The organism is Streptomyces albicerus (assembly GCF_008905045.1).
Taxonomy (GTDB): Bacteria; Actinomycetota; Actinomycetes; order Streptomycetales; family Streptomycetaceae; genus Streptomyces; species Streptomyces albicerus.
In genome coordinates this window covers 1-57538 of sequence record NZ_VWMY01000046.1, presented here as the reverse complement: position 1 = coordinate 57538, position 57538 = coordinate 1, and the positions used below count along the sequence as shown (strand labels likewise).

Genomic DNA, 57538 nt, shown 5'->3' with positions numbered 1-57538 from the left:
CGAGTGGGACTCCGTGATCCGGGTCCATCTCAAGGGCCACTTCAACACCACCCACTTCGCGGCCGCGCACTGGCGGGCGCGGTCCAAGGCGGCGGACGCGCCGGTGTACGGGCGGATCGTTAACACCTCGTCGGAGGCGTTCCTCGCGGGCTCCGCCGGACAGCCCAACTACGCCGCCGCGAAAGGCGGAATCGTCGGGCTGACGACGTCCACGGCCCTGGCGCTGGCGAAGTACGGCGTCACGGCGAACGTGATCTGCCCGCGCGCCCGGACCCGTATGACGGCGGATGTCTTCGCGGGCATCCAGGAGCCGGCGGCACGTGAGCCGGAGGGCCATGAGTCCTCGGAGGGCGGCGAGTCCTCGGCGAGCGATGGGTCCTCGGCGGGCGATGGGTCCGAAGGCCTTGCGTCGGAGGGCCGGCGGATCGACCCGCTCGCCCCCGAGCATGTCGCCCCGCTCGTCGGCTACTTGGCCTCTCCGGCGGCCGCGCACGTCAATGGACAGCTGCTCGTCGTGCACGGCGGCATGGTCGCGGTCGTCGAACGGCCGCGTGTGGCAGCGAAGTTCGACACCAAGCAGGATGCCTTCACGTACGACGAGCTGGACGCGCTTCTCTCCCCGTACTACGCGGACCGGCCGGCGGGGGAGACGTTCGCGGCGGCGGAGGTGCTCGGACTCAAGCACGAGTGACTGCACGGTAGTTACGACGGGATCACGTGTGTGCCCCGCTCACGGGACGGCCCCGCCCGACTAGCGTCGGGCGGGGCCGTGTGACGGTGGAGACCCGAGGTCTTGGTCAGGCCGTCGCCGTGTCGTTCTGCTCGGCCGGCTTACGGTGCCGGCCGCGAGGGGTCGCCTCGTCTTCCTGCGCGGAAACGGGCCCCCGGTGCCGGCCGTGGCCACCGTCGGCCTGGGCGGCCACCATCACCCGCGGGTCGGTGGCCGTCGTCTCCATGGTGTTCGTGTCGCTCATGTGGAAAATCACCCCGTGTCAACAAGATCCTTCGGTACAGCGCGGGCGAGTCTAACGGGCGGTTGTGACGGCGCTGAGGGGTGGTTGGGGCTACTCGGTGGTCACTTTGAGGGGGGTGGGCGACGGGTTCGTTTCGCCGGTTCCGTGAACGGCGCGGGGTGCCTCCGGAGCGGCCCGCTCGACGCCGGGCGCCGGGGCGGTTTGGGCGGTCATCCGGAGGGTGCGGAAGTCCGGCGGAGCCTCGGCACTGACCCGCTCAACGCGAAGTGGCTCCGCCTGGGCGGGAGTTGGGCGGGCTGCTGGATGAATGCTTTCGGTGGGAGCTGGGACGGTGTGTTGGGCGGCTGGCATGGGGCCGGAGTTCCCTGCGCTCGCCGAGGCCATGCGAAGGGGGCTTTCGTCAGCTGCGCTGCGTGTGCTTTCGGTGGTCGGGTGGCCGGTTGCTTCGCTGGGGCCGGGGTTCGCGCTTTCGGCGGTCGTATGGCTGGTGCTCTGGGCGCTCGCGCGGCTCGTGTGTTCGGAGGTCGGGCAGCTGGTGCCCTCGCCGGGCCCCGGGTTCGCGCCTCGGGTGGCCGGGTGGCTCATGCCCTCGGTGCGCGTCCAGCCTGTGCTTTCGGCGGCGGTGCGGTCGACGCGTTCGGTGCCTGCCCGGCCCGTCCCCTCGGCGGCGGCGTGGCTCATGGCCTCGGCGCTCGCCGAGCCTGCGCCTGCGCCTGCGGCGGCGGTGCGGTCGGCTCCCTCGGTGCGCGTCCAGCCCGTGCCCTCGTCAGCCGCGCTGCCCAGGCGCTCCGTGCGTGTCCATCCCGTGCCTTCGGCAGGCGTGTGGTCGACGCCCTCCGTGCGTGCCCAGCCTGTGCCTTCGGCAGGCGTGCGGTCGACGCCTTCGGTGGCTGCGTGGCTCATGCCCTCGGAGCTCGTCCGGTCCGCGCCCGCGGCAGCCGTGCGGTCGACGCCCTCGATACTCGCCCGGCCCTCGGCGCCCGCCCAACCCGCGCCCCCGTCAGCCGCGCGCCTGACACCCCCCGTACCCTCCCAGCCCGAGCCACCAACAGCAGCCCGACCCACACCCCCCGCACTCGCTCGCCCCGCGCTCTCGCCAGTCCTCCGGCCACCCCCCACCCCCTGCGCCAACCGCCGCCCGGCGAAGGCGTTCGCGACCATGCGGCCCGTCAGGGGGGCCTGTTGGAGTGGTACCGGACGGGGCGTGGCAGGCTCCGGGGGACCCGTGACCGACGGCCCCTGTGGCGCATCCCCCGACGCCTCGGCCGTACTGTCCGGATCCCCCGGGCCCCCGTCGCCCGCCCCCGTGGGTGCCTCCACCCGTGATACGCCGCACGGCACCGCCCCCGTCGCGTACGGCAGATGGAGCACCCCGTCCTTGGACCATCGGCCCGAGCCCGTCAACCACCCCTCGGGTGCGGGGAGTTGGTGGACGTGTCGCTCGGCGGGACGCCAGACGCCGAGCCAGCTGGCGGAGGGGCCGTCGATCCGCAGGGCCACCGCGCAGCTCTCCGGTGTCAGCACCTGGCCCGGCTGGATCGCGAACGGTGTGACCGAGCGGCCCGGCAGGTGCAGACACTCCGGGAAGCGCACCGGGAGCGTGCTGCCCAACACGCCCCAGCCGAGCCGCTCTTGACCGGGAGAGGGCGCGTCCGAGCGGATCAGGAGCAGCCCGCTGTCGGCGTCCGCGAGCAGCAGCCGGTCGTTGCTCTTCTCGGCGATCTGCAGGAGAGGGGAAACCTCGCCGCCGCGCTCCAGGTCCACCACCACCGTCTTGGTCCGGCCATCCAACTCCCGGTCCAGCGCGAGCAGTCGGTCTCCGCCGCCCAGCCACACCCCGCCCGAGCAGCGCCCCGGCACCTCCGCGAGGTGCTCGGGCCCGAAGGCGCCGCCCGACACCAGCCACACGGCGGTCGAACTCCGGCCCACGGCAAGGGCGTACGCACGCGTGCCGCCCGGAGCGGGCGGCAGCAGCCGCAACTCCGCTCCCTCGTCCGGGCATTGCACCGCGCCGAGCGGTACCTCACCCGTCCCCGGCCCGGTCGGATACAGCAGCGAGAACACGTGCCGCCCGTCGGCGAGGCGGTGGATGAGCACCCGCCCGTCCGCCATCGGCAGTACCTCCGTGCCGGGCTCCTCCGGCTGGGTGCCCGGCAGCGGCACCGCGTACGGCTCGGGGCCGTCCAGTGTCCAGCGCTCCGGAAACCAGGAGTCGCCGCTGCGGGCCAGGCGGGCCGCATAGGACCCGTCGACGGTGATCACGCACCCTGCTCGCGCGGCCCACTCGTTCTCGTTCACCGCCGCGGACGATGGGGTTACCCCCTGCTCGAGCGAAGTCGAGACCTCGGGGGAGGCACAGGCCGTCATCGTTCGGTCACCTCCGGCCATGAAAGTAGTTTTCGCACGCACAGACGTGGGACCACCAGGCAACCGCTTCACACATAAGAGTGGCCAAGTTTCGATTCGCCTGAGGGAACGGGGGCGGGTGTGCTGAACGGGATGGAGGCGTTTATGGTTAGGGCTGCCTAAGTGCGGCCTGTGGACCGCCTGAGCAACCGCCAGATCACACCGGATCGCCTGAGCAACCACCAGATCCCACGGGATCGCCTGAGCAACCACCGGATCCCACTGGATCGCATGAGTAACCGATGGAGCGTGTCCCTGATGTCCCTACGCCGCCGCGGCTCCGCCGCAGTAGCCCTCGCCGTGGCCGCCGCGCTGTCCCTCGCCGCCTGCGGGTCGGGCGACGGAGGCTCCGACTCCAAGAAGTCCGACAACGGCAGCGGCAGCAAGTCCGTCGCCCAGGGCGGCGAGGACTTCGGGAAGGCGGCCGAGGACACGGCCAAGATGGGGACGACGGCCAAGGCCGGCGAGTTCCCGCGCACGATCGAGCACGCCATGGGCGAGACCGAGCTGAAGGCGCAGCCCAAGCGGGTCGTGGTCCTCGACGTCGGCGAGCTCGACAACGTCGTCTCGCTGGGCGTCAAGCCCGTCGGCTGGGCACCCACCGAAGGCTCCGACGGCATTCCGTCGTACCTGAAGAAGGAAGCCGGCAGCCCCAAGGACGTAGGCACGATCAACGCCCTCAACCTGGAGGCGATCGCGGGCCTGAAGCCCGACCTGATCCTCGGCAGCGAGCTGCGCGCCGCCAAGCTCTACCCGCAGCTCTCCAAGATCGCGCCGACCGTGTTCTCCATCCGCCCGGGCTTCACCTGGAAGGAGAACTACCTCCTGAACGCGGCGGCCCTGGACAAGACCGCCGAGGCGAAGACCCAGCTCGCCGCGTACGAGAAGAAGGCGAAGGCCCTCGGCGACGAACTCGGCCCGGACAAGCCGACCGTCACCATGCTCCGCTACCTGCCGGGCATGATCCGCCTCTACGCCAAGGCGTCCTTCATCGGCACGATCCTCGAGGACGTCGGCATCCCGCGCCCCAAGAACCAGCAGATCAACGACCTCGCGGCGGAGATCAGCCCGGAGAAGATCGACGAGGCCGACGCCGACTGGATCTTCACCGGCGTGTACGGCGACGCGAAGAAGACCGACCGCGCGAGCGCCGAGGACAACCCGCTCTGGAAGAAGCTCGGCGCGGTCAAGAACGGCCAGGCCAAGGACGTACCCGACGAGACCTGGTACCTCGGTCTCGGCGTGACCGCGGCCGACGAGGTCCTCGACGACCTCAAGGGCTACCTGGCCAAGTAAAACGGCAAAGCGGCAGGCCAGGGCAAGGTCACCCGGTCACAGCTGATCAAGTAACCCGCGACTGGTGGGGCACGGACATAAGGCGGGTAGCCTTTTGTTCGTGCCCCGTCTGTCTGAAGTCATCGCCGCGCTCGACGTCCTCTGGCCCCCCGAGAGGGCAGAGGACTGGGACGCGGTCGGGACGGTCTGCGGAGACCCCGACCAGGAGGTCTCCCGCGTCCTCTTCGCCGTCGACCCGGTCCAGGAGATCGTGGACGAGGCGGTGAAGCTGGACGCCGACCTGTTGGTCACCCACCACCCGCTCTATCTGCGGGGTACGACGACGGTCGCGGCCTCGACCTTCAAGGGTCGCGCGGTGCACACCCTCATCAAGAACGACATCGCGCTGCACGTCGCCCACACGAACGCCGACCGCGCCGACCCGGGCGTGAGCGACGCCCTCGCGGGCGCGCTGGACGTTCGCGTCGTACGCCCCCTCGTGCCGGACCCCACCGACCCCGAAGGCCGCCGCGGCCTCGGCCGAGTCTGCGAGCTGGACCATCCGCTCACCGTCCGCGAGCTCGCCGCCCGCGCCGCGGAGCGGCTGCCCGCCACCGCGCAGGGCATCCGCGTCGCGGGCGACCCCGACGCGCTGGTACGGACCGTCGCGGTCAGCGGCGGCTCGGGCGACAGCCTCTTCGCCGACGTACGCGCGGCCGGCGTCGATGCCTTCCTCACCGCGGACCTGCGCCACCACCCGGCGTCAGAGTTCATTGCGGATCGCGCGCACAGCCCCCTCGCGCTGCTCGACGCGGCGCACTGGGCCACCGAGTGGCCCTGGTGCGAGCTGGCCGCCGCCCAGCTCGACGAGATCTCCGACCGTCACGGCTGGGACCTGCGGGTCCACGTCTCGAAGACGGTCACCGACCCGTGGACATCCCACTCCCCTTCACCTGGAGCCCCCAACTGAACGCCGCGCCCGCCGACCAGATCCGACTTCTCGACGTCCAGGCCCTCGACGCACGCCTGCAGCAGCTCGCGCACAAGCGGAGGTCGCTGCCCGAGCATGCTGAGATCGAGTCGCTGACCAAGGACCTCACGCAGCTGCGCGACCTGCTCGTGGCCGCGCAGACCGAGGAGAGCGACTGCACCCGCGAGCAGACCAAGGCGGAGCAGGACGTCGACCAGGTGCGCCAGCGCGCCTCCCGCGACCAGCAGCGCCTCGACTCCGGCGCCGTCACGTCCCCCAAGGACCTGGAGAACCTCCAGCGCGAGATCGCATCGCTGGCCAAGCGCCAGGGCGACCTGGAGGACGTGGTCCTGGAGATCATGGAGCGCCGCGAGTCCGCGCAGGAGCGGGTCGCCGAGCTGACCGAGCGGGTCTCCTCCGTCCAGTCGAAGATCGACGACGCGACGGCCCGCCGGGACGCCGCGTACGAGTCCCTCGACAGCGAGGCTGCCTCGGCGACGAAGGAGCGCGAGGTCATCGCGGGCTCCGTCCCCGCCGACCTCCTCAGGCTCTACGACAAGCTCCGCGAGCAGCAGGGCGGCGTCGGCGCGGCCCGGCTCTACCAGCGCCGCTGCGAGGGCTGCCGCCTGGAGCTCAACATCACCGAGGTGAACGACGTGAAGGCGGCCGCGCCCGACGCGGTGCTGCGCTGCGAGAACTGCCGCCGCATCCTGATCCGCACGTCCGAGTCCGGCCTGTAGGGCCTCCAAGGGCCTCCAAGTACATGGGACTCCAAGGGTCTGTGTCTGTATTCAAGGCCCAAGGCCCCGGGTCGTAAGGAGTAAGGAGCTTCCGGCTTGCGCGAGTTGATCGTCGAGGCCGACGGGGGCTCCCGGGGCAACCCGGGGCCCGCGGGCTACGGCGCCGTCGTCCTCGACGCCGCGACGGGGGAGACGCTGGTCGAGCGGGCGGAGTACCTCGGCATCGTGACGAACAACGTCGCCGAGTACCGGGGTTTGGTGGCGGGCCTCCGCGCGGCCCACGAACTGGACCCGACGGCCACCGTACGAGTCCGCATGGACTCCAAGCTGGTCGTCGAGCAGATGTCCGGCCGCTGGCAGATCAAACACCCCAGTATGCGGCCCCTGGCGGACGAGGCCCGCTCCGTCTTCCCCGCCGACCGGGTCACCTACGAGTGGATCCCGCGCGGCGAGAACCAGCACGCGGACCGCCTGGCCAACGAGGCGATGGACGCGGGCAAGCGGGGGGAGCAGTGGTCGCCGTCGCAGTCGACGGCGGACCTGGACGCGGGGCGGGCCGCGAGGCCGACTGCGAGGCCGACCGCGCCCGAGCCGTCGGGCCCGCCCGGGGACGCGACCGCGGGTGCGGCGAAGGCACGCGCCGCACTGGCAGCGCCGGGCTCAGGAGCGCCCCGTAAGGGGCGCGGGGCTGTGACATTTGCGGCTCCGCCGGGTGGGCGCGACCAGCCAGGGACGGCCCGCAGCCAGACGACTCCCGTCACCATCCCCGACACCGATGACGTACGAGCCGCACGGAACGTGGCCTCCGAGGCACCGACGGCCGGACGGACCGCACCCCCCGACCTCGGCGCACCCGCAACTTTCGTACTGCTGCGGCACGGTGAGACCCCGCTGACCCCCCAGAAACGGTTCTCGGGGAGCGGCGGCAGCGATCCGGCGCTCTCGGACGTGGGGCGCGACCAGGCCGAGCGGGTCGCGGAGGCACTCGCCGCGCGCGGGACCGTACAGGACATCGTGTCCTCCCCCCTCGCCCGCTGCCGCGAAACCGCGGGGATCGTCGCGGCGCGGCTCGGCCTCGACGTACGGATCGAGGACGGCCTGCGGGAGACGGACTTCGGGGCGTGGGAGGGGCTGACGTTCGCCGAGGTGCGGGAGCGCTACCCGGACGACATGAACGCGTGGCTGAGTTCGCCGGATGCCGAACCGACCGGCGGTGGCGAGAGTTTCGAGGCGGTGGCCCGCCGCGTGGCCGCGGTCCGCGACAAGCTGCTCGCGGCGCATCCCGGCCGCACCGTACTGCTCGTCTCCCACGTCACGCCCATCAAGACCCTGGTGCGGCTGGCCCTGGGCGCCCCGCCGGAGTCCCTGTTCCGCATGGAGCTGTCGGCGGCCTCGCTCTCGGCGGTGGCGTACTACGCCGACGGCAACGCGAGCGTACGGCTCCTCAACGACACGGGTGCGCTGCGCTGAGCTGTGATGGCCGCCAGGTGATCAAATCAGTCTCTGGAAGGGCGTCCGCTGGGGCGGACGCCCTTCGCCGCCGCGGATGCGGTCACAGCACTAGTCGTCCACCGCAATGGACCTGGCCAATGTCCAGACGGCGACGATGTCGAGCGTCATCACGCTGATCGACCACAGGGGATAGAAGGGGATGAACATGAACTGGGTGATCAGGCTGACCGCGCCCAGTGCCGCGCCGGCCCCCGTGCCCCAGCTCTTGCCGAGCAGTACCCCCAGGCCGGCGGCGACGAGCCCGATGCCGATGACGATGTGGATCCAGCCCCAGGCCGTCAGATTGAACTCGTAGGTGTAGTCAGGTGAGCTGAAAATGGTGTCGCGGGTGACGCCGACGACGCCGAGAAGGATGCTGAGCGTCCCGCTCATCTCCAGTGCCCAGCCGGCGAAGAGGGCGAGGCCCCCGCCCAGTTGTTGTGCGCTGCTCTGGGGGTGCCGGACCCCGCCGGATGTCTGCGCCATGTCACGGCCCTTCCGCACGGTGTGGTAATCGCTGGGCACCGCCTTGTCGGGGGCGGCTGCGTTGTATGGACGGTCTCAGCCTTCCTCCGCCGCTTGCACCCGGCGACCGCAGCAGGCTGTCCGGGTGATGGGCGCCACGCAGGGGCATCCCGGGGAAGACGTGTCGCGGAGGCGGCAGCACGGCCGTAGCCATGAGCTCCCTCCGACTCGTTGACTTGAGCGTGTCCCCGTACCGACAGGGGTGGCGGACGCGCGTGACCGGCGCTTTCTCACGACACGTCTGATTCCGTCCGGCCGCGGACGACGACGACGGAACTGTGCGCGTGGTGCAGCAGCGCCTGGCTCACCGATCCCAGGAGCAGACCGGTGAACCCGCCACGCCCCCGAGCTCCGACGACCACGAGTTGGGCGGTCCTGCTTCTCTCGATCAGCACCTCCCGGGCTTCGCCACTCGCCACCTCGCGCCTGACCGTGACATCTGGATGCTTCTCCGCGTGCCCGGCGAGGGCCTGGGCCAGCAGCCGCTCCGGGCTCTCGACACCGGTACCGGCCGGCGCGTGATCCGGCAGCCATACGTGCACGGCGGCGATCTCGGCTCCGCGCAGCGCCGCCTCGGCAAAGGCGAACTCGACCGCCGTCTCACCGGCGGGGGAGCCGTCGACACACAGCACGATCGGACCGGTGTCGACCGACTCCTCGCGGGCCACCATCACCGGGCACCGACTGTGCGCCGTCAGGGACGCCGCCGTCGATCCCAGCAGCATGCCGATGAAGCCTCCGTCCCCACGGGCACCCACGACCAGCAGGTCCGCCGCCCGGGACTCGGCCTCCAGCACCGACACCGTGTCGCCGGGCACCATGGCCTCGGTGACTGTCACCTCCGGGGCCACGCTCCGCGCACGGTCCGCGGCCTCACTGACCAGGCGACTGAGCGGTGTGGTGTCCAGCGGCGCGTACATGGGTCTGACCGGCCAGTTGAGGGCGCACACCACGCGCAGTGCTGCGCGACGGCGCCGGGCCTCCCTGGCGGCCGTCTCCACCGCGGCGAGACTCGACGACGAGCCGTCCGCTCCCACAACCACCAGGTTGCCCATCGTTTCTCCATGGCTCGATTCCACCCGCGACGTCAGTACCGCTGTGCCTTGGCGAGACGGGGAGTGAGCTGTGCGTCCGCAGGCTGCCGGCTGAAGGCGATGGGTTGTTGCTTCTCGCCCGGGTCGAGGTCCTCCGCGCCGACGAATTTCGTCTCGACGGCCTTTCCGGACGAGTCCTCGAAATCGATCCGCACGGCGTACGAGGCCCTGGCGTCGGTCTTGTTGGTGATCGTGACCAGCACGGCGAGCAGCCCGCTGGTCTCGTTCCTGGGCAGGCCCTTCATGCCGACCTCGGACACCGCGTTGCCGCGCCCCTGGACATCCTTGAGCGCCTTCTCCGCAGCGGCACTGGCGCGGGCGGCCTCGGCTTCGACGGATGCCTCGAACTCGGAGGCGCGGGCACTTGCCGAGGAGGCCGCCGCCGACGCCGAAGCATGAGCGGAGGCGATCGCGGAAGCCGCCTCGGAGGCCAGCGCCGACGGCGGCAATCCGGAGAACGATGCCGTATTGGGGCTGCTCGTTGTCGGTGCGGGTGAGGAGCCGGTGTCCTCGGTGTCGCCGCACCCGGTGAGGGCGACGGCGGACAGAGCACAGCCGAGTGCTGCCACGACGGCTCGGTGGCCGCGGCCGGGGTGGTCTCGCAGCATCCTGTCATCCTTCGCGCCTGGCCGGATCGATATTGTTCATCGTCGGCGCCATGCGGGCGGTACACGATTTGGCTTGGGCCGTTCGTATGGCAGCAACGCCGGTGGGGCCGGTCACAACCGGCGCAGGGCCTGGCGCGTGAGGCAGACACCCCGCGCGAGCAGGAACTGCCGCAGGCCGTGCGCGCTGACCGGTGGATGCGACTCGGGGCTGATGGGAGACCAGCACTGAGGGGTGTGGACTATTGCCGAAGCGCCGAGCGTTAGTGAGTCCTGGTGAGCGTGAGTGAGCGCTGGGTTGGGCTGGTTTTCAGTCTGGTCGTAGGGGCCGGTCGTCTCTGGGTGTGATGTGCTCTAGGCCCCGCCGCGGGACGGGAACGAGAGTTCTTGGGTCGAATGGGTGACCTTTGCCTGTGGTACTCGTTGACTGCCGTGACGGGGGTTTTTGGCCAGGCGGGGGTGAACGGGTGGGCGGGCTGCGCGAGTTGGCGGTGTCGTTCGTGGTGCCCGGTCCCGCCGGGGTGGCCATCCGGGACCGACTGCGGGTGTCGGAGACAGATGCGGCGTTGCTGGCCGAGGCCGGAGTCTTCCTGGGGTCGCTGGCGGCCGGTGATCTCGCAGAACGCTCCCGGCAGGGCCTGACGCACGATGGGGCCTCGTGGGCGGTGCGCAAACGGGCGTTGACGGGGCGCTCCTCGGCGCGCTGGGCGGGCAGTATCACCAAGGCCGTTCATGACCAGTGGGCGCTGGCCCGACGCAGCCAGGCCGCCCACCTGGCCTGGCTACGCGGGCAGATCGCACAGATCGAGGCGCGGCTGGCCCGGCCGCTGGGCGCCAAGGCAAACAAGCGCGAAGGGCTGGCGAGGGGGTACGCCACCCGTGCCGAGTGGCATGCCAAATCCCGCCGCCTGAACGCTTTGAAGGACCGGCTGGCAGTGGTGGAGGCGGACTGGGCGGCGGGCCGGGTGCACGTGGTGCGGGGCGGCAAGCGGCTCGCGCACACCCGCCACCACCTGGACGATGCGGGGCTGAGCGAGCAGGCCTGGCGGGAGCGCTGGCAGGCGGAGCGGATGTTTCTCGCCGCCGACGGGGAGTCGGGCAAACGCTTCGGCAACGAGACCATCCGCGTTACCGACACCGGACAGGTCTCGATCAGGCTTCCGGCCGCGCTGGCACACCTGGCGAACGCGCCGCACAGCCGGTACGTGCTGGACGCCACCGTGCGGTTCCAGCATCGCGGGCAGGAGTGGCGCGACCGGATCACCGCCAACCGGGCGGTGGCCTACCGCATCCACCACGATGTGACGTGCGGCCGCTGGTATGTGACCGCGTCCTGGCAGCGCGCCGCCGCTCCGGTGCTGCCGCTTCGGGCGGCGCTGGCCCGCGGGGTGGTGGGGGTGGACATGAACGACGACCACCTCGCCGCCTGGCGCCTCGACGTGCACGGCAACCCGGTCGGCGCACCGCGGCGCTTCTTCTACGACCTCTCGGGCAGCGCGGAGCACCGGGACGCCCAGCTCCGGCACGCGCTGAGCCGGTTGCTGCACTACACGCAACGGTGCGGGGCCGCCGCGATCGCCCTCGAGGACCTCGACTTCACCGACGGCACCAGCCGAGAGCAGCACGGCCGCAACAAACGCTTCCGCCGCCTGCTCGCCCGCTTCCCCACCGCGAAACTCAAGGCCCGGCTGGTGTCGATGGCCGCCGAGCAGGACATCGCAGTCGTCGCGGTCGACCCGGCCTACACCTCCCGCTGGGGCGCACAGCACTGGCAGAAACCGCTGACAACCCCGACCCGCAAGATTTCCCGGCACCATGCGGCGAGCATCGCGGTCGGGCGACGCGCCCTCGGACATCCCATCCGGCGACGGACGGCACCGCCCCCGCATCACCAGAGTGATGATGCGGGGCATCGGACCGCCCAGGCCGGACCGGAGGCCCGAGGACGTGAGGAATCCCGCACCCACCCACCCGGACCACGCACCGGATGCGTGTCACCGGTGGTGGAGCGAACGCGGGGGACCAGCCTGCCCAACACCGTTCGGGGCAGCGCCACCGAGCAGCAGTCCTGGCAGCAGGACTCACTCCCGCTCAGTGTTTAGGAACGGTCAGAAGGTGATGGGTTCGCGGATGAGGGGGCAGGTCATGCAGTGGCCGCCGCCGCGGCCGCGGCCGAGTTCGGCGCCGACGATCTCGATGACCTCGACACCCGCCTTGCGGAGCAGGGCGTTGGTCTGAGTGTTCCGGTCGTAGGTGAACACGACGCCGGGTTCGAGGGCGACGGCGTTGTTGCCGCTGTCCCACTGCTGGCGTTCGGAGGCGTACACGTCGCCGCCCGTCTCGATCACTTGGAGCTTGGGCAGCCCGAGCGCTCCGGCGACGACGTCGGTGAACGGGCGGGCGCCCTCGTCGGTGATGTCGACGGGGAAAGTCGCGTTGCCGGGGCGCAGGGAGAAGGTATGGACGGCGTCCATGATGCGCGGGTAGAGAGTGACGATGTCCCGGTCGGCGAAGGTGAACACGGTGTCCAGATGCATCGCGGCGCGCAGCTTGGGCATGCCCGCGACGACGACGTGTTCGGCGGCGCCCTGCTCGAACAGCGCTGCGGCGACCTGGGTGATGGCCTGTCGCGAGGTGCGTTCGCTCATGCCCATGAGGACGACGCCGTTGCCGATGGGCATGATGTCGCCGCCCTCGAACGTAGCCTGGCCCCAGTCCTGTTCTGGGTCCCCCCACCACACGGTGGCGTCCTTGAAGTCGGGGTGGAAGCGGTAGACGGCCTTCATCAGCAGGGTCTCGTCGTGCCGGGCGGGCCAGTAGAGGGGGTTGAGCGTCAGGCCGCCGTAGAGCCAGCAGGTCGTGTCGCGGGTGTAGAGGGTGTTGGGCAGGGGTGGCATCAGGTACTCGCGCACGCCGGTCGACTCACGGGCCAGGGCGACGTAGCCGGGCCGGAAGTCGCCCGGGAGGTCGGCGGTGGCCAGGCCGCCGATCAGGAACTCCGCGAGCGGGCGGGCCTCCAGGGTCTCCAGGAACGCGCGGGTGGAGTCGACGAGGCCCAAGCCCACCTCGTTGGCCACGATCTTGCGGTCGAGCAGCCAGTCCCTCGCCCCCGGCACCGCCATGGTCTGCGCGAGGAGGTCGTGCAGTTCGACGACCTCGACGCCGCGGGAGGTGAGTTTGCTGACGAAGTCGGCGTGGTCGCGCTGTGCGTTGTCCACCCACATCACGTCGTCGAAGAGGAGGTCGTCGGCGTTGGTCGGGGTGAGCCTGCGGTGCGCCAGGCCCGGTGCGCACACGAGCACCTTGTGGAGCCGGCCGACTTCCGAGTGGACTCCGAGCGAGGTGGGGGGCGTGCTGTTGCTGGTCATGTGCATTCCTCTTCCGGTGGGGTCGGTGGGGTGTAGCGGATGCGGTGTGATGCCGTGTGGTGCGGTGTGGTGTCTTCAGAGGCTGATCCAGCCGGCTGCCAGGGCGATCACGCCCATGACGGCGCCGGCGATCGATACGGCGCAGATCACGAGTTCGCCGGAGGAGAAGGGGCGTCGGCCCTGTTCGCGGCGGGCCATGACGAACAGGATCGTGGCCGGGGCGTAGACGATGAAGGACAGCAGGACGAACCTGAGTCCGGCCGCGTAGAGGAGGAAGGCTGTGTAGAGGGTGGCCAGCAGCGCGACGGTGAGATCCCGGCGGGAGCTGTCACCTTGCGCGAGGGGATCGGGCCTGAGAGAGATCTTCAGTGCGAACGCGGCGGCGAGTAGGAACGGGATGAGGCTCAGCGCGCTGGTCAGGTCGAGGGCGAAGTTGAACGCGTCGTCGGAGAACAGCGTGATGATCAGCACCACTTGGACCAGCACGGTGGTCATGACCAGGGCGGGGACGGGGACGTCGTCCGGTGTGGCGCGGCGCAGGAAGCGGGGCATGTCGTCGTCCTGGGCCGCCACGAACAGAACTTCGGCGGCCATCAGGGTCCAGGCGAGGTAGGCGCCTAGGACGGAGACGATCAGGCCGACGCTGACGAACACTTCGCCCCAGGTGCCGACGGCGTGTTCAAGGACGCCGGCCATGGAGGGCTGGCGGAGCTCGGCGATCTCGCTCATCGGCATGATGCCGTAGGAGACGATGGTGACCGAGGCGAAGACGGCGAAGACGCTCAGGAACCCGAGGACAGTGGCCAGGCCGACGTCCTTGCGGCGTTTGGCGTGGCGGGAGTAGACGCTCGCCCCCTCGACCCCGAGGAAGACGAAGACCGTGGCCAGCATGGTGCCGCGGATCTGGTCGAACAAGGACCCCGCGTAGTCCGCGCCGCCCCAGTTGTCGGCGAACACGTCGGTGTCCAGGTAGAAGAGCGCCAGGATGACGAACACCAGGATCGGTACGACCTTGGCCACGGTGACGATGCGGTTGATCGCCGCTGCCTCTTTGACGCCCCGTTTGATCAGCAGGAAGAAGGCCCACAGGCCGACCGAGGACAGCACCAACGCGAGGACGGTGTCCCCGTCCCCGAGGGCGGGCCAGATCGCGCCGATCGTCGACATGATCAGGACCCAGTAGGTGACGTTGCCGACGCAGGCGCTCGCCCAGTAGCCGAATGCCGAGAAGAAGCCGAGGTATTCGCCGAAACCGGCCTTGGCGTAGGCGTACACGCCGGCGTCCAGGTCCGGCCGGCGCATGGCGAGCGCCTGGAACACGAATGCCAGCATCAGCATGCCCGCCCCCGCGACCGCCCAGGCGATCAGCGCCCCCGCGACGCCGGTCTCCTCGGCGAAGCGGCGGGGCAGCGAGAACACCCCTGCGCCGACCATCGAGCCGACCACCATCGCGGCCAGCGTCATCAGCGAGAGCTTTACCGCGGGGGACTTGTCTTCAACGGTTGCGGACATACCTCATGGCCCTTCCTGGTGCGGCTGTACGCCGGATGGGTGCGGCGGTCACTTGGGAGCGGCGGGCTGGTCCTGCCTGGTGCCGGGCTCCACCTTTTCGATCTTGAAGCCGGTGAAGCCGTACAGGACGCTCAGGGCGGGACTGGCGTAGTTGAAGATCGCGTACGGCAGATACGAGAAAGTCGCCACTCCCAGCACGGCTCCCATGAATGCGCCGCACGAGTTCCAGGGAACCAGCGGTGAGGTGACGGTTCCGCTGTCGGCGGCGAGCCGCGACAGGTTGGTCGGGGCGAGTCCCCGCTTGGCAAACTCCACCCGGAACACCCGCGAGGGCAGGACGAGGGCGATGTACTGGTCGCCGGCGACGATGTTCAGGCCCAGGGCGCTGGCGAAAACGGTGAAGTAGAGGCGGCCGGTGCTCTTCGCCGAGCGGATCATGGGGTCGATCAGGCGTCCGATGAGGCCGAACTCCTCAAGCAGCGCGCCGAACGTGACGGCGCCGATGATCAGCCAGAGCGTCAGCAGCATGCTGTCCATACCGCCGCGGGACAGCAACTGGTCGATCTCGTCGATGCCGGAGTTGATGGAGAAGCCGTTGGCCATGGCGCTCCAGACACCTTTCAGCGACTCGATGACGACGTTGCCCGTGCCAGGCACGAAGTCGCGCATCACGTCCGGTTGCAGAAAGGCCCCGAGAAGTCCGGCGAACAGCGCCGAGCAGGTCAGAGCGAGCGAGGGGGGCACCTTGCGGATCGACAGGAATCCCAGCAGCAGCAGCGGCAGGAGGTTGAGCGGGGTGATGTTGTAGATACCGTTGAGGCTGTTGAGCTCAATCTGCTCGCCGACCGGGTTCCTCACGTCCGGCCCGTTGACCAGGCCGATGACGAGAAGCGCCACGAACGCGATGACGAACGCCGGGATCGATGTCCATGCCTGCCGCTTGATGTGCTCGTAGACGTCTACCTTCACCATCTGCGCGGTGAGTACTGTCGTCTCCGACAGGGGCGAGAGCTTGTCCCCGAGGTAGGCGCCGGAGATGACCGCCCCCGCGGTGATCGCGGTCGACACACCGAGCATGTCGGCGACTCCGACCAGGCCGACGCCGATCGTGCCGGCTGTCGTCCACGAACTGCCGATGCTCATCGCGATCGCACCGCAGATCAGAGCCGTCGCCGCGTAGTACCAGCTCGGCGAGAGGACCTGGATGCCGTAGTACACCAGGGTCGGAATGGTCCCGGACAGGTTCCAGACCCCGATGAGCGCCCCGACGGCCAGCAGGATGAACACCGCGCTGGTGATGGACGACATCGCACCCTGGCTGACCTTCTGCACCGCCTCCCACCGGTGCCCCATACGCATCGCGACCAGCGCGACGGTCATGGCGCACAGCACCAGCGCGACCTGCAGCGGCCCGTCCAGGGCATCCAGACCGAACAGCACCAGCGCACCGCCGACCAGCACCACCAGGACACCCAGCGGCACCAGCGCGTCCGTCAATGTCGGCTCACGCACCGCGGCATCCGTTTCAGGCTTCTCCGCTTCCGGCATCCGGCCCTCGCTCACTGCTCAGGGGGCCTCGGAAGCGGCACCCCTCCACGGGGGCGAAATGTACCTTTCAAGGCATTGCGCGGTGCTTACTGTCGGGATCGTGTCCCCGGAGCCGACCCTCAAGGAGGGGTCAGTAGCCCCCTGTGCGCTGGGCGGCGGATTCACGCGTCGCCGACACACGAGAGTGGGGCCATCGGAGCGTAGCCGGCGCGGTCTGTGCCATGGGGATACGGAGGGGAAGGCCTGCGGGGGTGGGGCCTTCCGTCGCGGGAGTCCTGAGCGCCATCGCCGCCTGCGATGCCTCGTTACTCGACGGCCTCGGACTTGGGCAACCCGTTCTCGTCCCCATGGCGCGGAGAGGGTCGCGGTAGCCCTTACTCCTTGCTGGCCGAGCGGGCGCCGTGACGGCGCGTCCGGTACGCACGTTTGGCCAGCGCGCTGTCGTTGAGTTGCTCGGGCGCGTCGTAGTTGCGCCAGCCCGTGAGGCGCCCTTCCGAGTTGTACCTGGCTGACAGTCCGGGAGGATCCATGTGATCCCCGTGTTCCCGGACCAAGTTCTGGGGCAGCATGACCGCTGCTGTGGTGCCGCGGGGGGATGACCTGCGGAGCTGGACGCGGATGCCGTGGCGGCCGGATAGCTGGCCGACGACGAACATACCCATGCGCCGTGCCACCGAGACGTCGACGACTGGCGGGTTGAGGAGCCTGTCATTGGCCTCCTCAAGGTCCTTTGCGGTCATGCCGATGCCGCTGTCCCGGATTTCGACCCTCGCGCCGCCGCCGGACAGCAGCCGGCTCGTGACGAGCACCTCGGTGTCCGGCGAGGAGAACGTGGCCGCGTTCTCCAGCAGCTCCGCGATGAGGTGAACGATGTCGTTCACTGCTCGGCCGTCGACGTCCGCGGTTACCAGTCCGCGTAGCTGCACACGCTGGTACTGCTCGACCTCACTGGTGGCGGCCCGGAGGACGTCCACGAGCCGTACGGGGGCGCTCCAGCGGCGGCCCGCCTCCTCGCCCGCGAGGACGAGTAGGTTCTCCCCATTGCGGCGCATGCGGGTGGCCAGGTGGTCGAGCTTGAAGAGGCTGGCGAGCAGGTCGGGGTCCTGCTCGCCGTTCTCCAGATGGTCGATCAGCTCCAGCTGTCGTTCCACAAGGCTCTGGCTGTGCTGCGAGAGGTTGACGAACATCGCGTTGATGCGGCCTCGCAGCTGCGCTTGCTCGAACGCCAGCCGTACGGAGTCGCGATGGACGTCGTCGAACGCGTGGGCGACACCGCCGATCTCGTCGGTCGAGTTGATGCCCGTGGGCTCGAACTTGATGGCCTCCAGTTGCGCGTCGCTGGAGCCCCGCAGCAGCTGGACCACTGCAGGTAGGCGGCGTTCGGTGATATCGAGCGCGGAGTCGCGCAGGGTATGCAGTGGGCCAACGATCGACTGGACGACGACGTGTGTCACACCGAACGTGAGCAGGAGGATCAACAGCACGACGAGCGAGGTGATGAACACTGAGCGCTCGGCCTGGTGCCGCTCGCGCGAGCTCTCGTCTTCGACCGATCCGACGAGCCGCTTCTCGACCAGGCGCATCATTTCGAGCTTGCTCGTCATGGTGTCGAACCACTCGTCGGCGTCAAGGCGGAGGCTGCTGGTGTCCTGCCGGGCGAGCACCTGCTTCTGGAGCATCTCAACCTTGTTGACGTCGCTTCCGGTGACGGTGCGCTCGTAGAACTGCCGCTGGGCCGGCGGCGCACCGGACCGGAACTCGCCGATCAAGGCCTGTTGCTGCCGGCTGGCGAGGGTCAGGCTCTGGGCTTCGTTCGCATCGAAGTGTCCCTGGGTCAGCGCCCCGCCGAGCAGCGCGCGTTGCCGGGAGGCTTGCTCTGTGGCCTGCGCGAAGGTCTGGAGGGCACCGGCCCTCACAGCAAGGGGCTGGTGGGCGATGTCCGGCGTGAGAAGGTCGAGGGCGTCGGTGAGCTCGGCGATTAGCGCTGTGTATGCGTTGACCACGGACAGCAAGCGCATTTTCGAGTGGTCTACCGTGTGGCGCAGTGACGTCACCTTCCCGCCGAAGGCGTCGAGCACCGCGAGCCGGGTGGCCAGGACGGGGTTCGTCCCGCGGTGGACATGGGCGGCCTCGGCACGGACTCGGGCGAGTGCCGCGTTGACCTGGGAGCGCTGAGTGTCCAGCCGACTCGTGTCGCCCGTACGCTCGGCCGCGACGTAGAGCGCGGTGAGATCGCGTTCATCCTCAAGCTCCTGCAACAGCCCCGTGCCCTTGTCGACGGTACGAACGAGCTGATGGACGTGGTCGATGTCCTGTGCGTTCTGCACCGCCGAGCCGATCCGCAGACCGCCGAGTACGAGCGCGGTGATGATCGGGATGAGCACTACGGCCAGCAGCTGGGTGCGCACACTCCAGTTACCCGGGGCGAAGGCCTTCTGGTTGCTGCTCCGGCGCGGGCGACGCCCTCCATCTGCACGCGCGGGGCCCGGATCGGTATTGCCCGGTTCGGTACTGCCGTTGTCGGCATCGTTGCCTCTCGCCTGGGGCGTCTGCACCGTTTCCGTGCCGTGGCGATGCACCGCGGGTTGTGTTTGCACTTGCCTTCGCACCTTCTTCCCGCCAATGAACGTGCGCGATTCAGGGGCGCGTGCGCGCATCGCGGACGCTGCTCTCATCGCGCGAGTGCGCTTGTCGTGATGTCGCTCAATGAGGCCGTGGCCGCGTGCGTCCGTCCCCTGGCAGGTGCCTGGGGCAGCGAACTACGCGTCGGTCTCGGGGGCTTTGCGGGATCGCAACTACTTCGTCGGTGGCCCGACAAGACCATGACCGATCCCGAGTCGCTGCGGCGCGTCCTCAACGCCGGGTACGAGTGGGGGCAGTACGCGTCGAGGACCAGGTATCAGCGGGTCGCGGTCGCTCGACCCGTCACGACGGCCGTGCCGGGAGCCACCTCGGTGCCGGCCCACCGGCTGGATGCCGCCCTCATGACGCCGCCCCTGTGCCTGGCCGCTCGCTCCTCCGCCCGCTCGCCGCGGTGACAGTCGCGAGGGCGGACAGAATGAGCACGGTCGACGCCGCGCCGGGGTCCTCGTGACCGATGGTGCGGGCGCCGAGATAGCTCGCGCGGCCCTTCCGGGCCTGCATGCCGACGGTCTGCTTCAGGCCCCGCACGGCGGCGTCGGACGCCGCTCGGGTAGCGTCGGTCAGGTCGCCGCCGGAGTCGATGACGGCCTGGTAGGCGGTCACGGCCGGGCTGAGGGCGTCGATCATCGTTTTGTCGCCCTCGAGTGCCGCGCCGATCCGCTGGATGCCGGTGAGGGCAGCCGCCAATGCTGCCCCAAGTCGTGCCGCAGACACCTCGGGATCCTCGCCCAGGGTCCGCGCGGCCTGCCGGAACCCGGTGCCGTACAGCGGTCCCGAGGCCCCGCCGGTCTTGTTGATCAATGCCCGGCCGACGGTGGCGAGCACCGCACCGGGGGTGGACGGGCCGGTTTCGTCCAGCATTGCCACCGCCGCCTGCAGGCCACGGCGCATGTTGATGCCGTGGTCGGCGTCGCCGACAGCGGAGTCGAGGCGGGTCAGACGGTCGGTGTTGTCGACCATCAATCGGGCCGCCTCGTGGATCCAGGCCCGGAACATGCTCGCGTCCATGGTCGTCCTTCTCCCTTGTGGTGTCCGTCGCGGTGTCCGAGGACGCTCAGCGTCCCCAGCGCAGCGCGGGGGTCTCGACGGGGACATCCCACAGATGGGTGAGCTGCGGCGTGAGCCGGCACACCGTGATCGTGCAACCGGCCATCTCCAGGCTGGTCATGTAGTTGCCGACCAGGTTGCGGGTGATCCACACGCCATGGCCGGCGAGCCACTCGGCAACCGCGGCATACACCACGTACAGCTCGATCAGTGGGGTGCCACCCAGGCCGTTGACCATCACGAGCACTTCGCCCGAGAGCGGCAGGTCGGCGTGGATGGCGTCCAACGCGACACCGACGATCTCCTTGGCGGAGACGAGCCTGCCACGGGCGCGGCCGGGCTCGCCGTGGATGCCGACGCCCAGCTCGATCTCGTCCTCGCCCAGCTCGAACCCGGGCTTGCCCGACGCGGGCACCGTGCACGGTGTGAGCGCCACTCCGAACGAACGGGACCGGTCGTTGACCTCCCGGCCCAACGCCGCGGCCGAGGCCAGGTCCGCGCCAAGCTCGGCAGCCGCACCGACGATCTTCTCCACGAACACGGTCGCCCCGGTACCCCGCCGGCCGGCCGTCCACGTACTGTTCTCCACGGCGACATCGTCATTGACCACGACGCCCTCGACCCACACGCCGTCGTCGGCGGCCAGGTCGGCGGCCATCTGGAAGTTCAGCACGTCGCCGGTGTAGTTCTTCACGATGTGCAGCACCCCCGCCCCGCCGTCAACGGCCCGCGTGGCGGCGAGGATCTGGTCCGGCACGGGAGATGTGAACACCTCACCGGGACAGGCCGCATCCAGCATCCCGTACCCGACGAACCCGCCGTGCAGCGGCTCGTGCCCGGACCCGCCACCCGACACCAGGCCGACCTTCCCAGCCGTCGGCCCGCCCGCGCGGACGATGTAGCGGTCGGACGGGTTGACCGTCAGTGAGGGGTGCGCGGCGGCCACGCCGACGAGCGCATCGGCAAGCACGTCATCGGGCGAGTTGATGAGCTTCTTCACGGTTCAGGCCCCTTCTCGACTGGATCAGAACATCAGCGGAAACCAAGTCCTCTGGTGGGCCGGTCCGGTCGGACCTGCCCACGTTGGAGAAATCGCGCCATGTGCGCGGCTCGGGTCAGGGCAGCGAGGGCCGGCAGCACTGCTCGACGAGTCGCCAGACCTCTTGGGGGGTTTCGCGGGTGAGGGCGATGGCGGCCAAGGAGGCGCAGGTGTCATGGCGGAGTCGTCGGATGCGGGCCCGGACCTCGTCGAGGGCGGCGGGGGCGACCGAGAGGCTGTCGCAGCCGATACCGATGAGGAGGGGGGTCACGAGGGGGTGTGCGGCGGCGTCGCCACAGACGGATACCGGACGATGGTGGCGGTGTGCGGCGGAGACGACGCGGGCGATGGCGTCGAGTACGGCGGGATGTGCCGCCATGGCGGGGGTGGCGGTGGGGTCGCGCCGGTCCAGGCCCAGGATCTGGCAGGTGAGGTCGTTGCTGCCGATGGAGAGGAAGGAGGCTTCGCGGGCGAGGTCGTCGGCCGCGGCGACGGCTTCGGGGAGTTCGACCATGATGCCCAGGGGCGGGGTCGGGACGCCGGCTTCGGCGGCTGCGGCCTGGAGGAGGCGTCGGCAGGCGCGTAGTTCGTCGATGCGCGCGACCATGGGGATCATGATGCGCAGGTCGGTGTCGGCTCCGGCGCTGAGCAGGCTGCGGAACTGGTCGGCGAAGGCGTCCGGTTGGGCGAGCATGAGGGGCAGGCCGCGACCGATCCGCGCGCCCTGGTGGCGGGAGAGGAACGGCGGCAGCTTGTCGTCGGCGAAGTCGAGCGTGCGGGCCGTGACGACCTGCCCGGTGAGAGCGCGCAGGACGGGGACGAGGGCGGCCGCGTGCTGGTTGCGGGTGGGCCAGGCGGGGTGGTTGAGGAAGGGCAGCTCGGTGCGGAGCAGGCCGACACCCTCGGCGCCCGTGGTCAGGGCCGCTCGGGCCTCGGCCGGGGTGGCCACGTTGGCCCGCAGAACGATGCGGTGCTCGTCGAGTGTCTCGGCGGGCAGGTGGCGCTCTTCGGCGAGGGCGAGCCTGCGGGTTCGGGCGGTCTCCATTGCGTGCAGGGCGCCGGTGCGTTCGTCGTCGTCGGGGCGAGCGACCGCGCTGGCCAGGTCCGCGTCGAGCAGGATCTCCTGCCCGTCCGGCAGCTCGAGCAGCTGGGGGTCGACGGCCAAGAGGAAGGGAATGCCCAGCGAGCGGGCGACGATGGCGGCGTGGGAATTCGGGCCGCCGGTCACGGAGATGGCGGCTGTCACCGTCTGGCCGGGTTCCAGCAGGTCGGCGGCGCCGATCTCGTGGGCGACCAGGACGAGGGGCTGGTCGAGGGCGGGGCCCGTGTCGCCGTGCAGGTGGGTCAGGACGCGGCGGCCGACCTGCCGGACGTCTGCCGCGCGTTCGGCAAGGGTTGGATCGTCCAGGGCAGCGATGGTTCCGGCATAGGCGTCGATGGCCTGCCGCACGGCGACGGGTACCGGCAGGCCGTCGTTCGCTCGTTTGATGGCCTGGTCGCGCAGATCCGGGTCCTGCGCGATGTAGCTGTTGACTTCCATGATGTCGGCCTGTTCGTCCTTGCCCTGTTCGCGCAGCGAGGTGGACAGGTCGAGCAGGCGGGTGGCGACGGCGTCGAAGGCGTCGGTGATCTGCTGCGTGGGGTCGCCGCTGGTGCGGTGGGGGAGCACCGTTCTCGTGGGTGGCCGGTCGGTGCGGTGGACGAAGCCGAGAGCTATGCCGGGTGCGGCGGTGTGCCCGATGTAGGTGCGGCGGTCGGTCATCGGGCCACCACTGTCTCGGCAAGGGCGCGGAAGATGAGGGCGGTGGACGTGGCTCCCGGGTCTTGGTGGCCGATGCTGCGGGCGCCGAGGTAGGAAGCGCGGCCCTTGCGGGCCTGCATCGGGCTGGTGGCACGCATGCCCTCTTCGGCGGCGTCGGCGGCGGCCACGGCCGCAGCGGCGAAGTCGGCTCCGGCGTCGGCCTGTTGCCGGAAGGCGGCCAGTGCGGGCGCGTAGGCGTCGATCATGGTCTTGTCGCCGGGTGCGGCCGCGCCGAGCTTCTGGACGCTCGCCAGGCCGGCGGCGAGTGCGGCCGCGAACTGCCGTGGGTCGGCGGCGGCCATGTCCAGGGCCTTGCCGATGGCGCGGAAGGCGCCGCCGTAGAGCGGACCGGAGGCGCCCCCGACGCTGGAGATCAGGGTGCTGCCCGTCTTGACCAGCACTGCCCCGGGGGTGTCGGCCTTGTAGTCGGCGAGTGCCATGGTGGTGGCGGAGAAGCCGCGGTGCATGTTGACGCCGTGGTCGGCGTCGCCGATGGCCGAGTCGAGCTGGGTGAGATGGTCCTTGTGCTTCTCCACCGCGGCGGCGATGGCCTGCACCCACGTGCGGGCGAGGTCGGTGTCCACGGAGTCTCCGTTCCTGGTTGGGGCGTGGCTGGCTGGCGGTTGGGTGAGCCGGGGGCGGATGCGCGGGGGTGCGGTCCGGGAGAGCTGGTGCGGGAAGGCTCCGGCCCGGCCCTCGCGTATCGCGCGGCCCCGCCCCCGACTCGGTTCAGATGCCCCAGCGCAGGGCCGGGGTGTTCACGGGCGCGTCCCACAGGGACAGCATGTCGGCATCGGCCTTGCACACGGTGACTGAAACACCCGCCATGTCCAGGCTGGTCACGTAGTTGCCGACGAGGTTGCGGGCGATGACCACGCCCTTGTCCCCAAGTGCGGCGGCGACCTCGTTGAAGACCACATACAGCTCGATGAGCGGGGTGCCGCCCAGGCCGTTGACCATGACGATGGTCTCGTCCCCGGCGGCCAGTGGCTGGTCGGCGAGGATCGCGTCCAGTGCGGTGGCCACGATCTCCTTGGCCGGGCGGAGCTTCTCCCTGCGGCGGCCGGGTTCGCCGTGGATGCCGACGCCGACCTCCATCTCGTCCTCGGGCAGATCGAAGCCCGGCTTGCCCGAAGCGGGGGAGGTACAGGCGGTCAGCGCCACGGCGAAGGACCGGGAGGCGGCGTTGACCCGCTTTCCCATCTCGGCCACGGCGGCGAGGTCGGCGCCTTGCTCGGCGAGGGCTCCGGCGATCTTCTCCACGAAGACGGTGGCTCCGGTCCCCCGGCGGCCCGCCGTCCATGTGGAGTCCTGGACGGCGACGTCGTCGTCGACCAGCACGGTCTCGACCGTGCTGCCCTCCTCGGCGGCCAGTTCGGCGGCCATCTGGAAGTTGAGCACGTCACCGGTGTAGTTCTTCACGATGAACAGCACGCCCGCGCCGCCGTCCACGGCCTGCGCGGCGTTCAGCATCTGGCCGGGGACCGGCGAGGTGAACACCTCCCCGGGACAGGCCGCGTCCAGCATGCCCAGCCCCACGAAACCGCCGTGCAAGGGCTCGTGCCCGGAACCGCCGCCGGAGATGAGGGCCACCTTGCCGACTTTGGTGCCGCCCGCTCGGGCGATCACCTTGTTCTCCCCGTCGACCTTCAGATCCCGGTGGGCAGCGGCGATCCCGGCCAGGGCCTCGTCCAGCACCGCCGCGGGATCGTTGATGAGCTTCTTCATGACAGGGCTCCTTCGGCGTTGGCGGGCTGGGCGGCCCGGTTCTCGGCTGCGGTCGCGGTGGCTGCCTTGCGGTGGGCGTTCAGAGCGGTGTAGAGGACGCCGGCGGCAAGGGCGCCGATCACCTCGGCGGCCAGGTAGACAGGCAACTGATCCCAGTGGACCGTGCCGTCGAAGAGCTGGCCGGTGATCATCGGGCCGAGGGTCCTCGCCGGGTTGATGGACGCGCCGGTGGCGGGCGCCACCGGAATGATGATCGCGAACACGCCGAGGCCGATGGCCAGGCCCGCGAAGCCGCCGGCCGCGCGCCGGTCGATGGCCCCGAAGACGACGAGGGCGAGGATGAACGTGCCGATGGCTTCGGCGAAGAAGGCCTGGCCGGCGCCGACACCGGTGCCGTAGGCGGCGATACCGAGGCCGAAGTCGACCGCCTTCTTCCCCAGCACTCCGACGATCGCAAGCGCGCCCAGCACCGCCCCGGCCACCTGCGCCGCGATGTAGCCGGGGACGTCCCGCCAGGGCATCTTCTTCGTGGCGGCGAGCGCCAGGGTGATGGCCGGGTTGATCTGGCAGCCGGAGATATGGCCGATCGCGTAGACCATGGCGATGACGGCGGTGGCGAAGGCCAGCGAGATCATTCCCAGCTGCGCCATGGTGAAGGGCGCGTCGCCGCCGACGATGAGCGTGGCCGGGACCGAACCGACGCCGATGAACACCAGCACCGCGGTGCCCAGCATCTCGGCCAACAGCTTCTGTGGGTAGGTGTTTTCTTCCATGGAAGGCGCCCAGTGCCGAACGGCAGCTCGGGCGTCTCACCTCCTCCGCGTGGAGCGGGCTGTGAAGGGAGGTGGCCGCCAGGTGGTCAGGGTCGGGCAACCTGGCGGCCGGCTCAGGGGAAACCGGGCAGCTTTAAGCATCCGGCTGTAAGAGTGTTCATTATGGATGAACGTTGTTCCGGAAGTTAAGCCCGCGTTTCCTGCCTGTCAAGAGGTTCGGCAGCCATCGCGTTCCGTCGACACGGAGAAGGCCCCACGGCGGCGTGCCGAGGGGCCTGGATCAGAGGGTGGAATGCGGGAAGGGGACAGCCGCTGCCGGCTGCGGGGGCGGATCAGGTCATCGTGGTGCGTGCGGCCGCCCCTCTGGGGGCACCCAGGTCGCGGGAGAGATTGCGGGCGGTCTCCCGGACGGCGACTGCAAGCTCCTGACGTGCTGATTCGGCCAGCAGTCGCTCGACAGGGCCGACGATGCCGAGAGCGCCGACCACGTCGCCGGAGCGGTCGAAGACAGGAGATGCGATACCCGCGTCCCCGATGGCGGACTCCTGGTCCTCGATCGCGTACCCCGTCCTGAGGACCTCCTTCAGGTGGCCCGCCAGCTCCTCCGGGTCGGTGACGCTGGCGCCGGTGAGCACCGCCGACGCGCCCGCGAGCAGCCGCTCCCGCTCGGCGGCCGGAACGAAGGCCACGATGGCCTTGCCCAGAGCACACGTGCTCCACGGGATGCTGGCGCCCACTTCGAGGATCTGCACCGCGCCCTCCGGTCGGAAGGCATGGTGCACCACCAGGACGTGGTCACCGGTGAGCACGGCTACCCAGACCGCTTCGTTCGTCCGGTTCGCGAGCTGGTCCGCCCAGGTCAGCGAGCGGGTCCGCAACTCCTGGGTGTCCAGGTAGGCGTTGCCCAGCTGCACCAGATCCGGGCCGAGCTGGTACTTCGAGCTGTGCTTGTCCTGCACCACCAGCCCATCGGCCTCCAACGTGCGCAGCAGCGCATGCACGGTCGGCTTGGCCACGCCCAGGCGGTCGGCCAGCTCGGTCACGCCCAGCCGGGGCCCGGTGGACGCGAGCTCCCGCAGGATCCGCACCGCGCGCTGTACCGCCTGCACCATCGAAAATTCTCCTGGATTCAGTATTGATGAACAGTGTTCCGAGATTTAGGGTAAGCGTTCATGAGCACTTCTGTCGGCATCGTACTCGTGTCCCACAGCGCCGAGCTCGCCGCGGGCCTGCGCCTGCTGGTGGAGCAGATCGGCTCCGACACGGTCCCCCTCGCCACTGCCGGAGGTACCGACGACGGCCGGATCGGCACCAGCTACGACCTCGTCCTCGCCGCCATCTGCGACGCCGACCGCGGAGCCGGCGTCGTCGTCCTTCCTGACCTCGGCAGCTCCGTGCTGACCGCCCGCACCGTCCTGGAAGACCATCCACGCCCCGACGTGCTGATCGTCGACGCACCCTTCGTCGAAGGAGCTGTCGCAGCCGTCGTCACCGCCGCATCCGGCGCCGACCTGAAGACCGTCGCCGACGCCGCCAAGGAGGCCCGCCATGTCCTCAAGCTCTGACCCCACCACCACGACCGCCACGACCACCTCCAAACACGAGACCGCCGTCGTCCTGCCCGCCAACCTCCACGCCCGCCCCGCAGGTCAACTCGCCCGGGCCGCAGCCGGCTTCACCAGTGCCATACAGCTGGAGTACGCCGACCGGACGGTCAATCCGACCGGCGTCCTCGCCGTGATGGGCCTGGGTGCCACCGCCGGAAGCACCGTGACTGTCCGCGCCGAAGGCCACGACGCCGAACAGGCCGTCACGGCATTGGCCCAGATCCTCGCCGTCGCCGAATAACCCGGCCACGCGCCACCGCACCGAACGAGCCGCCGCTTCTGATACGAGAAGCTGAGACAAGTGGAGGTGGTCGAAGATGACCACTCCGGCCATGACCACGCCTGACACCAGCGTGGCACCGCACCCGCGGACCGAGCACATCCTCCCGCTGCCACACATCCCTGAGACCGTCTCCGCCGTGCGCCACGGCGCACGCACGGTCCTGACCCGCTGGGCCCTGCCCACGGAGACAGCAGACGATGCCATCCTGGTGATCTCGGAACTGATCACCAACTCGATTGCTCACGCACTGCCCCCAGCAGCGCTGCGGCTGTCGATGCCCGAGGTCGGCGGCCATCACGCCCTCCGTATCGAGGTCACAGACGCTGGGCCGCTACCCCGACCGCGCCGATCACCCGAGAGCGTGCCCCCTGCGGTTCATGAGGAACACGGACGCGGTACCGGCATCGTCGCTGCCCTTTCCATGCGGCACGGCATTTCCCGCCACCTCCACAGGATGACCCGATGGGCGGAGCTCCACGTGGCGTCCGCCCACACTGGCAGTGCTGCCACTGCAAGCCCTTGAGGAACGTCCCGTCGAGGGCATCTGGTCCGTCCTACGCCGCACCAGCCAGACCAACACCGCTTTCACCGACGTCGACGAGTTGATGCACTCCCTGCGCCATGGCTCCGCCAGATCCAATACCGCAGTCATGTCATCGACGGCTGCCTCACCGCAGCGGCGCTCACCCGGACGACACCACAACCACAAGCTCAGTAGAGGGCGCCCCTGTTGAGAGGCGCCTCAGCGCGAGCCGTGTCCCATCTTTGCGGCCTCCCGTGCCAGCTTCTCCACCCGCGCCCAGTCCCCGGCCGCGACCGCATCCGCCGGAAGCATCCAACTCCCGCCCACACAACGGACGTTGGGCAGAGACAGGTACTCCGGCGCGTTGCCCGGACCGATGCCCCCCGTCGGACAGAAGCGTGCCTGCGGAAGCGGGCCCGCCAGCGACTTGAGATACGCCGTGCCGCCCGCGGCCTGAGCCGGGAAGAACTTCATCTCGCTCACCCCCCGCTCCAACAGCGCCACGACCTCCGACGTCGTCGAAACCCCCGGCAGGAACGGCACCCCGGACGCCTTCATGGCATCGAGCAGTACGTCCGTCCAGCCGGGGCTCACGAGGAAACGCGCCCCGGCGACCACGCAATCCGCCACCTGCGCAGGCGAGATGACCGTGCCCGCCCCGACCACCGCCTCCGGCACCCCGTCCGCGATCGCCCGGATCGCGTCGAGCGCCACCGGCGTCCGCAGCGTCACCTCGATCGCGGGCAGCCCGCCCGCGACGAGCGCGCGCGCCAGCGGAACCGCGTCCGCGACGTCATCGACGACGACCACGGGGACGACGGGCGCCAGGTCGAGTACGGATGAGGAGAGTGGCGATGAGGGCAGCGGTGAGGAGGGCAGGGGCGAAGCCATGCCCTCATCCTGCCCGCGGCATGCAGCATGCGCAAAGACCGTTGCGCATGCTGCAATAGCCGACCGCCGACCGCCGACCGCCGACCGCCGACCGCCGACCGCTGATCAGGCGCTCAGGCGCTCAATGAATCTCGCTCACCAGCACATCCAGCGTCCACGCCCTGCCCGCCCCGGCCGGAGCCGCCACCTCGACCACGTACCCCAGATCCCGCAGCGCCTCCACCAGCTCCGCCGGCCCCGAAGGCACCGCGCCCGACTCCATGAGGCTCCGCACGATGCGCCCCTTGGTCGCCTTGTTGAAGTGGCTGACCACCTTCCGGGTCGGCGCGTGCAGCACCCGTACGCTCGCCGTACGCCCCGCGACCTCGCCCTTCGGCTTCCACGCGGCCGTGTACGCGGAGGACCGCAGATCGAGCACGAGCCCGTTCCCGGCCGCCTCGGGCAGGACGGAGGCCATCGGCGTACGCCAGTGCCCGCCCAGCGCCCCGAGCCCCGGCAGCTTCACACCCATCGAGCAGCGGTACGAGGGAATCCGGTCCGTCACCCGGACCGCGCCCCACAGCCCCGAGAAGACGAGCAGCGAGCGTGCCGCCCGCTTCTTCGCCGTGGCGTCGAGGGAGGCCAGGTCCAGGGCGTCGTACAGCACGCCTGTGTAGATCTGACCGGCCGGCCGGGCCCCCGCCGTCCGCAGCTCCGTGTTCTTGGCGACCTCGCCGCGCAGCCCGTCGCTCAGCCCGAGCACGTCGCGCGCCTTCTCCTCGTCGGCCGCGCACAGCTCGACCAGTTCGTCGAGCACCGCCTGCCGCGCCTCGGCCAGCCCCGGCAACGAAAGCGACTCCGGCTTCAACGGCGCGCCCCGCCCGGAGGGAGCCTTTCCTTCGGACGGCGGCAGCAGGACAAGCACGGCGGTTCTCCCTGGGTGTTCGGTACGTAAGACTGGGCGTTCGGTACGTAAGACTGGGCGTTCGGTACGTAAGAACTGGGCGTTCGGTACGTAAGAGGGGTACGCGCCAGCCTACGGGGTGCCGCCTGGCCCACCCCGCCATACGCTCGCCCTATGCCCCGCCGCCAGATACGTGTGACCGGCGCAGCCGAGGCTCCCCTGCGGGCCGCGCTGCGCGCACTGCGCACCGAACTCGGTGTGCCCGAGGCGTTCCCGCCGGAGGTGCTCGCCGAGGCGGAACGGGCCGCCCGCGAGCCGAGACTGCCGGCGTACGACGCGACGGACATCCCTCTCTTCACGATCGACCCGCCCACGTCCACCGACCTCGACCAGGCGATGCACCTCTCCCGCCGCCCGGACGGCTACCGCGTGCGGTACGCCATCGCCGACGTCGCCGCCTTCGTCGTACCCGGCGCGCCCCTGGACGCCGAGACGCACCGCAGGGTCACCACGCTCTACTTCCCGGACGAGAAGACCCCACTGCATCCCCCGGTCCTGAGCGAGGGCGCCGCGAGCCTGCTCCCCGACCAGACCTGCCCGGCCGTCCTGTGGACCATCGACCTGGACGCGGACGGCCGCCCCACGGCCACCGACGTCCGCCGCGCCCTCGTCCGCAGCCGCGCCAAGCTCGACTACGCCTCCGTGCAGAAGCAGATCGACGCGGGCACCGCCGAGGAACCGCTCGCCCTCCTCAAGGACATCGGGCTCCTTCGCGAGCAACGGGAAGTGGACCGAGGCGGCATCTCCCTCAACGTCCCCGAGCAGGAGATCGTGGAGAACCCGGCGGGTGGGAAAGGAGCCCACACCTACGAACTCGCCTACCGCGCCCCGCTCCCCGCCGACGGCTGGAACGCGCAGATCTCCCTCCTCACCGGCATGGCCGCGGCCGAGCTGATGCTCGCGTACGGCACCGGCGTACTGCGGACGCTCCCGGCCGCCCCCGACGGCGCGGTCGGCCGGCTGCGGCGTACCGCGCAGGCGCTGCGCATCGACTGGCCGCACCACGTCTCGTACGCGCAGCTGATCCGCTCCCTCGACCCGCACCGTCCCGACCACGCTGCCTTCCTCCAGGAGTGCACGACGCTGCTGCGCGGCGCGGGCTACACGGTCTTCCGGGACGGGGCCACCCCCGAGATCATCACGCACTCCGCCGTCGCCGCCCCCTACACGCACTGCACGGCTCCGCTCCGTCGCCTGGTCGACCGTTACGCCGCCGAACTGTGCCTGGCCGCGGTGGCCGGGGAGGAACCACCGGAGTGGGTCCTCACGGCCCTTGACGAGTTGCCCAAGCGGATGGCCGAGGGCACCCGCCGCGCGGGCACGGTCGAGCGCGAGTGCCTCGACCTCGTCGAGGCGGCCCTGCTCAAGGACCGCGTCGGCGAACTCTTCGACGGCACGATCGTGGACGTACAGGAGCGCGAACCCGCCGTGGGGACCGTCCAGTTGGCGTCCCCGGCTGTCGTCGCGCGCATCGAGGGCGGTAGTGAGCAGCTGCCGCTGGGGGAGCGGCTGCGGGTACGGCTCACACAGGCGGACCCGGGGTCGGCGAAGGTGCTGTTCGCTCCCGCGTGAGGTCACGTATCTCGTCACGTATCGCTCTGACGAGTACGTCGGGTTCGTCGGCGTGGAAGCGGATGAGGTGTACGTCCCTGGGGCGACCGAGGAAGGTGAAGTGCCGCACGGGGGTGTTGAGTTCGAGGGTGACCGTGGTCTGCGCGCCGATGGCCAGGTCGAGCCGGCCGTCGCGTCGCTCGTGCGTGGTGATCAGCTCGCGGCGTACGGAGGCGATCGCGGCGAGCGGGACGCGTACGTCGACGTGGGCGGCCCGGCGGATCCGCAGCACCGTGCCGTCGAGGACGTGCGGGCGGGTCACGGAGGCCGCGTGCATGCCGACGACAAGGAGCAGCGTGTAGACGTCGAGGGTGAGCCACACCCGGTGCACGGCGGGATGGTTCCGCAGAAGCACCGTCATGCAGACGCTCTCGAGGACACACACGAACCCGAACCCGAACATCATCGCGCCCTGCCCTCGGGCGTACCCGAAGGCCCGCCCTTGCTGGATGCCGTGCGGGCGCCGGGCCACCCACCGGCCGATGCTCGCCAGCAGCCGCACCTCGTGACCGACGAGTCGCCGTACCGTCCTCAGCGTCCGCAGGTTCCTCATCGCGCCCTCTCCACCAGCAGTCGGATCGTGCGGCTGATCGCCGCGGCCTGCGCGGGCGGGAAGTCGTCGAGGAAGGCGCGCATGAAGCTGTTGTCACCGCTCATCTCGGGGCTTTCCAGGTCGAGTTGGCCGAGGCCCATGCCCTCCAGGGCCTCGTCCGGGAGGCAGTCGGCGAGGGCGCGGGCGGCCTCCTCGACGCGCGGATCGGCCGGGTCGGCGTCGGCGAGCGCGTCGAGCAGGGCGTATGCCTCGTGCGACCGTTCCAGGGCGCCGGGTACGTCGGCGGTGGCACGCAGCGCGGACAGCATGCGCTCCCGGTCCTCCGGGGCCGCGACCGTCTCCAGCATGGCGATCATCTCGCGGTCCTTCGCGGCCATGGCAGGCTCCGGATGCCGGGTCAGATCGCTGAAGATGGCGGCAAGCTCGGGGGAGACGGGCCCCTCGGCGGGCAGCCGGTCCGCTGCCAGCAGGGAGCGCAGCCGCAGCCGCCGCTCCCGGATCGCGGCCTCCTGCCGTGCCAGGTCGTCGTCGAGTTCCGCGAGCACCTCGGCGAGGTCGCGCCCCGCGTCGTCGGCCAGTACGTCCCGCACCTCGGCCAGGCCGAGCCCCAGCTCGGTCAGCCGCCTGATCCGGGCGAGCGCGACCGCGTGCCGCAGCCCGTAGTCGCGGTAGCCGTTGGGACGCCGCTCGGGTTCGGGCAGCAGCCCGAGGTGGTGGTAGTGCCGCACGGTCCGCGTCGTGACGCCGACGGCCGCGGCGAGTTCTCCGATCCGCATGCCCTCAGTAGAAACGTTGACGTTGCGGCAGGGTCAAGCGACGGCGCCCTCGACGGTCGGCGGTTCCTGACGGCGTCGGTGAGCGTGTGCCACGATCGAGGGAACAGCTCCCGATCTCATGGACGGGGGATCTCTCGATGTCCCAGTCTGGCGAGCGATCGCAGGAGGGGACGTGACGTGGTTGCCATGCCATACGAAGCTGAGGTCGTGCTGGAGGGCTTCCTGGCCCTGGACACTCCAGAGGGCTTCAGAGCCGAACTCATCGAGGGGGAGATCGTGGTGAAGTCGACACCGGACGGCAACCACGAGCACTGCCTCAGTCGCGTCCTCGGTCAGGTGATCCTTCAGTCCAGTACCGATATGCAGGTCTCTGAGAACAAGGGCCTGAAGCTGGCGAGCGCGGGGTGCTGGCCGCAGGATCACGTGATCCCCGACATGACCTTGGTTCCACGAGAGGGGAGGCCCTTCCGAGGGGCGGCCCCCTGGATGCCCTGCGATGGCGTGATCATGGTTGGTGAAGTCACGTCGACCAGGCCAGAGGCAGACCGCGAGGTCAAGCGCCGCTGCTACGCCCGCGGCGGCATCCCGTTCTACCTACTCATCGACCGTGACGCCTCGTCCGTGACGCTGTTCAGGGACCCGGAGAAGGGCGACTACCGTCGGCACTGCACGGTCTCCTTCGGTAAGCCCCTCGCCCTCCCCGAACCGTTCGCCTTCGACCTGGACACCACGGACTTCCTCTGAGCGTCCTCGCTCCACGGGCCCCGGAGTCCGCCCTGAGACCCGGGGTCCGGCCCCTCGGCGGTGCCGACCGAGGCCCACCGCCCGTACGCCCTCGCTCCCATCTCTACCCCCTCGCCACGAACGCCCCCTCCCCCCGCAAGTCCTTTCCGCCCGCCCGGCCTGGAGGACCGCGCCGCCGCACCCCTCGTACGGGCCTACGGCGGCGACATGGACCTGGCCCGCGCAATCTGGGCGTTCGCCCACGGGATGGTGATCCTGGAGATCCACGGCCGGTTTCCGGACGGCGCCGATCTGGCCGGGGCATGGAAGCGGGGGACGCAGGTGTTGCACCCCTGAGGGGGTGAGCAGGTATGGACGCGACGGGTGATCGTGAACGGGAGGGCGGTGCCCGGGCGGGTGGGCGTGAGCACGCCGTCTGGACCAGGGCGACCCTCGGCCGGACGGGCCGCCCCCTCGACCTCCTGACCGCCCGCTTCGACCGCCACCGCTACGCGCCGCACGCCCACGAGGAGTTCACCATCGGCGTCTGCGTCGGCGGCTCCGAGATCATCGACTACCGCGGCGGCCGGATCCACGCGGGCCCCGGCTCGATCGTCGTCCTCAGCCCGGGAGAGATGCACACCGGCGGCCCGGCCACCTCCGACGGCTACGCCTACCGCGCCCTGTACGCCGAGGTGCCCCTACTCACCGAGGGCACCTGGAGCGTCCCGCACTTCCGCGATGCCATCCTCGACGACCCCGAACTGGCCGCTGCCCTACGCCTCACGCACACCGAACTGAGCGCCTGCCCCGACCCGTTGGAGACCGAGTCCCGCATTCCGTGGCTGCTCACTGCCCTGGCCCGCCGCCACTCCACGGCCCAACCGGTGTGCGACACGATCCCAGGCGCGGACCGCATAGCGGCGACCGTCCGCGACCGCCTGGCAGACGAACTCCTCGCCCCACCCTCCCTCGCCGACCTGGCCACCGACCTGGGCCTGTCCCGCTACCAGCTCCTGCGCGCCTTCCGTACGAGCATGGGGATACCGCCGTACGCCTGGCTCGCCCAGCACCGCGTCAACCGCGCCCGGGGCCTCCTCGAATCGGGCCACCGCCCCGCCGAGGCGGCCGCACTCGTGGGCTTCGCGGACCAGGCACACCTGACGCGCTGGTTCCGGCGAGTACTGGGGGTAACCCCGGCGGCGTACCGCAACAGCGTTCAAGACGTACGCCCCTGACCCGCCCGAGACTGCCCGCATGACTGCACGCGGCTGGTTCCTCTTCTCCCTGATGGGAGTGCTGTGGGGCATCCCCTACCTCATGATCAAAGTAGCCGTGGACGGCGACATCTCCCCGTCCATGGTGGTGTTCACCCGATGCGCGCTCGGCGCGGCCCTGCTCCTGCCCTTCGCCATCCGCCAGGGAAACCTGGTGGGAGTCGTACGAACCCACTGGCGCCCCATGCTGGCCTTCGCCTGCATCGAGATCATCGGCCCCTGGTGGACCCTGACCGACGCCGAACGCCACCTCTCCAGCTCGACGGCGGGCCTCCTGATCGCCGGCGTACCGATCGTGGGCGTACTCCTGGCCCGCTACTTCGGCAACACGGAACGCCTCGGCACCCGCCGCACGGTGGGCTTGGCGCTGGGCCTGGGCGGGGTAGCGGTCCTCACCGCTCCCCACCTGACCGGCGGAAACGCCCGCTCACTGACGGAGATGCTGGTGACGGTGGTGGGCTACGCAACGGCTCCTCTGATCATGGCCCGCTACCTGAAGCCGGTCCCGACCCTGCAACTGATAGCCCCCTGCCTGCTCCTGGCGGCGCTGGTATACGCGCCCGCGGCGGCGCTGACGTGGCCGTCGGAGGTCCCGTCCCCGTCGGTCCTGGCGTCCCTCGCCGGCCTGGGCGTGATCTGCACGGCGCTGGCCTTCGTGGTGTTCCTGGAACTGATCAGGGAGGCGGGGCCGACCCGGGCGGTGGTCTTCACGTACGTCAATCCGGCGGTGGCGGTGGCGGCGGGCGTGGCATTCCTGGACGAGAAGCTGACGGCGGGGGTGGCGGCGGCGTTCACGCTGATTCTGCTGGGCTCCTTCTTGGCGACGGCGGGGTCTAGGACGCCGGACGAGGAGCCGCCCTCTGGAGCGGAGCCGGACGAGGGCCCGGTACCATGGTCGACACGGCAGACGAGCCGGGCGGACGGCCGCGTGGAGGTCCTTACGGACTTCCCCGAGGAACGTCCGGGCTCCAAAGGGCAGGGTGGTGGCTAACGGCCACCCGGGGTGACCCGCGGGACAGTGCCACAGAAAGCAAACCGCCCGGGATCTCGATCCCAGGTAAGGGTGAAACGGTGGTGTAAGAGACCACCAGCGCCTGAGGTGACTCAGGCGGCTAGGTAAACCCCACCCGGAGCAAGGTCAAAAGGAGCCGCCTGGAAACAGGCGACTCTGCGCGGACGCTCGAGGGCTGCCCGCCCGAGTCCGCGGGTAGACCGCACGAGGCCGACGGCAACGCCGGCCCTAGATGGATGGCCGTCTCCCGGCCGACCGCGAGGTCGACCGGCGACAGAACCCGGCGTACAGCCCGACTCGTCTGCCTTTTAAGGCTCTGACCTGGGGGTTTACTCGGGTCAGGGTCATTTTTGGTTGGGAGGACGTTCCAGCTTCTACCTGCGGGTTCCCGGGAGTTCCTTGCGTGATTGGGTAACGGTTGTGAAATAGGGGAGCAGTTGGCGGGGCATGATTTGACTCGTCAGACGGGGTGCCGAGCGAGTGCTGCGCAGGTTCGAACGCCTGGCAGGGGACTCGGAACATGGGAAGGGGGAAGCCGCTGTTCGGGGGCGGGCACGGTGACCGGGGGGGCGTGCGGCGAGGGCGGTGGAGCCAGGCATCGCGTCGATGGCCTACTTGTCCCGTGCGGGCCGGCGTCGCGGAAGAGAGATTGCGCCGTGGCGGCCGAAGGCCTCGGTGATCGGCTCGACGACCATGCGGGACAACGTCGATTCCAGGGTGGGCCGTTTGACGCGGGGGACAGCGACCTGCGCGCAGCGTTGACCGGGTGACAGGCAATCGATGAGTCCGTCGGCTTGGTCCACGAGGAACTCGGCGAAGACGTGACGGAGCCGACCGGGGTGGCGAGAACTGGGGACGCGTAGCCGGAAGCTGGAGCTGGCGCGTTACTATCCCCAGAGCCTGGCTCAGTGTGGTGGCAGGCGGTTCGGGGGGAGCGGATGGCATTCGCACAACCAAGGCGGGCACAGTTCTCGCCTTCGGCGCGATCGCCGCGGCTGGCGATTCTGCGCCCTGACCATGACTTACTTCGTCTGCTCGATGCCGACCTCACCAAGGAAAGGTCCTACTCCCAATCCTGCCGTGACTGGCCCGAGGTCAAGTCACACCTTGCGGTCCTGCTTGCTCCTCCTGACGAGCAGAGCGATGAACGCGACCGGGAGCAGCAGGAGCGGATCTGGGGTCTGGGTATCGTGCGCCCTGCTCACGAGACTGACCGAGACCGGAAGGTCGTCGTCACTCGTGCACGAAGCCTTCGAGGTTTGGTGCCTGTCTCAGGGCTCTGGTGCGCCGACGGCGAGCGGGACACCGCACTCTCCAAGTCGTTACCGGAAAGCGGTCCTGTCACGGTCGGCGCAGACACCATGCTCGCCAATCTCCGGCGGATCTCCCCTGATGTCGAGGCCGAAGTCCAGAGGCTGATGCCTCTCCTCGACGAAGCCGAAGGCTGGAGCGAGCGGGAACTCCGCTGGCGTGATGAGCGTGACGCTCTTCTGCTCTTCGCCAAGATAGCGGGGTTGGGCCGGAGCGACTTCTCGGAGGTACGTCTCTGGGACAGGACAGCCGCTCAGGCAGCCTTTATCAGCGGGCTTGTCGGGACTCCGGTTCAGCCGATGCTCGACGACATCCGCGGGCAGGCAGCGACGAGGTTCAGCGGCATCGGTGAGACCGTCGTACAAGCGTTCGCGAGTCGCGGAGGTAACCGAAGCTATGACTTCGAGGCCACGTCGATAACCGATCAGTCGGTGGTGGACGGTCGGGAGGGCTCCCTCGACGCCTACTACTACCACGTCGACACTCGGACGCTTGTCATCCTGCGCTACGTGCGTCCCGGCCCGAACGGGCTTTTCTCGCCTGACGCCCGGCACAGTCTGGACGCGTTCCACAGCCGTGTTCACCACCTGCCGAGACGCGACTGGCGGAGCGCCGACGCTTACAGCTTGCTGGACGATCCTCTCTTTCTCCGCATTCATGAGCTGGAGCCCTTCACCGCCGCTCTGCACCGGACGAGCTCCGGTGCGATCTACCCCTACGACCAGTTCGCCGCAGCGATCTCGGCCGCGGTTGAACCCGGTCTCCCAGGCCCTTCCGTGGGCGCGCTCACCCGCCACCTGGTACCGACCCACTTCGCCCAGCTGGTGCGCGACGGTTGGTTCGGCGCGACCGGGGTGCCCTTCGAAGTGGCCTTGGACTGGGTGGAGGCAACGATCGACACGGCTGGTGTTGCTTTGGTGGTCGTGGACTTCAGCCTCCGGCAGCGTGGCAACGGCTCAGGGGCCGAGGCGTGGGCCTAGGCCATCAACAAGACACCACCAATGGGAAGGCAACCATCCATGGCCACCTCGGGGGCGGACACACCTCGCCAGGTCACGCAGGTGCGCGAGCAACTGCACGAGACATTCGACGGGGTGATAGACGACAGCGACATCGCCCACTTCCGAGGCGACAACTACGAACAGCGTTTCCTCTCCCGCGCCCTTGCAGCCCTCGCGGTACGACGCGTGGCCAAGTGCAGCGTGGCCGAGGCGGCCCGGTTCGTCACGGACGGCATCGCGGACCAGGGAATGGACGCCATCGCCCCCCTGCCGGAGAGCGGGCAGGCTCTGTTGGTCCAGGCGAAGTGGAGCGACAAGGGCACGGCAACCTTCGACGTGGGCGCCGCCAAGGCGATGGTGGACGGCCTGAACCGTATTGAGAACGAGTTGTATGACCAGTTCAACCAGCGTGCCGGCGCGCTCGCCCTGGCGGCCAGGCCGTTCATTGTCAACGAGAGAGCCACTCTGGTCATCGCGCTGATGGGCACTGTGGAGCCCTCTCCACCCGCACGCGAGGTTCTCGACAACGCTCTCGACGAGTTCAACAAGCATGGCGCCCGCATGAGCGTCGAAGTGCTGTACGCCGCAGACTTCCATGACCAGATCCACGCGGATCTCCGGCCGGAGCCGATCTGCCTGGACGTACGCCTTGACGACTGGTACCAGCAGAAGGGACCGCTCAAGGCCTATCAGGGCACGGTCTCCGCCGAGAGCGTCGCCGAGTGGTACGAGACGCACGGTACCGGCCTGTTCGAGCAGAATCTCCGGGCCCCGCTCGGGACCACCGTCACCAATGCGGAGATCGGTCAGACCCTTACGTCCGATCCCACGAGATTCTGGCACCTGAACAACGGCATCACCATGATCTGCGACTCGCTCACGGCGAAGAACGACAGTGCCAAGGCACCGCAGAGCAAGCCGACCACTCTCACCGTGACGGGGGCGAGCATCGTCAACGGCGCTCAGACGGTACGTGCTGTCGCCAGGGCCATGCACGACGACGGCGAGGCCGCGGCCAACGCCACCCTGAGCATCAAGGTCATCAACACGCACGAAGACCGGGAATTCGGCGTCCAGGTCTCGCAGGCCGCGAACCGGCAGAACGCCATCGAGCAGCGCGATCACATCGCTCTGGAACCCGTGCACCAGGCGATCAAGGCCAACCTGCGCGCCGAACTGCGCAAGCAGTACGTGATCAAGCGCGGCGAGCCGGTCGCCGCGCCCGAGACCGGTTGTTCACTGGACGAACTCGCTCTCGCTCTCGCGTGCCTGCACCCAGATGCGGAACAGGCCGCCCGGGCCGCCAGTTCGACGGAGAACCTCTGGGAGCAGGGACCCAAGGGCAGCCACACCCTGCTGTTCAAACGCGAGCCCTCTCCCCAGAAGGTGTGGCGCTCCGTGCTCACGCTGCGCGCGGCACGGAGCGCGGTCTACGAACTGGGCAGTGGTCAGAACAGCCGCGAGGCCGCGACCACCGAGCACGGTGGCTTTCTCATCACCCACCTGCTCTTCCAGCATCTCGGCGCCACGAGTATCGATGACCCCGACTTCGACTGGGACAGCGAGGTCCTGGAGAAGATTCCCGCCCTCGTACCGGATCTCGTGCGTCGGCTGACGCACCACATCGTCACTCGTTACGGGCCACGTCCCCAGATCAGGACCGCCTTCCAGACCGCGGAGACGTGCCGGGAGCTCGCGAAGCATGTCCTCGGCGACCTGGCCGATGGCGTCGCCGTTCCCGCACCTCCCGTGAAGGAGCGCAAGCCGCGTCGCCCGAACACCGTGCCGCTCCTGGTTGACCGCCGTGTCATCAAGGACGGAGCCCCCCTCCTGTACGTGGCTCTGAACGAGCCCGAGCGCGACGCCATGGAAGAGTGGCTTGTCCAAGACGAACGGCGGCGCCAGGCGACCTGGGTCAATCACCGGACCAAGCCGATCCTGTGGGCGTACGACGAGCAGCAGTACTCGCCGTCCGGGCTGGTGTCGAAGATGTGGGCGGACGCCGACTGGGACGAGCGACCCGTGGCCAACCAGGGAACGGCTCGCTGGTTCCAGTCGGATGGCCTGAGCCTGTGGGATCTGGCTCAGCGCATCCACAGCGAAGAGGACGAGGACGAGGCCTGACGGTGTGTGCACCGTACCGGCAGGACGTCAGTGAGGGCGCTGTCCCTCCGGTCCGCGCAGCCGGGCAAGGAGATCGGCGATCTCGCGGGTCTCCTCATGGTCCTCGCCGAGGAGGACGCACATGTCCTCGTGGAGGGCGTCGAGGACCCCCTCGGCCTCGGCGCGGCGGCCTTCGGAGAAGAGGAGCACGCCGATACTGCGGCGCAGGTCGAGAGCGGTTTCGGAGGCGTCCCCGGCCGCGTCGGACACGACTTTCAAAAGCAGGTGGCGCAGGCTATGGAGACGACTCAGTCCGCAGTCTCGGACTTTGAGCGCCTGGGTGGGGACCCGCGGCTGACTACGATCATGCGCTATGCCAGGGCTGTAGGCATGGCAGTGGCGACGAAGGCGCACGTCGTGGACGCGTCGGGGCCGAGTAGGGATGCTTGGGAGCCTCTGAGTCACAAGGCTGAGCCTGTCCCGGTGGCAGGGAAGCGCCGAGGTGCTGCGTGGCACTACCCCGCTACACGAGGTGGCATCTCTGGAGGAGCTTCAGCAACTGGCTGAGCTGTTCGACATCGTTTACTACGAAGTGAGTGGCCGTAGAGCGGACGGATTTGACCTCGCGGGGGAGGACGCTGATGAGGCTTCTGACGATGATCGAGCCGACATCCAGCTGATGCAGCGGCTGGAGGGCGATCGTTTGGCCATTCGGACGCGCGCCCGGGTCGTGACATCGGAAGGGCGGCTTGTGGCGGACGTGGCTGCTGTGTTTCGGACGCCAGAACCTGTGATTGTCCCCGTGGTAATCGCAAGGCGCTTCGCGGAGGTCATCGCGACCCCAGTGACACGCCCCTATCTCAGGGAAGCGATCCATCAGTCCGCCGTGAAGCTGGGTATTGCGCCCCCGCTTCTCCCGATCCTAGATCTTGAAGACATCGGGCTCGTGCCTGCAGCCTCTCGGCTTGAGCAGCGGTAACCCAGGGCTAATACGCAAGGCGCGCTGCTCCGCTTGCCCAGCTGCTGTCGTCGCGCCATGGGACGCTACGACGCCTCCTCTGTCGGTACAGCCGTACTGTGTATCCCCTTCAGGATGTTCACGACGACGTTGATGTCCGCTTCCTCGAAGAGATCTTCGGGGCCCCCGGGAGCGATAGACGTGAACGGAGCCTCGTAGAGGTCTCCGGCGTCCATGCGTCCACGCTTGGCGAGGAAGTCGACGATCTGCTGAAGGAAATCGAGCTGACTGGCGGTCAGAGTGCGCTCTGCCTGGAATGAGTCGAAGGCAGCGGATGCCGTCTCCCGGTCCAGGCCAGTCAAGGACCGCATGAACAGTCCCAGAGTGCCGGACTTTTCCTTGACGCGTTCCAGTTCCGCGTCCGTCCCTATACCCGCTTCAATGAAGATCTCCTCCAGCTCGCTCAAGTCAGTAGCGGTGATCTGGCGGTTGCGACGGAGTTTCTGGATCGCGAGGTGGTCCTCGTGAGCGCGAAGATAGCGGCGGGCCTTCTGTGTAAATCGCTGCATATCGGTGCCCACCGTCATGCCGTGAAGATAGGCGACCGTCAGATCGCCGGTCTGCTCGTCGACGAAGTCGGTGTAGACGATGTTCCGCTTGCGACGTTCGATGAACTTCACCAGTGAGCGCAGATTGCGGCGCATACCCTCCAGCATCGGGAGGGTTACGTCCTGCCACCATATTTCCGCAGTCAGGTCTTCCAGTAGTTCATGCTGCTGCCGGATCACGGGGTGGCTGCTCTGGTCCAGCAAGGCAGACGCAATCTCCTGTACCCGGCTCATCAGCTGCGGGTACCTACGCTCCGCGTTGAGGTGCGCCAGTTGCAGGCGCAGGACCAATAGGTCGAAGCGCTTGGCTTCCTCGCCATGGTCGTGCTCTCGGAACTGGCTTGGCAGACCGGCGAGCGAGCCGGTCAGCTCAGCGTGCGCTTCCTCGGTGACCCGGTGCCAGTTCGCAAAGTCGGCGTACACCATGACTTCCCGCCGGTGGGGCCGTACCAGGAAGTTATCCGTGTTCATCCCTGCAACTTCGGCTTGGAGCCGTTGGGCGGTCTCATGACGCAGGCCGGCCTCGCTCTGAGTGCCATCGGTCTGAGCGGGAGTCTCGTCCGGGGTGACCGGAGAGTCCGGCTTGCGTTGATCGAGACCAAAGAGAAGGTCAACGCGGTGCTGGAACAGCTGCTCGCTGAGTGAAGGATGTAGCTTCCCTTCGGCCTTCATCAGATCAAGGTTGAAGAACTCTACGTTCCGGCACAGGTCGAAGACCCGGAAGCTGTCCTTGTCCCTGCCGGGTCCGTGCAGATCGGCGCACAGGCGGGTACCGCGGCCGACCATTTGCCAGAACTTCGACTGGGAGCGGACCAGTTTGAAGAAGACCAGATTGACGACCTCGGGTACGTCGATGCCGGTGTCCAGCATGTCGACGGAGATCGCGATGTGCGGGGCCTTCTCCTTCTGGGAAAACTTGTCGATCAGGTCCTCGGCGTAGTCCTGGCGGTGCGTTATGACCTGGGCGAACGTTCCCTGTTCCTCCGGGTAGTTGGCGTTGAAGCGGTCAGCGATGTGCTGAGCGTGTCTCTCGTTCTTCGCGAAGATGATGGTCTTGCCGAGCCGGTCCCCGCCCGCGACCTTCAGACCATGGGTCATCAGGGTTTCCAGGGCCTTGTCGACGGTGTCGTCGTTGAACAGGTACTTGTTGACCTCTTCGGAGTTCACGGAGTCAGGGACGCGGCCCTCGTCGTCCCACTCCAGTTCATCCCAGCGTTCCTTCTCATCAGGGGGGAGGTCGGCGTATCTGATGCCTTCGCGGGGGAACTTGAGAGGGACCTCAACGGCTTCTGCCGGAACGAGATACCCCTCCTTTACGGCTTCGTCGAGGCCGTAGACGTCGGTTGGAACGCCGTTCTCCAGGTGGAAGCGGCGGTAGGTGTTGCGGTCGACTTCGTCCTTCGGTGTGGCAGTCAGGCCGACGAGGAGCGAGTCGAAGTAATCGAAGATCGCGCCGTACTTCTGATAGATCGAGCGGTGCGCCTCATCGACGATGATCAGGTCGAAGTACCCGGGACTAAAGAGCCGTCGATCGCCCTCCGTCTGGTTGATGAGGCCCATCATCGTCGGGTACGTGGAGACGAAGACTCGTCCCGCCGGGTTCTTCTCCTTCAGGAGATTCACGGTGGGCACGTGCGGCAGATGTTCCCCAAACGCGGTGGCAGCCTGCTTGACCAGGACCTTACGGTCGGCCAGGAACAGGATCCGCTTCGCCCAGTTTGCGCGCATCAGCTGGTCGACGAGCCCGATCACGGTGCGGGTCTTGCCAGCCCCTGTCGCCATCACCAACAGAGCATGACGCTGGTGCTGTTCGAAAGCCTCTCCGATCCGGCGGATCGCTCGTGCCTGATAGTGGCGCCCGGCGATCTCGGAGCTGATGGAGACCCCCGCGAGGGCTTGTCGGCTGGAGCGCCGCTGCACGAGGAGGCGCAGTTCGTCCTTGGTGTAGAAGCCCTGGATCTCGCGCGGGGGGTACTGCAGGTCATCCCAGACACGGGTCTGATAGCCGTTGGTACAGAAGATGACCGGCCGCTGGTTGTAGACCACCTCCAGGCAGTCCGCGTACAGCTTCGCCTGGTGCTGGCCCTCGACGGCATTGCGGGTGGTGCTCTTGGCCTCGACCAGGCCGAGCGGCTTACCGTCGTCGTCCCAGAGCACGTAGTCGACATGCCCGCGCTCGGAGATGTTGGGCATACCAGTGACGGGGAACTCGCGATCGTTCTGCCCGTCCAGGGGCCAGCCGGCCTCCTTCAAGAGGAGGTCGATGATCAGTTCTCGGGTCTGGCGCTCGTTGTAGTCGTGGGTGTCTGGCAGCGCGGAGTTGGCGGCCTTGGCGGCCTTGATCTCCTTGCGGAGTGCGACGATCGCGGCGTCGAGTTCTTCCGCATCCAGGGAGTCGGCCCAGGCGGCGGTCTGTTCCTCGGTGAGCTGGGCCAGTTGGCGCAGCGATTCCCGCGACTGCTTCTGTACGCCGACGCCACTCGGGACAAGCGCTTCGTCGAAGGTCAACCCCGGGGCAGGCGCGTTCCCGGGTGACAGGGCGTAGCGGCGGGCGATCCAGAAGAGCGTATGGAACAACTCGTCCAGGATCGTCAAGGCGTCTTGCGATGTGACGGCGCTTGAGCCGTGCACCGCCTCGTTGCCCTGGATGCGGATAGCGTCCATCTTGGCCTGTAGGGCCGAGCCGACCATGGTCACCATGGCCGGTTTCTTGATCATTCCGTCGAGGTTTTTGGGCGGCTTGGGGAGGCTGTCATCGGCCGTGTAGACCCACTGCAGCGCAACCTCCAAGGTGCGCCGCGCGTAGATGCATGCCGCTCGGGGATCAGCATGGGCGTACCTCTCGGCCTGCACCGCTTCGGCGTGGACCTCCGGCCACTCAGCCTTAAGGAACAGGAAATTGCCCATGGACCGGTCCTTCCCCGGGATCGTCAACTGAACGAATCCTTCCACAAGTTGGGCGGGAAGGCCGGGGGTTACATGTCTATGACACTCGGTCCATCGGGATCGCGGTACCGCGGATGGCATCCAGGATGGTGACGACCGTGTCGACGTCATCCTCGTCGAAAATGTCCTCCGGCCCTGTAGGCGCCAGGGCATTGAACGGCGCTTCGTAGAGGTCCCCGGCATCCATGAGGCCGCGCCGGGCGAGGAAGTCGACGATCTGCTGGAGGAAGTCCAACTGCTCGGAGGTGAAGGTTCGGCCGGACTGGAACTGGTCGAAGGCGGCAGTCGCGTCCTGGCGGTCCAGGCCGACCAAGGTCCGCAGAAAGAGGCCGAGCCCGCCGGCCTCCTGCTTGGCCCGCTCCAGGTCGGCGTCGGTGCCGATGCCCTCTTCGAGGAAGATGCGTTCCAGTTCGCCTAGGTCGGTCGCGGTGATCTGCCGGTTCCGGCGCAGTTTCTGCACGGCGAGCTGATCTTCGTGCTTGCGCAGGTAGGCGCGGGCCTTCTGCTGGAAGCGCGACCACTCGGTGCCGAGGGCTACGCCGCGCAGCTCGGTGGCGGTGATCTCGCCGAGCTCGTCCTCGAAGTCGGTGTAGACGATGATGCGGGTCTTGCGGGGGATCAGTTTCACCAGACTCCGGATGCGGCGGCGCATGGTCTCCAGCATGGGCAGCGTCACATCCTGCCACCAGGCGTCCCCGGCCATCTCGTCGAGGAGCTGTTGTTGTACGCGGATGGCGGGGATGGTGGTCTGGTCGAGGAGCGCGGAGGCGATCTCCTGGGCCTGGGTACGGAGCCGGTCCCAGCCAGGTTCGGCGTTCAGCTGCGTGAGCTGTAGGCGGAGGGTGAGGAGGTCGAACCGCTTGGCTTCCTCGCTCATGTCGTCGTCGCGGTACTGGGTGGGCAGCGCGGCCAGGTGGTCGATGATCTCGGCGTGCACTTCGGGGGTCATGCGACGCCAGTTAGCGAAGTCGGAGTAGATCTCGACCTGCTGGCGGTGCGCGCGGACCAGGAAGTTGTCCGGAGTCATATTCTCCACCATGTGATGGAGGTGATGGGCGACGGCCGAGCGTAGACCGGCTTCTGTGCGCGTGCCCTCTGGATCGTCTTCAGAGACGTCAGCGGTGAGGTCTGGGTGGTGCTGATCCAGGCCGAGCAGCAGGTCGGCGCGGTGCTGGAAGAGCCGCTCGCCGAGCGACGGGGTTAGCCGTCCCTCGGCCGGCATCAGGTCCTGGTTGAAGAACTCTACGTTCTGGCACAGGTCGAAGACCATGAACTCGGTTTTGTGTCGTCCCGGCCCGAAGAGGTCCGGGCACAGGCGGGTGCCGCGGCCGATCATCTGCCAGAACTTCGATTTAGAGCGGACCAGTTTGAAGAAGACCAGGTTGACGACCTCGGGTACGTCGATGCCGGTGTCCAGCATGTCGACGGAGATCGCGATGTGCGGGTCCTTCTCCTTCTGAGAGAACTTGTCGATCAAATCTTGGGCATAATCGTACTGATACGTGATGACTCGCGCGAAGTCACCGTGATACTCGGGATAGTTAGCGTTGAAACGCTCGGCGATGTAGTCGGCGTGCGCGTTGTTCTTCGCGAAGATGATGGTCTTGCCGATCCGGTCCCCACCCGCGACCTTCAGGCCGTTGGTCATTAGGGCTTCCAGGGCCTTATCGACGGTGTCAGCATTGAAGAGATATTTGTTGAGTTCCTCGGAGTTCACCGAGTCGGGGACGCTGCCCTCGTCGTCCCACTCCAGCTCGTCCCAACGCTCCTTATCCTCTTCGGACAGGTCGGCATACCGTATGCCCTCGCGCTGGAACTTCAACGGCACATCCACGGTGCGTGGCGGCACGAGGAATCCCTCGTCTACGGCCTCGTCGAGGCCGTAGACGTCGGTAGGGACGTTATCTTCAAGGTGGAAGCGGCGGTAGGTGTTCCGGTCGACTTCATCCTTCGGCGTGGCGGTCAGGCCGACGAGGAGCGAATCGAAGTAATCGAAGATCGCGCCGTACTTCTGATAGATCGAACGGTGTGCTTCGTCGATGACGATCAGATCGAAGTAGCCGGGGCCGAACACCCGCAGGTCGTCACTGGTCTCGTCGATCAGTCCCATCATGGTCGGGTACGTGGAGACGTAGACCCGAGCCTCTGGGTTCTTCTCTGTCAGCAAGTTGATTGTCGGCACGCCGGGCAGATGCTGTTTGAAAGCGTTGGTGGCCTGCGTTACCAGAGCCTTGCGGTCGGCGAGGAAGAGGATGCGCTTGGCCCAGTTCGCACGGATCAGCTGGTCAGCCAGGCCGATGATGGTGCGGGTCTTGCCGGCGCCGGTTGCCATGACCAGCAACGCCTGGCGCTGCAAGTCCCGCTCGAAAGTCTCACCGATCCGCCGAATGGCACGAGTCTGGTAATGCCGTCCGGCGATCTGCTCGTTGATCCGCACCCCGACGAGCGCCTGGCGGCTGGCACGCCGCTGGATGAGGAGGCGCAGCTCGTCCTTGGTGTAGAAGCCCTGCACCTCGCGCGGCGGATAGCGCAGGTCGTCCCAGAGGTGAGTCTTGTAGCCGTTGGTGTAGAAGATGACGGGCCGCTGCCCATACATGTTCTCAAGGCAGTCGGTGTACAGCTTCGCCTGCTGCTGTCCCTTGGTGGCATCGTGTGTGGTTCGCTTGGCTTCGACCACGGCCAATGGCTTGCCGTCGTCTCCCCATAGGACGTAGTCCACGAACCCGGTGCCGGATCCATAGGGCATCCCGGTGACCTCGAACTCCCGGTCACGCGGCTGGTCGAGGGCCCATCCGGACTCCTTGAGGAGGAGGTCGATGATGAGGTGACGGGTCTCGGTCTCGTTGTAGTTGTGCGTATCGGGCTGAGCAGCGTTGACCGTCTTGGCAGCATCTATCTCCGCCCGCAGATGCGCGATCTCCGCGTCCTTGTTGGCGTCCCGCTCAAGAGCGGCAGCGAGCTCGGCGTCTTGCTTTGCGTACTTCTCGGCCTGCGACTTGAGTTCGGCCTGCTTCTGTAGGCGCACCGAGGCAGGGAGGGGGCGCGGGATGACCGTCTGGTCGAAGGCCAGACCAGCGGCAGGGAGGTCAGTGGCGTCGCGGGAGTAGTGCCGAGCAATCCAGTACATGACGTGGAACAACTCAGCGAGAACCTTGACGGAGTCATTCGGAGCCACCGCGGCAGAGCGATGCACAGCCGCATTACCCTGCCGGCGGATGATGTCCATCTTCGTCCGGATCGCCGGACCGACGAGGTTCACCATCGTCGGCTCGGCGATCATCGCAGCCAGGTCATTGTTGTAGGGCAACCTGAGCTTGCTGTCCGCCCGGTACAGCCACGTGACCGCGAGTTCAAGGGCGCGCCGTGAGTAGAAACATGACGCGCGCGGGTCCGCGATGGCGATCCGCTCGGCGTGCGCGGCCTCGGCGTGAAGGTCGGGCCACTCGGCCTTTAGGAACCCGAAGTTGCTCACGCGGTGTACCCCCTCCGAGCGGTAGTTACGGCTTCGATTGCTCGACGAGATCGTTCTGCAGCTCCCCGCGGAACGCGCGGTGCTGCACGGCCGCGAAGAGTGTGTCTAGCTCTGCAAGGTGAGAGCGGTGGATGTGCCTAAAGGACTCGATTTTATGAGTCAGTGCTGCAAATTTTTGCTGCAATTTCAGTGGCGGCTGAGCAATAGAGACGCCTTGAATTTCGCGTGCGTTAATATTCGCCATACCTACAATACTCTTGCACATGTTGCGAAGTACCCGCTTTGCGTATCCCGTGTTCAGGAAGGCGGAAACGTACTCTGGGTCATTTTCCTTGTTCGTGCGAAGTCGCACGAGGTACCCGGCGTAGGCCAGAGGGTCAGAGCCGCGATAGACAGCAGTCTTCCCTACGAGTTCGGGGCTGTTCGTCCTATTGAATAGGATGTCGCCAGCGTAGACGAGATAGCGCTCGCTCACGGAATCTCGCTGCATGTATTTCAAATTTGCAAGATCGACGCTTCCTGTGATAGTCACATTGTTCATGCGGAGCACCGGAAGATCTCCGGCAAGGTCAGCTTTCGCGCTCGTCCCGTATGAAGCTGATTCGAGGAGGTCGCCGATCACCTTCATCGGCCACCCCTTCGGGTTCCGCGAAGGATCACCGAACAGATCGATAAAGATAGATCGGGCGAGATCGTCAAGGAGGGTGATAGCCGCCCGGCGTTTGGCGCGCAGTTTGTCGATATGGTCGAGAATGTCAATGACTCTTTCTTGATACTCCAAGCTGGGGAGGGGGACGGGGAGAGACTTGAGAATGCTGGAGTTGATGTTGATCTGGGCAACGCCTTGCGCTTTCCCCTCCAGAGTAGCGACGATGCTATCCAGGTATCGGCGCAGGTATGCTGGATTAAGTTTTTGCGCGTCGATTGGAGTCAGGCCGGCGATTGCCTGATTCGTCGTTGCGTCGACTTCAAGAACCGCTGTGCGTCCAATGGTGGCGAAGATGGAGATGAGGACTGTTCCTGCGGGGAAGAGCTTAGCGGAGCTATTCCGCATCCCTAGCTGAGTGATCTTCTCTTCGGTGTCGGTAATGTTTCCCTGTAGCATATCGCCGATCTTCACCCACGGAATGTCTCCGTTGAAGTGATCGGGGTTTGCGCGAGCGGGAGTCCCGCCGGATCTGACCGTACAGAGGCTCCCTAGGGAAAATTCAGGCCAGATGCTCACGCCAGCCGTCCCTTCAGGTCGAACATGCCCTGTTGGATTTCTGCCTCAATCTTGGCGAGCTCATCCATGATGTCGGCTGGAGTACGGTGTTCGACTTCATCGTGGATGATTTCCTTGTAGCGGTTCAGGCTCAGGTCGTAACCCTGTGCTGCGATGTCCCCCCTCGGGACGCAGAAGCTCTGCTCGGTCCGTTGCCGCTTTCGCTCGGTCCCGTTGCGCTGCACCCAACGCGCCAGTACATCCGGCAGATTGTTCTTCGCATGCTCTGCCTCGTTCAGAGGCCCTCCCGTCGGGATGGCGCCGAGCTTGTCTTCGGAGAGGAGGGGCGTGCGTTTGTCGTCGAGGCTCAGGCCATCCGCCAAGACGTCGTAGAACCACACATCATCTGTGCCGCCGCTGTCTGTCCTTGTGAAGAACAGGATGGCTGTGGATACCCCTGCGTACGGCTTGAAGACACCGCTCGGGAGCTTGACCACGGCGTCTAGTTTGTGATCCTCCACTAGCATCCGGCGAAGTTCCTTATGCGCCTTCGACGATCCGAACAGTACGCCGTCCGGGACGATGACGGCAGCGCGGCCACCTGGCTTGAGGAGTCGAAGGAACAGCGCTAGGAACAGCAGCTCGGTCTTCTTTGTCTTAACCACCGCTTGCAGGTCCTTGGCAGTCGCCTCGTAGTCGAGGCTTCCAGCGAAGGGTGGGTTAGCAAGAATCAACGAATATTTGTCAGACTCGGCAGCTGCACTTTCGGCCAGGGAGTCCCGGTACCGGATGTCTGGGTTCTCAACGTCGTGCAGCAGCATATTCATACTGCCGATCCGCAGCATGGTGCTGTCGAAGTCGAAACCGTGGAACATGCTGTTATTGAAGTGCTGTCGCTGCTCGGCTCCCAGCAACGCATCCCTGTGAGTGCGACTGACGTACGCGGCTGACTCCACGAGGAAGCCCGCGGTGCCGCATGCCGGGTCGCAGATCTCGTCCCCGGGACCCGGTGCTGTCATCTCGACCATCAGCTCGATGATGTGCCGAGGTGTGCGGAACTGGCCGTTCTGGCCAGCGGCCGCGATCTTGCTGAGCATGTACTCGTACAGGTCGCCCTTCGTGTCCCGCTGGGCAAGCGGGATGTCGTCGAGCATGTCGACGACCTTGGCGAGGAGCGCAGCGTTCTGGATCGTGAACCGGGCGTCCCTCATGTGCTGTGAGTACGTCGAGCCTTCGCCACCCAGCTCACGCAGGAACGGGAACACCTCATCAGCGACGATGTCCCGCATGCGCGCCGGGGCCTCGTTGGTGAAGTGAGACCAGCGCAGCAGCTGCTTGTCGTCGGGGAAGATCGGGTTCTCGATCGGCTTGCTGGTGCGGGCGGCCTTCCGTTCCTTGGCGGTCTGGATGTCGTCCAGACGCCGGATGAACATCAGGAAGGTGATCTGCTCGATGACCTCCAACGGGTTGGAGATGCCACCTGACCAGAAGGCGTCCCAGACGCGGTCGATCTTGCTCTTCAGCTCACCAGTAATCACAGCCGTGAGGTTACTGGAACCCACTGACACCGGATGGCAGGGCGATGATTTCCCATCCGGCAGCGCGGGACCACCTACACCTCGAAGGTGACGGATGGTGATGTCACGGTTGCAAAGTGTCGGCGTGTTGCGAGGCCGCCAGATCCCCCGCGGGCAGGGTGCGGCCCAGGGCACGACCTCGATGAGAGTGGGTGCCCTGACCCGGTCAAATCAAAGCCGTTCGGAGAGATCTTGGCACCTACCGCTGGCCACGCTTCCGCACGTACTCTGCGATCCGAGAGCTACGACTCGGGAGGCACCCGTATGCCCAAGACCACCCAGTTGCGCACCTACACCGTCCGGGAGGGCATGCTCGATGAGTGGGTGGAGCGGTGGCGTGCGGAAATCGTGCCGCTGCGCTTGGAGTTGGGCTTCTCCATTGGTGGCGCCTGGGTGGACCGCGAGCGCAATCAGTTCGTGTGGCTCATCTCCTACGAGGGCCCGGAGACGTTCGCTGACCGCAACGTGCTCTACTGGGCTTCGCCGGAGCGCAAGGCGATGAATCTCGACCCGGACGAGTACCTGGTGCACACCGACGACCGCACAGTCGAGACGGTCGAGCCGCAGTTGTGATCACGGGGCCAGCGGCAGCATGTGGTGTCGCCGCTCGTCGTCGCTGAGGACGCGGAACACCCGGCCGCGAGCGCCCGCCTCCAAGCGATCGAAGTCGGGGTCGGCGGGCCACACGCGGGCGGTGCCGTCGAAGGATGCGGTGAGCAGGCGCGTGCCGTCCCGGGACCAGGCGGCCGAGGCCACCTTGTCCTGGTGCACGCCCACGATGGCGATCTCCTCGAAAGTGGCGGACGACCAGATGCGCACCGTGCGGTCGTCGGAACCGGTGGCGATGAGCCGACTGTCCGGGGACCAGTCGATGGAGCGCACCCGTCCCTCATGGCCCTTGAGGATCTCGATGCGGCGGCCCGTTGCCGTGTCCCAGACAGCGGCCGTCCAGTCCCCGGAAGCGGTGGCGATGCGCTGTTCGTCGGGTGACCAGGCGACGTCGTCGACGTAGTTGTCGTGACCGCGGAGCACGGTGAGTTGTCGGCATTCGGCAACGTCCCAGAGCCGGCACGTACGGTCGTCCGAAGCGCTGGCCAGCAGGCGGCCGCTGGAGGACCAGGCGATGCGGCCGATCCAGTCCTGGTGCCCTGTCAGGGAAGTTAGCTCCGCCCCGGCTTGGGACGACCAGACCCACACCGTGCCGTCGTGGTCCCCGGTGGCGATGCGGCTGCCGTCGGAGGACCAGGCGACCGACTCGACGACGGCTCCCCGGTGGTCGAGGTCGCTGGCCTGGTTCGCCTGGACGATGCGGAAGACGCCGTCGTTGGTGCTGAGGGCCAGTCGGTCGTCGAGCGGTGAGAACGCGGCGTTCCATACGCGGTCTGCCTGTTCGACCACAGGGCCGGACAAGGCGCCTGTGGCGGCGTCCCAGACTCGGACCGTTCCGTCGTCCGATGCGGTGGCGATGCGGGTGTCGTCGCGAGACCAGGCCGCCTGGTTCACGGGTCCGCGGTGCCCGTCGAGCGCAGGTTTTCGGCGCCCCGCGGCCGCAGGTCCCATACGCGTCCGGTGCCGTCGGTGGAGCTGGTCGCGAGCCGGTCGCCCGATGGGGACCACGTCACTCCCCAGACTGTGTCGGTGTGGCCGCGCAGGACGGCGACGACCTTCGCGTCCCGGGCGTCGACGATCCGCACGGTTCGATCAGAGGAAGCCGAGGCGAGCAGCTGCCCGTCGGGCGACCAGGCGATGTTCCAGACGTAGTCCGTGTGGCCGCGCACCAGGAGCCGCAGTGCGCCGTTGTCCGCGTCGAAGATCCGCACCGTGTGGTCACCGGAGCCGGATGCGGACGCAGTAGCCGAGGGCCGGATCATTGGGCTCGGCTCTGTTGAGGGGGTTCTGGACGGCCGCGACCACGATCGCCTTCTCAGCTGCTCTGATCTGGTCGACGCCGACCTTCGAGAGACCGATGTGGCCGATCTTTCCCGCGAGTTGGAGGGCGCGGAGTTCGCCGACCTGGTCTTCGAGGGGGGACAGTCGGGTCGACGCGGTGCAGGTAGCAGAGGTCGAGTCGCTCGACGACGAGGCGGCGGAGGCTCGCTTCGACGGCCGTGCGCAGGTACTCGGGGGTGGCCGAGCGGGCGCCAGACATCCGGGGCCGGGCGGGTCAGGCCGACCTTGATGGCCAGCAGAAGCTCCGGCGGATACGGGTACAGGGCCGTGTGGATCAGAGTCTCGGCGGTGTGCGAGCCGTAGGCGTCCGCAGTGTCGATGTACGTGATGCCGTGTACGTGGACGGCCTCGCGCAGGACGCGGGTTGCCGTGGCCAGGTCCTCCGGCCAGCCCCAGATGTTGGGCCGGTGAGACGCATCGTGCCCAGGCCGAGGCGGGAGACCGGTTTGCCCGCGATCGGGATCAGGCCGCCGGATGGCGCTGCGCTCATGCTGCGCCCGCCATGGTCAGGGCGAGGCGGATTGCGTCGCCGCGCGAGGTGTCGTCGTTCGTGACGAGTACGTGGCCGAGCTCCAGGGTGCCGAGGATCTTGTGGGTGTGGTCGTCGACGAGTTGGCGGAAGTCCGGATTGTGGTCGTGGCCCTGTGCGCCGGTGAGGGGCTCGTCCGGGTCGAGGACCGTGGCGAGCAGGAGGTCGTACGGGGTGGAGAGGGCTGTGACCAGGGTCTGCAGGCGGTTCATGGTCTCGGGTGGGGCCTTCTCGCCGCGGTGTTCCAGGGCCGCCGTGTAGTACGCGAGCGCCGCCGGGGCCGCGCAGTCGGCGAGGACGACTTCAGCGCGTACGGTCGCCGCGAGTTCCTGGGCGACGCCCGCCGTGATGATCCACTCGGTGGAGAGGGCCGTGTGCCGGGTCATCTTGGGCAGGCCGAGGAAGGCGGCGCATTTGCCGAGGCCGCTGACGCGGAGGGCGGACGTGCCGAGGGCGCGCAGTTCCATCTCGATGCGGCGCATCAGGGTGCTCTTGCCGGTGGCGTACGTGCCGACGATGCCGATGCGGACGGCGGCTGTGACTGGGGCTGGGGTCACCACAGTGTGGGCTCCTGTTCTGGTTCTGGTTCTGGGGCGCCGGGGAGGCCCGGAGGGACGGCTGCGGCGGTGAGTTCGGGCCAGGTCTCGTATCGGTCGGTCATGGTGAGGAGGAGCGCGGCCGCCGCGAATGCGTCGTACGTCGCGCGGTGGCGCTGGGCGGGTGCCCCGGTCAGGTCGAGGCGGGCGTAGTCGATCAGCGCGTCGAGGGTGTGCGCGGGTGCGTCCCGGTACGTGGCGCGGGCCAGGCGCAGGGTGTCCAGAACGCCGGTCGGCCGCCAGTCCGGGAGGTGGCGGGCCAGGACGCGGTAGTCGACGTGGGCGTTGTGGGCGCAGATCCAGGCGTCGGCGAGGAACCCCTGTACCTCGTCAGCGACTTCGGTCCAGGGTGGGCAGGTGGCCAGGCGGTCGTTCGTCAGACCGTGGACCTTCGTGGCGAACGGGGTGACGGGGACCGGCGGGCGGATCAGCCAGGCGCCGGCCGTGGTCGTGTCCGGGCGGCCGTCGCGGATGGGGAGGGCGGCGAGCTCGACGAGGTCGGGTGGGTTCGCGCCGTTGCCCTCGACGTCGACGACGAGCAGGCGGTCGGGCCAGGCGGTGGGGATCACGGGAGGCTCCGTAAGTTGTCAGGCGGGCGCCGACCAGCCGATGTCGGCGCGGCCGTGTCGGCGGTGGTGGTGCGGCTTCGCGCGGTCGTGGCACTGGTAGCCGAAGCCGTGCTGGAGGTAGTAGCGCGGCTGTTCGTCCAGGCCCTCGACGATGATGGCGCGGTCGGTCACCTCGATGTCCCCCGTCGCGCCGAGTGCACGCGCTTCGCGGGTGGCCTCGACGGCGTGCGGCTTGCGGAACGCGGTGGCGCAGCGGCTGAGTTGGGCCGTCGGGCAGATGTCGCAGAGTTCGCGGATGCCGTAGTGGCCGTTGTAGTCGGCCTCGCCGTGGGCGTACGCGATTCCGCAGCTCGTCTTGCGGAAGAGCGGGCCGTACGGCGCTTCGGCGTCGGTGGGGTTGTGGAAGTGGTCGAGGATTCGCCGCTCCGACTCCTCCGGCATGATCTTGCGTCGAGCTGTGTCCTCGTACGGGAGGGGAAGGCCGTTGGCCTCGTAGTACGCGGCGATCTCGTCGCGGAAGAACAGGCCGGTGAAGACGGTCGTGTGCGCGTGCTCGGCGAGTTCGCGGGCCTGCTGCAGGTGAGCGTCGGTGTCGTTGAGGCCGGGGACGATCGGGCGCCAGTACAGGACCGTGCGGTAGCTCTCGGCGTGGGCGTACAACGTGCGGAGGCTGGCCGCGGCGATCGACGAGTCGACCGGCTCGATGCGTGAGTCGTCGATACCGGAATGAGTGACCAGGACCGTCAACTTGATGTTCCGGAAGCTGTTGAGGACCGCACAGTCCTCGGCGGACACGCGCCAGCGGGTGATGACGAGGACGTGGTTCGTCAGGCCCTGGTCGTCGAGGAGCCGGAGCACGTTGAAGGTGTGCGGCTTGACGACCGGGAGCATGGGGTCGGTGGCGCGGTTGAACAGCTGCAGTGGGGTGCGATGGGGGCGGAAGTAGCGGTGGCCGGTGAGCGCGGCGACGGCCTCCTCATCGGTCATCAGGGCGCGCGGCGTCTTCATCTCGAAGTTGTCGAAGAGGTGGCGCACGCAGTAGCCGCAGTCGAGGGGGCATCCGACGACGTGGTTCAGGGAGAGGCCGGACTTGCGGTACTCGATCACCTCGGTCAGTTCGGGTTTCAGTCCGGCGGCCTGCTCGACGGTGAGCAGGGGGAGCGGGCGGCGGGTGAGTGCGGATGTGGGGATCGACATGACGGCCTCCGTGAAGGCTCAGAGGATTCGGGAAGTTCAGGGGGCGAGCAGGTGATGGCTCCGTGCGCCGTACCAGATGCCGAAGTCGCGGCGGGTGGAGGCCGCGTCGTCGGAGGAGTGGATGAGGTTCTCGATGAGCCGGCCCTCGGCACGGGCGGTGACGAGGCTGTCGGTGCCGAGGTCGCCGCGAAGGGTGCCCTTCGCGGCCTGGGCCGGGTCGAAGTGGCCGAGCAGTGCGCGTACGAGGTGCGGCGTTCCGACTGGCCCATGAGCCAGGGCGACGGTGACCTGACGGCCGACGTACATCTCGTGGAGGACGGCCGGAATGGCCACGTCGAACCAGTCCGCGCCGACGAGCAGGTCCCAGTAGTGGACGTGGATCTGCCAGGCGGACACGGTCAGGTCGTGACGGCCGAGTACTGGTACCACCGCCGCGATGCGCTCAAGGACCGTGTCGACGAGGCCGCGGCGCACACAGTCGGGCTTGAGGACGATCACGCTCCAGCGGTCCCAGTCGACGCCGGTGAGAACGTCGCCGACCGCTGCGGGACGGCGGCTCACCGGGCCGCTTCGAGGCCGCGTGGCATGCGCGACGGCCAGCGGTGGGCGAGCTGCCAGCGCGGGCCCGAGTCGAGGGAGGCGAGGACGTCCGGTTCGACGGGGTCGGCGGGGCAGTGGACGAGCTGCCGCTTCGCCTCGAAGAGGAGCAGGACCTGCTGCTAGTACGGGGGCAGGCTGAGCCCGGCGATGTCCGCGGGCCGGTACTGGACCTGGTTGGTGCGCAGCGCCTCCTCGTGCTTGAGCACGGTGGCGATGGTCTCCGCAGTCGTGTCGTCGGGCATCGGCGGGAACGGAAAGCGCGGGGCGGAGGGACGGCGGGTCTCCTCCGCTTCCGCGAGTACGCGCTGCACGCGGTCGAAGTCCCGGTCACCGATGTGCGCCGAGCCGATGTGGTGCGTGTACGTGCCGAGTTTCAGGCCGAGTTGGACGGCCGCGAACTCCTGGATCATCGTGAAGGAGAACACGTCGGCGAGCAGTCCGCGGTCGCAGTCGTTGGCCCGCATGTACGTGATCATGTGCAGGCGGCGTTCGCGCACGAGGAGATGGAGCGCGACCGCGCACGATACGTCGGGGTTGTCGGTGACGGCCAGCTCGCGCGTCTCGAAGATCGGCAGCAGGCCGCGTTTGCTGTCCGCCTCGGTGCGTAGGAGATCCAGGACGCGGTCGAACGGTGAGACGGTGTCGTCGCCGGTGGGGTTGAACATCCGGGATCCGTATGCGGAGCCGTTGATGGTCGTCCCGTCGCGGGAGTCGGATCCCATGTGTGGCGCGTAGTACGCGATCATGTCGAGGTCGTCGCGGCCGGCCAGGTACCAGAGGGCCTCGGCGAAGTGGAAGATCGGGTTGATCCTGCGTGCGGCCAGGTAGGGCAGCCGCTCGCGCGGGTCGGTGAGTTGGAAACTCAGACCGAGGCACTCGCGGGCGGCGTTGCCTCGGGGCGCGTTGCGGTACTGGTGGTTGCGTACGACGTGGCCGAGGACGTCGACATACGCCTGCTCGAAGCAAGGGTAGACGGGCGGTGCGAGCACAAGGGACCTCCAGCGGTCGACGGATAGCGCCCGGTGCCCGGCTGCGGGGGAGCTTCACTTCGGCCGGGCACCGGGAGGGCAGGGAGCCCAGGAAGAGCCTTGTGACGGCGGGGTGGCGGCGGTACGCCGCGCCTCCGCCGTTTGTCCGCCGTTTCGTGGTGGCGAAGGGGCGGAGGCGCGGCGTACCGCC

At 68.3% G+C, this 57538-nt stretch carries 50 protein-coding genes, 1 other RNA gene and 3 pseudogenes (1 of these 54 cut by a window edge); 19 read left to right on the top strand and 35 right to left on the bottom strand.

Annotated elements, in window-relative coordinates; all coding sequences use genetic code 11:
* On the top strand, positions 1–691 hold the 3' portion of the coding sequence (locus GAS53_RS35565) for a 3-oxoacyl-ACP reductase (RefSeq protein WP_151481889.1). Its footprint begins 350 nt before the window's first position; only the last 691 of its 1041 coding nucleotides appear in the window; its start codon lies beyond the left edge, outside the window; the stop codon is at positions 689–691.
* Positions 692–797: 106 nt separating this feature from the next.
* Here the strand turns inward: GAS53_RS35565 and GAS53_RS55470 are convergent, their stop codons facing one another.
* Both GAS53_RS55470 and GAS53_RS35560 read right to left on the bottom strand, forming a co-directional pair.
* Positions 798–974, bottom strand: a complete 177-nt coding sequence (locus GAS53_RS55470) for a hypothetical protein (RefSeq protein WP_192583422.1) — start codon at positions 972–974, stop codon at positions 798–800.
* Between the two features lie 1152 nt (positions 975–2126).
* Positions 2127–3341 (bottom strand): annotated as a pseudogene (locus GAS53_RS35560) (hypothetical protein); the annotation flags it as partial.
* A 297-nt stretch (positions 3342–3638) separates the two neighbouring features.
* Here GAS53_RS35560 and GAS53_RS35555 point away from each other — a divergent pair.
* The 4 genes from GAS53_RS35555 (at position 3639) to GAS53_RS35540 (ending at position 7835) form a co-directional block, all read left to right on the top strand.
* The gene (locus GAS53_RS35555) at positions 3639–4676 is read left to right on the top strand and encodes an ABC transporter substrate-binding protein (RefSeq protein WP_151481924.1); all 1038 of its coding nucleotides are present in this window, start codon (positions 3639–3641) and stop codon (positions 4674–4676) included.
* A 100-nt stretch (positions 4677–4776) separates the two neighbouring features.
* Entirely contained in the window at positions 4777–5625 is an 849-nt protein-coding gene (locus GAS53_RS35550) for a Nif3-like dinuclear metal center hexameric protein (protein ID WP_151481922.1), read from the top strand.
* On the top strand, positions 5622–6365 hold the full coding sequence (locus GAS53_RS35545; protein ID WP_192583428.1) for a zinc ribbon domain-containing protein: 744 nt from the start codon (positions 5622–5624) through the stop codon (positions 6363–6365). The genes GAS53_RS35550 and GAS53_RS35545 overlap by 4 nt, the downstream gene beginning before the upstream one ends.
* A gap of 96 nt (positions 6366–6461) precedes the next feature.
* Positions 6462–7835, top strand: a complete 1374-nt coding sequence (locus GAS53_RS35540; protein WP_151481888.1) for a bifunctional RNase H/acid phosphatase — start codon at positions 6462–6464, stop codon at positions 7833–7835.
* Between the two features lie 90 nt (positions 7836–7925).
* Here the strand turns inward: GAS53_RS35540 and GAS53_RS35535 are convergent, their stop codons facing one another.
* The 3 genes from GAS53_RS35535 to GAS53_RS35525 all read right to left on the bottom strand — a co-directional run bounded on the left by GAS53_RS35535 (position 7926) and on the right by GAS53_RS35525 (position 10083).
* Entirely contained in the window at positions 7926–8342 is a 417-nt protein-coding gene (locus tag GAS53_RS35535) for a DUF7144 family membrane protein (RefSeq protein WP_192583421.1), read from the bottom strand.
* A 269-nt stretch (positions 8343–8611) separates the two neighbouring features.
* The gene (locus GAS53_RS35530) at positions 8612–9436 is read right to left on the bottom strand and encodes a universal stress protein (RefSeq protein ID WP_151481887.1); all 825 of its coding nucleotides are present in this window, start codon (positions 9434–9436) and stop codon (positions 8612–8614) included.
* A 32-nt stretch (positions 9437–9468) separates the two neighbouring features.
* Positions 9469–10083, bottom strand: coding sequence for a hypothetical protein (locus GAS53_RS35525; protein ID WP_151481886.1), 615 nt, complete (start codon positions 10081–10083; stop codon positions 9469–9471).
* A gap of 464 nt (positions 10084–10547) precedes the next feature.
* Here GAS53_RS35525 and GAS53_RS35520 point away from each other — a divergent pair, with 464 nt between their 5' ends.
* Positions 10548–12182, top strand: a complete 1635-nt coding sequence (locus GAS53_RS35520; RefSeq protein WP_192583420.1) for a transposase — start codon at positions 10548–10550, stop codon at positions 12180–12182.
* Between the two features lie 6 nt (positions 12183–12188).
* On the opposite strand, the gene GAS53_RS35515 is transcribed toward GAS53_RS35520, so the two are convergent.
* From GAS53_RS35515 to GAS53_RS35465, 11 genes are all read right to left on the bottom strand, one after another.
* A complete protein-coding gene (locus GAS53_RS35515; RefSeq protein WP_151481885.1) occupies positions 12189–13448 on the bottom strand; it encodes an arginine deiminase in 1260 nt (419 codons plus the stop codon).
* A 75-nt stretch (positions 13449–13523) separates the two neighbouring features.
* Complete coding sequence (locus GAS53_RS35510; RefSeq protein ID WP_151481884.1) at positions 13524–14960, bottom strand: basic amino acid/polyamine antiporter; 1437 nt, start codon at positions 14958–14960, stop codon at positions 13524–13526.
* Positions 14961–15008: 48 nt separating this feature from the next.
* On the bottom strand, positions 15009–16472 hold the full coding sequence (nhaC, locus tag GAS53_RS35505) for a Na+/H+ antiporter NhaC (RefSeq protein ID WP_225859286.1): 1464 nt from the start codon (positions 16470–16472) through the stop codon (positions 15009–15011).
* A gap of 410 nt (positions 16473–16882) precedes the next feature.
* The gene (locus tag GAS53_RS35500) at positions 16883–18916 is read right to left on the bottom strand and encodes a sensor histidine kinase (RefSeq protein WP_192583419.1); all 2034 of its coding nucleotides are present in this window, start codon (positions 18914–18916) and stop codon (positions 16883–16885) included.
* Positions 18917–19490: 574 nt separating this feature from the next.
* Positions 19491–20159, bottom strand: coding sequence for a dihydroxyacetone kinase subunit DhaL (dhaL, locus tag GAS53_RS35495; protein ID WP_151481881.1), 669 nt, complete (start codon positions 20157–20159; stop codon positions 19491–19493).
* A gap of 46 nt (positions 20160–20205) precedes the next feature.
* A complete protein-coding gene (gene dhaK, locus GAS53_RS35490) occupies positions 20206–21198 on the bottom strand; it encodes a dihydroxyacetone kinase subunit DhaK (RefSeq protein ID WP_151481880.1) in 993 nt (330 codons plus the stop codon).
* A 115-nt stretch (positions 21199–21313) separates the two neighbouring features.
* The gene (locus GAS53_RS35485) at positions 21314–22999 is read right to left on the bottom strand and encodes a phosphoenolpyruvate--protein phosphotransferase (protein ID WP_151481879.1); all 1686 of its coding nucleotides are present in this window, start codon (positions 22997–22999) and stop codon (positions 21314–21316) included.
* The gene (gene dhaL, locus GAS53_RS35480; protein ID WP_151481878.1) at positions 22996–23622 is read right to left on the bottom strand and encodes a dihydroxyacetone kinase subunit DhaL; all 627 of its coding nucleotides are present in this window, start codon (positions 23620–23622) and stop codon (positions 22996–22998) included. The genes GAS53_RS35485 and dhaL (GAS53_RS35480) overlap by 4 nt, the downstream gene beginning before the upstream one ends.
* Positions 23623–23767: 145 nt before the next feature.
* Complete coding sequence (dhaK, locus tag GAS53_RS35475; RefSeq protein ID WP_151481877.1) at positions 23768–24766, bottom strand: dihydroxyacetone kinase subunit DhaK; 999 nt, start codon at positions 24764–24766, stop codon at positions 23768–23770.
* Entirely contained in the window at positions 24763–25539 is a 777-nt protein-coding gene (locus tag GAS53_RS35470) for an MIP/aquaporin family protein (RefSeq protein WP_151481876.1), read from the bottom strand. The genes dhaK (GAS53_RS35475) and GAS53_RS35470 overlap by 4 nt, the downstream gene beginning before the upstream one ends.
* Before the next feature lie 332 nt (positions 25540–25871).
* A complete protein-coding gene (locus GAS53_RS35465) occupies positions 25872–26651 on the bottom strand; it encodes an IclR family transcriptional regulator (RefSeq protein WP_151481875.1) in 780 nt (259 codons plus the stop codon).
* A 60-nt stretch (positions 26652–26711) separates the two neighbouring features.
* On the opposite strand from GAS53_RS35465, the gene dhaM reads away from it, so the two are divergent.
* From dhaM to GAS53_RS35450, 3 genes are all read left to right on the top strand, one after another.
* Positions 26712–27104 carry a dihydroxyacetone kinase phosphoryl donor subunit DhaM gene (gene dhaM, locus GAS53_RS35460; protein ID WP_151481874.1) on the top strand — a complete coding sequence of 131 codons (393 nt, stop codon included), beginning with the start codon at positions 26712–26714 and terminating at the stop codon, positions 27102–27104.
* Complete coding sequence (locus tag GAS53_RS35455) at positions 27088–27387, top strand: HPr family phosphocarrier protein (RefSeq protein WP_151481873.1); 300 nt, start codon at positions 27088–27090, stop codon at positions 27385–27387. The genes dhaM and GAS53_RS35455 overlap by 17 nt, the downstream gene beginning before the upstream one ends.
* A gap of 76 nt (positions 27388–27463) precedes the next feature.
* Positions 27464–27952, top strand: a complete 489-nt coding sequence (locus tag GAS53_RS35450; RefSeq protein WP_318723311.1) for an ATP-binding protein — start codon at positions 27464–27466, stop codon at positions 27950–27952.
* A 219-nt stretch (positions 27953–28171) separates the two neighbouring features.
* Here the strand turns inward: GAS53_RS35450 and eda are convergent, their stop codons facing one another.
* Positions 28172–28843, bottom strand: a complete 672-nt coding sequence (gene eda, locus GAS53_RS35440) for a bifunctional 4-hydroxy-2-oxoglutarate aldolase/2-dehydro-3-deoxy-phosphogluconate aldolase (protein ID WP_151481872.1) — start codon at positions 28841–28843, stop codon at positions 28172–28174.
* Between the two features lie 121 nt (positions 28844–28964).
* Complete coding sequence (yaaA, locus tag GAS53_RS35435) at positions 28965–29747, bottom strand: peroxide stress protein YaaA (RefSeq protein WP_151481871.1); 783 nt, start codon at positions 29745–29747, stop codon at positions 28965–28967.
* Between the two features lie 153 nt (positions 29748–29900).
* On the opposite strand from yaaA, the gene GAS53_RS35430 reads away from it, so the two are divergent.
* A complete protein-coding gene (locus tag GAS53_RS35430; RefSeq protein WP_151481870.1) occupies positions 29901–31358 on the top strand; it encodes an RNB domain-containing ribonuclease in 1458 nt (485 codons plus the stop codon).
* On the opposite strand, the gene GAS53_RS35425 is transcribed toward GAS53_RS35430, so the two are convergent.
* Together GAS53_RS35425 and GAS53_RS35420 are read right to left on the bottom strand one after the other, a co-directional pair.
* Positions 31309–31950 (bottom strand): hypothetical protein, encoded by a 642-nt coding sequence (locus GAS53_RS35425; protein ID WP_192583418.1) that lies wholly within the window; start codon positions 31948–31950, stop codon positions 31309–31311. The genes GAS53_RS35430 and GAS53_RS35425 overlap by 50 nt on opposite strands.
* A complete protein-coding gene (locus GAS53_RS35420) occupies positions 31947–32726 on the bottom strand; it encodes a MerR family transcriptional regulator (RefSeq protein WP_151481869.1) in 780 nt (259 codons plus the stop codon). Before GAS53_RS35420 ends, GAS53_RS35425 begins: the two co-directional genes overlap by 4 nt.
* A 186-nt stretch (positions 32727–32912) precedes the next feature.
* On the opposite strand from GAS53_RS35420, the gene GAS53_RS35415 reads away from it, so the two are divergent.
* The 7 genes and pseudogenes from GAS53_RS35415 (at position 32913) to GAS53_RS35385 (ending at position 40174) form a co-directional block, all read left to right on the top strand.
* Positions 32913–33470: a Uma2 family endonuclease gene (locus tag GAS53_RS35415; protein WP_151481868.1), complete on the top strand. Its 558-nt coding sequence runs from the start codon at positions 32913–32915 to the stop codon at positions 33468–33470.
* 207 nt (positions 33471–33677) lie between these two features.
* Entirely contained in the window at positions 33678–33806 is a 129-nt protein-coding gene (locus GAS53_RS35410; RefSeq protein ID WP_404829372.1) for a TetR-like C-terminal domain-containing protein, read from the top strand.
* A gap of 14 nt (positions 33807–33820) precedes the next feature.
* Complete coding sequence (locus GAS53_RS35405; protein WP_151481867.1) at positions 33821–34687, top strand: helix-turn-helix domain-containing protein; 867 nt, start codon at positions 33821–33823, stop codon at positions 34685–34687.
* A gap of 19 nt (positions 34688–34706) precedes the next feature.
* Positions 34707–35489, top strand: a pseudogene (locus tag GAS53_RS58515) (DMT family transporter); the annotation flags it as partial.
* 145 nt (positions 35490–35634) lie between these two features.
* An RNA gene (gene rnpB / locus GAS53_RS35395) (RNase P RNA component class A) lies at positions 35635–36042 on the top strand.
* 634 nt (positions 36043–36676) lie between these two features.
* Positions 36677–38029: a hypothetical protein gene (locus GAS53_RS35390; protein ID WP_151481866.1), complete on the top strand. Its 1353-nt coding sequence runs from the start codon at positions 36677–36679 to the stop codon at positions 38027–38029.
* 39 nt (positions 38030–38068) lie between these two features.
* Positions 38069–40174, top strand: coding sequence for an AIPR family protein (locus GAS53_RS35385; protein ID WP_192583417.1), 2106 nt, complete (start codon positions 38069–38071; stop codon positions 40172–40174).
* Between the two features lie 27 nt (positions 40175–40201).
* On the opposite strand, the gene GAS53_RS35380 is transcribed toward GAS53_RS35385, so the two are convergent.
* On the bottom strand, positions 40202–40423 hold the full coding sequence (locus GAS53_RS35380) for a hypothetical protein (protein ID WP_225859285.1): 222 nt from the start codon (positions 40421–40423) through the stop codon (positions 40202–40204).
* 262 nt (positions 40424–40685) lie between these two features.
* Between GAS53_RS35380 and GAS53_RS35370 the strand changes: the two genes are divergently transcribed.
* Positions 40686–41132 carry a hypothetical protein gene (locus GAS53_RS35370; RefSeq protein ID WP_225859284.1) on the top strand — a complete coding sequence of 149 codons (447 nt, stop codon included), beginning with the start codon at positions 40686–40688 and terminating at the stop codon, positions 41130–41132.
* Positions 41133–41197: 65 nt separating this feature from the next.
* Here the strand turns inward: GAS53_RS35370 and GAS53_RS35365 are convergent, their stop codons facing one another.
* The 4 genes from GAS53_RS35365 to GAS53_RS35350 all read right to left on the bottom strand — a co-directional run bounded on the left by GAS53_RS35365 (position 41198) and on the right by GAS53_RS35350 (position 50879).
* The gene (locus GAS53_RS35365) at positions 41198–44626 is read right to left on the bottom strand and encodes a DEAD/DEAH box helicase family protein (RefSeq protein ID WP_151481864.1); all 3429 of its coding nucleotides are present in this window, start codon (positions 44624–44626) and stop codon (positions 41198–41200) included.
* 76 nt (positions 44627–44702) lie between these two features.
* Positions 44703–48137, bottom strand: coding sequence for a DEAD/DEAH box helicase family protein (locus GAS53_RS35360; protein ID WP_151481863.1), 3435 nt, complete (start codon positions 48135–48137; stop codon positions 44703–44705).
* Positions 48138–48162: 25 nt separating this feature from the next.
* Positions 48163–49362 carry a restriction endonuclease subunit S gene (locus GAS53_RS35355; protein ID WP_151481862.1) on the bottom strand — a complete coding sequence of 400 codons (1200 nt, stop codon included), beginning with the start codon at positions 49360–49362 and terminating at the stop codon, positions 48163–48165.
* Positions 49359–50879, bottom strand: coding sequence for a type I restriction-modification system subunit M (locus tag GAS53_RS35350; protein WP_151481861.1), 1521 nt, complete (start codon positions 50877–50879; stop codon positions 49359–49361). Before GAS53_RS35350 ends, GAS53_RS35355 begins: the two co-directional genes overlap by 4 nt.
* Before the next feature lie 303 nt (positions 50880–51182).
* On the opposite strand from GAS53_RS35350, the gene GAS53_RS35345 reads away from it, so the two are divergent.
* Positions 51183–51491 (top strand): NIPSNAP family protein, encoded by a 309-nt coding sequence (locus GAS53_RS35345; RefSeq protein WP_151481860.1) that lies wholly within the window; start codon positions 51183–51185, stop codon positions 51489–51491.
* Here the strand turns inward: GAS53_RS35345 and GAS53_RS35340 are convergent, their stop codons facing one another.
* The 10 genes and pseudogenes from GAS53_RS35340 to GAS53_RS35310 all read right to left on the bottom strand — a co-directional run bounded on the left by GAS53_RS35340 (position 51492) and on the right by GAS53_RS35310 (position 57348).
* Complete coding sequence (locus GAS53_RS35340; protein ID WP_263974192.1) at positions 51492–52421, bottom strand: WD40 repeat domain-containing protein; 930 nt, start codon at positions 52419–52421, stop codon at positions 51492–51494.
* Positions 52418–52789, bottom strand: coding sequence for a WD40 domain-containing protein (locus GAS53_RS56820; RefSeq protein ID WP_225859282.1), 372 nt, complete (start codon positions 52787–52789; stop codon positions 52418–52420). The genes GAS53_RS35340 and GAS53_RS56820 overlap by 4 nt, the downstream gene beginning before the upstream one ends.
* The gene (locus tag GAS53_RS57755; RefSeq protein WP_263974194.1) at positions 52746–52895 is read right to left on the bottom strand and encodes a hypothetical protein; all 150 of its coding nucleotides are present in this window, start codon (positions 52893–52895) and stop codon (positions 52746–52748) included. Before GAS53_RS57755 ends, GAS53_RS56820 begins: the two co-directional genes overlap by 44 nt.
* Positions 52843–53067 (bottom strand): aldo/keto reductase, encoded by a 225-nt coding sequence (locus GAS53_RS57750; protein ID WP_263974191.1) that lies wholly within the window; start codon positions 53065–53067, stop codon positions 52843–52845. The genes GAS53_RS57755 and GAS53_RS57750 overlap by 53 nt, the downstream gene beginning before the upstream one ends.
* A 49-nt stretch (positions 53068–53116) precedes the next feature.
* Positions 53117–53188, bottom strand: a pseudogene (locus GAS53_RS57745) (hypothetical protein); the annotation flags it as partial.
* A 166-nt stretch (positions 53189–53354) separates the two neighbouring features.
* Positions 53355–53954, bottom strand: a complete 600-nt coding sequence (locus GAS53_RS35330; RefSeq protein ID WP_225859281.1) for a hypothetical protein — start codon at positions 53952–53954, stop codon at positions 53355–53357.
* Positions 53951–54562 (bottom strand): 3'-5' exonuclease, encoded by a 612-nt coding sequence (locus tag GAS53_RS35325; RefSeq protein ID WP_151481858.1) that lies wholly within the window; start codon positions 54560–54562, stop codon positions 53951–53953. Before GAS53_RS35325 ends, GAS53_RS35330 begins: the two co-directional genes overlap by 4 nt.
* 18 nt (positions 54563–54580) lie before the next feature.
* Positions 54581–55759 carry a radical SAM protein gene (locus GAS53_RS35320; RefSeq protein WP_151481857.1) on the bottom strand — a complete coding sequence of 393 codons (1179 nt, stop codon included), beginning with the start codon at positions 55757–55759 and terminating at the stop codon, positions 54581–54583.
* A gap of 36 nt (positions 55760–55795) precedes the next feature.
* The gene (locus tag GAS53_RS35315) at positions 55796–56320 is read right to left on the bottom strand and encodes a nucleoside-diphosphate kinase (protein ID WP_225859280.1); all 525 of its coding nucleotides are present in this window, start codon (positions 56318–56320) and stop codon (positions 55796–55798) included.
* Between the two features lie 158 nt (positions 56321–56478).
* The gene (locus GAS53_RS35310) at positions 56479–57348 is read right to left on the bottom strand and encodes a thymidylate synthase (RefSeq protein WP_225859279.1); all 870 of its coding nucleotides are present in this window, start codon (positions 57346–57348) and stop codon (positions 56479–56481) included.
* Positions 57349–57538 lie beyond the last annotated feature (190 nt).

Excerpts from the sequence above, each read along its gene's own strand:
- GAS53_RS55470 (WP_192583422.1), bottom strand. The coding sequence starts at position 974 with ATGAGCGACACGAACACCATGGAGACGACGGCCACCGACCCGCGGGTG.
- GAS53_RS35555 (WP_151481924.1), top strand. The coding sequence starts at position 3,639 with ATGTCCCTACGCCGCCGCGGCTCCGCCGCAGTAGCCCTCGCCGTGGCC.
- GAS53_RS35535 (WP_192583421.1), bottom strand. The coding sequence starts at position 8,342 with ATGGCGCAGACATCCGGCGGGGTCCGGCACCCCCAGAGCAGCGCACAA.
- GAS53_RS35530 (WP_151481887.1), bottom strand. The coding sequence starts at position 9,436 with ATGGGCAACCTGGTGGTTGTGGGAGCGGACGGCTCGTCGTCGAGTCTC.
- GAS53_RS35525 (WP_151481886.1), bottom strand. The coding sequence starts at position 10,083 with ATGCTGCGAGACCACCCCGGCCGCGGCCACCGAGCCGTCGTGGCAGCA.
- GAS53_RS35515 (WP_151481885.1), bottom strand. The coding sequence starts at position 13,448 with ATGACCAGCAACAGCACGCCCCCCACCTCGCTCGGAGTCCACTCGGAA.
- GAS53_RS35510 (WP_151481884.1), bottom strand. The coding sequence starts at position 14,960 with ATGTCCGCAACCGTTGAAGACAAGTCCCCCGCGGTAAAGCTCTCGCTG.
- dhaL (WP_151481881.1), bottom strand. The coding sequence starts at position 20,159 with ATGGACGCGAGCATGTTCCGGGCCTGGATCCACGAGGCGGCCCGATTG.
- GAS53_RS35485 (WP_151481879.1), bottom strand. The coding sequence starts at position 22,999 with ATGACCGACCGCCGCACCTACATCGGGCACACCGCCGCACCCGGCATA.
- dhaK (WP_151481877.1), bottom strand. The coding sequence starts at position 24,766 with ATGAAGAAGCTCATCAACGATCCCGCGGCGGTGCTGGACGAGGCCCTG.
- GAS53_RS35470 (WP_151481876.1), bottom strand. The coding sequence starts at position 25,539 with ATGGAAGAAAACACCTACCCACAGAAGCTGTTGGCCGAGATGCTGGGC.
- GAS53_RS35465 (WP_151481875.1), bottom strand. The coding sequence starts at position 26,651 with ATGGTGCAGGCGGTACAGCGCGCGGTGCGGATCCTGCGGGAGCTCGCG.
- dhaM (WP_151481874.1), top strand. The coding sequence starts at position 26,712 with ATGAGCACTTCTGTCGGCATCGTACTCGTGTCCCACAGCGCCGAGCTC.
- GAS53_RS35455 (WP_151481873.1), top strand. The coding sequence starts at position 27,088 with ATGTCCTCAAGCTCTGACCCCACCACCACGACCGCCACGACCACCTCC.
- GAS53_RS35450 (WP_318723311.1), top strand. The coding sequence starts at position 27,464 with ATGACCACTCCGGCCATGACCACGCCTGACACCAGCGTGGCACCGCAC.
- eda (WP_151481872.1), bottom strand. The coding sequence starts at position 28,843 with ATGGCTTCGCCCCTGCCCTCCTCACCGCTGCCCTCATCGCCACTCTCC.
- GAS53_RS35430 (WP_151481870.1), top strand. The coding sequence starts at position 29,901 with ATGCCCCGCCGCCAGATACGTGTGACCGGCGCAGCCGAGGCTCCCCTG.
- GAS53_RS35425 (WP_192583418.1), bottom strand. The coding sequence starts at position 31,950 with ATGAGGAACCTGCGGACGCTGAGGACGGTACGGCGACTCGTCGGTCAC.
- GAS53_RS35420 (WP_151481869.1), bottom strand. The coding sequence starts at position 32,726 with ATGCGGATCGGAGAACTCGCCGCGGCCGTCGGCGTCACGACGCGGACC.
- GAS53_RS35415 (WP_151481868.1), top strand. The coding sequence starts at position 32,913 with ATGCCATACGAAGCTGAGGTCGTGCTGGAGGGCTTCCTGGCCCTGGAC.
- GAS53_RS35410 (WP_404829372.1), top strand. The coding sequence starts at position 33,678 with ATGGACCTGGCCCGCGCAATCTGGGCGTTCGCCCACGGGATGGTGATC.
- GAS53_RS35405 (WP_151481867.1), top strand. The coding sequence starts at position 33,821 with ATGGACGCGACGGGTGATCGTGAACGGGAGGGCGGTGCCCGGGCGGGT.
- GAS53_RS35390 (WP_151481866.1), top strand. The coding sequence starts at position 36,677 with ATGGCATTCGCACAACCAAGGCGGGCACAGTTCTCGCCTTCGGCGCGA.
- GAS53_RS35385 (WP_192583417.1), top strand. The coding sequence starts at position 38,069 with ATGGCCACCTCGGGGGCGGACACACCTCGCCAGGTCACGCAGGTGCGC.
- GAS53_RS35365 (WP_151481864.1), bottom strand. The coding sequence starts at position 44,626 with ATGGGCAATTTCCTGTTCCTTAAGGCTGAGTGGCCGGAGGTCCACGCC.
- GAS53_RS35345 (WP_151481860.1), top strand. The coding sequence starts at position 51,183 with ATGCCCAAGACCACCCAGTTGCGCACCTACACCGTCCGGGAGGGCATG.
- GAS53_RS56820 (WP_225859282.1), bottom strand. The coding sequence starts at position 52,789 with ATGATCCGGCCCTCGGCTACTGCGTCCGCATCCGGCTCCGGTGACCAC.
- GAS53_RS57750 (WP_263974191.1), bottom strand. The coding sequence starts at position 53,067 with ATGTCTGGCGCCCGCTCGGCCACCCCCGAGTACCTGCGCACGGCCGTC.
- GAS53_RS35320 (WP_151481857.1), bottom strand. The coding sequence starts at position 55,759 with ATGTCGATCCCCACATCCGCACTCACCCGCCGCCCGCTCCCCCTGCTC.